The organism is Mycobacterium sp. UM_CSW (assembly GCF_000455205.1).
Lineage (GTDB): Bacteria > Actinomycetota > Actinomycetes > Mycobacteriales > Mycobacteriaceae > Mycobacterium.
Genome location: NZ_AUWQ01000069.1, coordinates 1 through 57,010, shown reverse-complemented (window position 1 = coordinate 57,010; position 57,010 = coordinate 1). Strand labels below are relative to the sequence as shown.

Genomic DNA, 57,010 nt, shown 5'->3' with positions numbered 1-57,010 from the left:
GGAAAAAGGTGAGGAACCAAACTCGAGCGGCGGTCATGTTCGAAGCGGGCAAGCCCTGGGAGATCGTCGACGTCACGTACGACGATCCGCGCGCCCACGAGTTAGTGGTGAAGCTCGAGGCGGCCGGCTTGTGCCACTCCGACGATCACCTGCGGACCGGCGACACTCCGATGGGCTACCCGATCATCGGCGGCCATGAGGGCACCGGCGTCGTTGAGCGGGTCGGCCCGGGCGTGGAGCGGTTCAAGGCCGGCGACCGGGTCTTGGCGACGTTCATCCCGGCTTGCGGTCAGTGCCGGGCCTGCTCCACCGGCAAGCAGAACATGTGCGACAAGGGGCTGAACGCCGGTTCGGGTCTGATGCTCGACGGCACCTACAGGATGCGAATCGGCGACCTGGAGCTCGGCGGCTTCTGCGCGCTCGGCACCTTCGCCGAGCACATGGTCGTCTCCGAATACTCTGTGCAGATCCTGCCCGACGACATCGGGTTCGAGGCTGGTGCGCTGCTCAGCTGCGGCGTCCCGACCGGCTGGGGGAGCGCGGTGCGCGCCGGAGGGACCCAGCCAGGCGACACGGTCGTCATCTACGGTGCCGGTGGCGTTGGCTCGAACGCTGTCCAGGGCGCGGCTCTGGCAGGGGCGCTACGCATAGTCGTCGTCGACCCCAATCCGCTACGGCACGAGAGCGCGCGGGTCTTCGGTGCGACACACACGTTCGGCACGCACGAGGAAGCCCTCGAGATGGTGACCGCGGCGACGTGGGGCCGGCTCGCCGAACGCGCCATCATCACCACCGGCGTACTGACGGGCGACACCGTCGAACAGGCGCTGAGCATCGTTGGCAAGCGTGGCCGCGTCGTCGTCACGGCCGCCGGTCGGCACGACGACCGCCAGATTTCGACGTTCGGCAATCCGATGACCGCTTTCGAGAAGACGATCCAAGGCGCCCTATTCGGCTCGTGCCAGCCGCTCAGCGACCTCTCACTGCTCATGGACTTGTACCGGAGCGGCCAGCTCAAGCTCGATGAGCTGATCTCCCGCACCTACCCGCTCGAGCAGGTCAACGAGGGATACGACGACCTGTTGGCTGGGCGCAACATCCGAGGCGTCCTTCGCATTGGGTAGCGTCGGGGTCATCGACCGCGCCGCGCGGCTGGTCGGGGTGATGGGATGCGGGTGATGGGCCCGGGCATCGCCGTCAGCCCGCTGGCTGGGCAGGACGGAGTCGTGGTCGAGTCCAGCATGGACCTTGCCAAGGCCGCAATGCACTGCTGGCTGCGGGCGCAGGACCGCGCGGGCGGTGATGCCGAACTGCTCCGCGAGTACCTCGACCATCTTTCCGACCACGGTGTCGAATACGGCTTCGACGAGGCATGGCGTCAGTATCGGGCGGCAGCGGCCTACCTTGCGCTGCTGCCGGTCATGGCGCCACCTACGTGGGACGCGGTGCCGGAGCGCTCCCGGCAACTCTGTCTGAGGTTGGTGGACCGCGCCGTGGCGGCCATCGACGAGGTCGGCGCACTGGAGGTGTTTGCATGACCCGAACTGCGCGCGAAGTGGTCGAGCAGTACAACCTCGTGGTGTGGAATGAGCGCGACTTTGCACTTGCCGAGGAGCTTATTGGCGAGAACGTGATTCGCCACGACGTGGGTGAGGCTACCGTGCTGAGCCGCGAGCAGGCGGTGGCCCGCATCATCGATCACTGTGCGTTGTTCGAAACCATTCGCTTCGACCTAAACCTCGTGGTCGCCGGTGACGACGGTGAATACGTCGCGATCGCGTATCAGTCGCCGATGAAGTTGAAGATGGCACGGAGACCACCGTTGCCAGCATGGAGATCTTCCGCATGGTCGACGGGCGCATCGTCGACGTCTGGAATTGTGGGCTACAAGCAAGGAGTTTGGGTGTGACTGAGCGTGTTCTGGACGAACTGGGCTGCTACTTGCTTGCTGGAGCGGGCGGTGAAGGTCCCGCCACGCTGATGGACGAAGCGCGCCGCGGCGAGGAACTGGGCTTCGGCACCGGGTTCATCTCCGAGCGGTGGAACGTCAAGGAAGCGTCCTCGCTCACCGGTGCGGCGCTGGCCGTGACCACCCGGATGCAAATCGCGACCGCTGCAACGAACCACAACACCCGGCATCCGCTCATCACCGGCTCGTGGGCGACCACGATGCACCGCCTGTCGAAGGGTCGCTTCACCTTGGGCCTCGGACGTGGCTTGGCGGTGATATACGGCGCGTTGGGAGTACCTCCGGTGACGACCGCGCAGATGGAGGACTTCGCACAGGTCATGCGCAGGCTGTGGCACGGCGAGCTGATCTTCAACCACGATGGACCAATCGGCAAGTACCAGTTGCTGTTCCTCGACCCCGACTTCAAAGAGGACATCCGGTTGGCGATCGTGGCCTTCGGCCCGCAGACGCTGGCACTCGGCGGCCGTGAGTTCGACGACGTGATCCTGCACACCTACTTCACGCCAGAGACGTTGCAGCGGGCCGTGAAAACCGTGAAGGATGCCGCCGAGCAGGCGGGCCGCAATCCCGATGAGGTCAAGGTGTGGTCCTGCTTCGCCACGGTGGGCGACCATTTGCCCGAGGAGCTGAGGCTGAAGAAGACCGTCGCGCGGCTGGCCTCGTACCTGCAGGGGTACGGCGAGCTGTTGGTCAACACGAATGGCTGGGATCTGTCAGTGCTGCAACGCTTTCGGGAGGATCCGGTGGTGCAGTCGGTTCCGGGCGGGATCGACCACAAGGCCACGGCCGAGCAGATCGAGCATATCGCCACTTTGCTTCCCGACGAATGGCTGCAGCACTCGGCGACGGGATCGGCGCAGCAGTGCGTCGACCGCATACGCAAGGAGTTCGAGTACGGCGCCGATGCCGTCATCATGCACGGCTCCACCCCCGACGAATTGGAGCCGATCGTCAGGACATACCGCGCGACTGTCAGCTGATTACAGAATGCATTCCGCGAGATTGCAGAAGACGACGAGGTCCGCCGCTGAGGCCAGAACTGAGAGCTGGCTTGACTCACGCAGCCCACGCACTGGCGAGGGTCAAGGTTCAGGCGATGCGGTGTTGCGCTTCGGCCCTAGCCGCGTCGACTTCAGCGCCGGTGGCCGCCGCATTGGCGGCCGTGAGTCAGTCAATTGCGAAATCGGATCTTGGTGTGGGTGATGGATGAATTGATGTCGGCGAATCGATCACCGAAGGCAGCGATTTCGGACAATTCCGGTTCCAGGTGGTGGCTCTCAGCAGCTGGTGGGCTCGGTGAATTCAACGGCCGCCAACACAATCACCTTTGCCAGTGGAATGAAACTTTCGATAGCCCTGATCGGCCGGCGGCCGATACGCCGAGACCGTCGAACGCACAAGACTATCCTTATCGCACCGGTCAGGCCCGCGCGACATGGCGCTTCGCGCGTCTGGCATCCGCCTGCTCAACTGGATGGCTGTGCGGTTCGTCGACCGAGAAACACTCCGAAAGAAGGCAACTGACACTATGAGCGCCGCGAGCAGGATTCCCCGCTATCCCTCCGATGTCACCATTGCCTGGCTGGCGAGCGCCCTCGACGGCGCCGGCGCCCGCGTGGAGGTGGAGAGCATCGACGTGACACCCGTAGGCACCGGTCAGGCGGGCGCCACCTTCCGGTTGACGGTCACCTATGCCAGCAACCCCGACGGCCTGCCCACCAGCTTCGTCCTCAAATTGCCCACCGGAGACGACGCGGTGCGCGATCAAGTGACGATGGGTTACCGCAGTGAGTGCGCGTTCTATCAATCTGTCGCTAATCTGGTGACGATCCCGGCCCCGCAGTGCTACCACGTCGAAATCGCTGAAGAGGGAGCCAGTTTCGCGCTGCTGCTGGCCGACCAAGCCCCGGCCGTCCAAGGGGATCAGATCGCCGGCTGCGGCGTGACCGAGGCCCGGCTGGCGGCGTGTGCCCTGGCTGGCCTGCACGGGCCGACCTGGTGTGACGAGCGGTGGCAGACCTTCCCCGGACTGGCGATGTCGATCGTCGGCGAGGACGCCATCCGCGGCATCGGGGATGCCGCTAAGATGGCCGCAGGCATCACCATCGAGAAACTCGGCACTCGGCTCAACGCCGAGGATGCCGAAACTCTCTCGTTGGCAATGGATCTCGTGACTCCGTGGCTGCTGAACGCGCCAGATCGGTTTGCCTTGTTGCACGGTGACTACCGGTTGGACAATCTGCTTTTCGACGGTGACCGGGTCAGCGTCGTCGACTGGCAGACCCTTGGGGTCGGACTGGCCGGACGCGACCTGGCGTACTTCACCGGCACGAGCCTAGAACCCACGCTTCGGGGCGAGGCGGAAAGAGATTTGGTTGCGCTATACCATCAGGCCTTGCTCGACACCGGAGTCAATGACTACGACGCGGCGGACTGCTGGCATGACTACTTGTTGGGAATGATTCAGGTGCCGCTGATTTGCGCGTTCGGCACCGCGTTCGCAAAGCAGACCGAACGCGGTGACGACATGATGGCCACGATGCTGCGCCGTGGCTGCTCGGCGATTCGTGATCTCCGCACACTCGAGCTCATTTGACGCTCGGAGCAATGCAGATGACGGTGTACCCGATGCTCGACGATCGAACCGGTGAGCTTTCCGAGATCAAGCGGCGGGTTATATGGGGTGGCCGCGACAATCAGATCGCATGGCAGTGGTATCTGGCCGGCGCCGATCCGGTGACCGCGGCACGGGCCCGCTGTATCGACCTTTCCGGATTGCCCGCGGCATGGATCGGCGTTGGCAGCCGCGATCTGTTCTATGAAGAAAGCCGTGCCTACAGCGAACGAGTCCGCCGGGCCGGCGTTCGGGTGCATGAGGAGATTGCCGACGGCGCTTTTCACGCGTTCGACGTCATCGCGCCCAATGCCTCTGTATCTCAATGCTTCTTCGCAAGCCCGTGCCGCGCGGTCCGGCCGGGTCTCGTCGACGACCACGTGAAGTGTTAGGGCGGCCATCATGCTGAGCCAAACAGCTGGCAGCCAGCGACAAATCCCACGCCAGGGTGATGGGTCGCCGATCCTCGACCTGCGACCACTGCTATTCATCGCTGACCGACTTCTCGCGGCGATCCCAAACGCCCGGCGCGCGATTCGTGCCGACAAATCGAAGGGAGTTCGCTGATGTCACAACGGCATCCGTCCGTGGGCATTATCGGTGCGGGTATGTCCGGTATCTGCCAGGCCATCCTGCTGCGGCAAGCCGGTGTCACCGACGTCACCATCTACGAGAAGGGCGCCGACGTCGGCGGAACCTGGCGTGACAACACCTATCCCGGTTTGGCCTGTGACGTGCCGTCACGGCACTACCAGTTCACCTTCGCAATGAACCCGAGTTGGACGAGGCTGTTCCCAACCGGGCCAGAAATACACGAGTACTTCCGGGCGCTCACCGAGCGCTACCATCTGAACGACAACATCCGGTTCAGGACCGACATCGTCGACGCGCGATTTGCTGACGGCCGTTGGCATCTGACCACCGGTACGGGGGAGCAGGCGTCGCACGACTTCCTGATCGCGGCCACCGGCCTCCTGCGCGAGCTACACACTCCCGCGATCAAGGGCCTGGCCGATTTCGACGGGCCCGTCATGCATTCCGCGCGATGGGACCACTCCGTCGACATGACCGGAAAGCGGGTTGCCGTCGTCGGGACCGGGTCGACCGGTGTCCAAATCGTCTGCGGCCTAGTAGATTCCGCTGCCCGCCTCGACGTGTTCCAGCGCAGCCCGCAATGGATTCTGCCGGTTCCCAACCCGCGGTACTTCCGCTGGATGCATCCGGTCCGCCGCCGCGTGCCCAGGCTGAGCGCGATGGCTTACCACGGCTACGATTTTGCGGTCGGGCAGGTCTCCGCTGCGATACTCAAGCCGGGTTGGCGGCGCCGGTTGATCAACGGCGTGTGCCGGGCGAACCTGCGCACCGTGCGCGACCCCGAGCTGCGCCGCCGGCTGACTCCGGACTTCCAGCCGATGTGCCGACGGCTGATCATTTCGTCGGGTTATTACCCGGCAATGCAGCGCGACAACGTCCACCTCGTTGATAGCGGCATCGACCACGTCGAACGGCGCGGCATCGTCACGGCTGACGGCGAATTGCGCGAGCTGGACGCGATCGTGCTGGCCACCGGCTTCGACGCACACGCGTTCATGCGGCCGATGTCACTCGTGGGTCGCGACGGGCTGACCCTGGAACAACTCTGGGCACAGGGCCCCAGGGCTCATCTGGCTGTGGCAATGCCAGGCTTCCCGAACTTCTTCATGCTGATGGGCCCGCACAGCCCGTTCGGTAACTACTCGCTCACCGCCATCGCCGAAGCGCAGGCCAACCACATCACCGGCTGGATCACCCGCTGGCGCACCGGGGAATTCGACACGGTCGCCCCTTCGCGTCGCGCGACCGACGACTTCAATGCCAGCATGCGCCGGGCTATGCCTGGCACGGTGTGGACGACCGGCTGCAACAGTTGGTACCTCGGCGCCGACGGTGTGCCCGAACTGTGGCCGTGGTCGCCGCGCGAATACCGACAGCGAATGGCCGCCACACCCGACATCAACGACTACGACATCGACGTCCTGGCGAGGACGGCATGAAGGCGACAGTGAGCGGGCGAGTCGTGGCTGTCACCGGTTTGGAGCATCAAGAAATTCGTGAGAACCGCCCGCCGATACCGCACCGTGAGAATTCAAGCCGGCAATCAGACCCTCACCGCTGCCGATCCGCTACCCGACGACCTACACGCCGCCCCCATCAAAATCCGCGCAGACCGTGCGCACTAATTTGAGCCAAGTCGGGTCTGCTCCGTGAAGTGCGACCCTTCCGGATCTACGACGGCCAAACAATATCCCGCGCCGCCCGCTTCATCGGCCATCGCGCGCCGGTGAAATTATAAGCGTCGAAAGTCACTGTCAATCACAGTAATACGGTGTCGTATCTGGCTGAAGACGTCGCGAGTCCACGCCGATGCGGTTTACCCTAGCGCAGCGCGAGACCCTCCGAAGTTAGCGGCGATCAGTGGCGGGTGGTCGCCGAACGCGTTCTAGCGTTCGCTCCAGCCACTGATGTCGAGACAATGCGATGTGATCGCCGAACATCAGCCAGCTGAGTAGACGTTCGCGTGCGCCGCCCGCATGACCTTCTTGTCGAGCTTGCCCACGCTTGTGCGCGGTAGCGACCCCTGCTGAATGATGACGTCGGGCAGCTGCCATTTGGCAAATTTTCCTTCCAGTAGGGCGTGCACCTCATTCAGCGGCAGATCATCGCCGTCCTTCGTGACGACCACCACCACCGGACGCTCCTGCCACTTCGGGTGCGCGACACCGATGACCGCCACCTCCATCACATTCGGATGCGCGGCGATGGCGTTTTCCATGTCAATCGAGCTGATCCATTCGCCGCCGCTCTTGATGACATCCTTGAGGCGGTCGGTCAGTTTCAGATATCCGTGCTCATCGATACTTCCAATATCACCACTACGCCAATAGCCCTCGAAGAAGCGGGAGTCATTATCCTCCAGGTCGTGGTACCTTTCCGCGATCCATGGGCCGCGCAGCAGTACCTCACCGGTCGACTTGCCGTCCGCGGGCATGTCTTTCCCGTCGGCATCCACGATCCGGATGTCGACGCCGGTGGCGATCAGTCCTTGATAGCGCTTACGGTCCCAGCGCTCCTCTTCCGGCAACCCCTTCAGCGACGGTTTGATGGCCCCGTTGTGGGCGACGACAGGCGTGGTTTCGGTTGCACCGTAGCCGTGGGCGATGTCGGCTCCCGTGAGCTTGTACAGACCCCGCATCATCGTCAGCGGCGGTTCAGAAGAACCACTCAGAAAACGCGCACCCGTGAAATCGGGTTTTTCCGAGAGGGTTTCGATGTAATGCAAAATCGGCTCGAAGATCGCCGGCGATCCGTTCGCAACGGTCACATGCTCCGCAATCATCACGTCGACAAGCACCGAAGTGTCATCGGCAGTGAACCGGCCGGGCAGCACGAAGCGGGTGGCGGCGAAGACACCGGCCTGAGGCAACCCCCAGCAGTTGCCGTGGAACATCGGGGCGATCAGCATGATGGTGTCGTACGGAGTCATCGTCAGCGATTGTGCCCGCGACATCGAATGCAAATAGATGGAGCGATGCGAGTAGTACACTCCCTTGGGCTTGCCGGTGGTCCCTGTCGTGTAACAAGCACTGTAGGCTGAAGTTTCATCAATCACCGGGAAGTCAATTTCGTCTGACGCGCCGGCCATGAGCTCATCGAATGAAAGCGGATTCGGCAACGTGGTGCTGATCTCCCAGAACTGCTTGTCAGTCATCACAACCCACGTCCTCACGCCGACTCCAGCTGCGGCCAGCTTCTCCGCGATCGGTAGCAGCGTCTCGTCGACGAAGATGGCTTTTGCATGACTGTGATTGACGGTGAACGACAGATCCTCTGCCCCGAGGCGCAAGTTCATCTGTAACATTGCTGAGCCCAACGACGGTATGGCCCAATAGAGTTCGAAATGTCTGCGGCTGTTCCAGTCGAGCACACCGACCATATCTGCAGGTCCAATTCCGAGTCCGCGCAACACATTCGCGAGCTTGCACACCCGCCGGTAACAATCGGCGTAGGTGTATTTGTCCCAGCCGCCATCAGAGGTTCGGTAGACGATCTCGTGTTCGGGATAGCTGCGCACCGCGTGCTGCAGCAGGGTGGTGGTGTTGAGCTGGTAGTGGTCGCCCATCGTCGATGGCAGACCTTTGACGATGTCGTTCAACTTTCTCGCTTTCCAGATATTTTGCTCCGGCGACTCTTTGCAATTTAATGATATTGACCTGGGGCACCACGAATCTCCCAGGCACTCAGCCGCTTATGGGCTCGCAAAACAAATGCGCGTGTCCCGAGCTCCCATGACCTGACTTGGCTCACGATTCGGGATTGACGGTGTCCGCGGCGGTTTGACCTGGGCATTCTGTGTTGGCTTGTCCGGGATTTGCGCACTAATCGGGGCCGTAGGCTGCCCTGGTCGCCTACGTGCGCACCGTGAAGACCGCATCGGGAGCGAGCGCGGTGCAGATCGTGTGGTCCTAGCGGCGCGGGGCGCGATCAATCGAGCACCTGTGTGGGCTGGCGCGATGGATGCTGCGCGGTCGTGGGGTCGCCGCGGTCATCCCGCAGAAAAGTGATGGGGTCGCCGCACGGTTACGCCGTGGACGCCGAGGTGGGGGACCCCCACCGCAGGGCACGCCGACCTCAAAGCCAGAGCCGGCCCCCGCTGGAATCCGAAGAGCCAGTTTTCTGGCCGTAGTCGGCATGGTCTCCCACTGAGCAGCGCTCAGGGCAACATCACGCTATTTATCATCACACTATTTATCAATTTGGAAAACGAAACTAGCAGTCGGCGGGATCTGTTACGTAATGTCGTCGACATGAGCCATGACCTGGTCATCCGTAACGGCACCATCGTCGACGGCCTCGGCGGTGCGCCCTATCCCGGTGACGTCGCCGTGTCCGACGGCGTCATCGCCGCGGTGGGCACCGTCTCCGGGAAAGGCGACCGCGAGATCGACGCCGCCGGACTGCTCGTCACGCCCGGATTCATCGACCTCCACACGCATTACGACGGGCAGGCGATCTGGTCGGATCGGATGACGCCGTCGTCGGCGCACGGGGTGACCACGGCGCTCATGGGTAACTGCGGCGTCGGATTCGCGCCCTGCCGTACCGACGACCACGAGGTCCTGGTGGACCTGATGGCCGGCGTGGAGGACATCCCAGGTGTGGTCATGGTCGACGGTTTGCCCTGGACGTGGCAGACGTTCCCTGAGTTCCTCGATGCCCTCGAGGCGGGACGGCGCGACATCGACGTGGCGGCGCTGCTGCCGCATTCGCCGCTGCGGGTGTACGTCATGGGTCAACGCGGGGTAGATCGGGAGGTGGCGACCGCCGAGGATCTGGCGCAGATGCGCAAGCTCGCCGCCGAGGCGGTCTCGGTGGGGGCGTTGGGGTTCGCATCGTCGCGGGTGGCGTTTCACAAGTCCGAGAGCGGCAAGCTGATCCCGAGCTACGAGGCCGCTCAGGATGAAATCGAGGCGATCGCCCGTGGCGTCCACGACGCCGGCGGCGGCCTCATCCAGTTCGTGCCGGATCTGATCTCTCAGGACTCCGAGCCGGCCTTGCGGGCGGTGTTCGAGGTGGCCGCAGAGGTGGGTCTGCCGGTGACGTTCACGCTTGCTATCGGCAATGCCGGCGAGCCGTACTTCCTCAACGCGCTGACGATGGTCGAGAAGGCCAACGCCAACGGCGGCGATGTCACCGCGCAGACCTTCCCCCGGCCGATTGGCCTGCTCGTCGGCTTGGAGTTGAGCGGCAACCCGTTCGTGCTCTACCCCAGCTACCGGGAAATTGCTAATCTGCCGCTGGCCGAACGGGTGGCTGAAATGCGTAAACCCGAAGTGAGGATGAGGATCCTTAACGACAAGCCGTCAGGCGAGGGGCATCCGTTGATGTACGCGGTGCAGGATTGGGAGTACATATATCCGCTCGGTGAGCCGCCGAACTACGAACCCGACCCGTCTGAGTCCATCGAGGCGCGCGCACGCGCGCGTGGGGTGAGTCCGTTGGAGGAGGCCTACGACCGGCTGCTCGACGACGACGGCCGCGCGATGTTGTTGGTGGCGTTGGCCAACTTCCGCGACAAGTCGCTGGACACGGTGGCCGAGTTGCTCGGCCGTGACGACGTTGTCCTCGGCTTGGGCGACGGCGGCGCGCATTACGGAATGATTTGCGACGCAAGTTTTCCCACATATCTGCTCACCCATTGGGTGCGCGACCGGGCATCCGGGCGGCTCAGTGTGGCTGAAGCCGTCCGCCAGCTGACCTCAGTGCCGGCGCGAGTCGCCGGACTGGCTGACCGTGGCCGAATTGCAGTGGGCTACAAGGCCGATCTCAATGTCATCGATCACTCGGCGCTGGCGCTGCACCGCCCGGTGATCGCTCACGACCTGCCCGGCGGTGGTCGACGACTCGACCAGACCGCCGCCGGCTACGTGGTGACGATCGTTTCCGGTGTCGTGATTTCGGAGAACGGCGTGCCGACGTCGGCACGGCCGGGACGGCTGATCCGCGGCCGTCAACCCGCACCCGTCGCACGCGGGTAGCTGCGCCCGATCAGGTCGCTTTTCTGAAGTCCCGACGAACTCCAACCCGCCGACGCTGAGCTCCGCATCCGCCGTGATGACCTGTCACTTATTGACAACTGTCACCTCTGACCATAGAGTTTGTCATGGATGATCGGGATTGATCGCCGGATGCGCTGGCAGCGCTGACCGATGCGACGCGCTCGTAGTACCCAGAGCATCAAGTCTTTCCGCGGATCCTCGGTTTCGGCGCGCGGCGTCATCGGATAACTTGGAAGGGACGTCAACATGGCAGATTTGGATGGGTTTCTGGCTGAACTTGTCGCCGAACACGGACGTCCGGCAACGGTGACATTCATCGATGAACCAGAAACCGAGTCGCTGTTTTGCCCAATCGTCTCTGTCGACGACCACGCACTGGAGCCCGGCGACCTCTTTACCCAGCGCGTTCCGTCGAAATTTCGCGACTCGGCGCCGTTTCTGCGCGAGGAGGCCGATGGTGCCCCGTGGTGGCACATCGATGGCGACCGAGTGCCGATCCTGCTGGTTAACGGCGCGTCGGGCCGCCCAATGAATGAATGGACGGTGACAGCAGCGCGATTCGAGGAGTTTCGACGATCGGTCTGGGACCCGAAGGCCCGACTGGCCGATATGGACCAGGGTGGAGTGTGGTCAAGCCTGTGCTTTGGCTCGCTGATTTGGGGCTTTGCCGGAACCCGATTCTCGAAGATCAGCGATCCCGACCTCGGCTTGGCATGCCTGCGTGCCTACAACGACTGGATGATCGACGAATGGTGTGCCGCCGACCCCGACCGTTATATTCCGTGTCAGATGCCGTGGCTGGCCGACCCGGTGGTCGCGGCCGATGAGATACGCCGCAATGCCGCTCGCGGGTTTCGTTCGGTGAGCTTCTCGGAAAACCCTGAGGGACTCGGGTTCCCACACATCTACGATCCAATCTGGGACCCATTCTTTGGCGCCTGCGAGGAGACCGACACGGTCGTAAACCTGCACGTAGGATCGTCCGGCCGGACCGCGAAGCCTTCATCGGTTTCCGCTGAAGAAGTCATCACCGCCCTGTTCCCGGTTAACGGCTTGGAGGCGCTGTTGGACTGGGTTTACTCCGGAATACTATTCAAATTCCCCAAACTGAAGGTCGTCCTGTCGGAGGCAGGTGTCTCATGGGTACCAATGGCCCTGGAGCGATTGGCGCGTGCCTACCGTCATTCCGGAGGTTATGGCAAAGGATGGCCATCGGATCAGCCCACGCCGGTGGAGATCGTCCGACGGAACTTCTACTTCACTTCGATCGAAGATCCCTCGGCGTTCCACATGCTTCATCTGATCGGTGAAGACAACATGATGGTGGAAACCGACTTCCCCCACTTCGATAGCACCTGGCCGGAATGTCAGGCGATGATTCGGAGCGAGATGGCACACCTGCCCCCCCAACAGGTGCACAAAGTGTGCTACCAGAATGCCGTCCGCATCTACAATCACGTCCCGCCGCCCGATGACTGGCTGGCTCGAGCTGAGGTTTCGTTGCCAGCCCCCGCCGGTTCGCACTGACTGTCTCCGATGCTGCAACCAGAAACTAGTCTCGTAATCGATGCCCAGGTGCATATCTGGGGCCGGCTTTGATCGTGACGATTCGGTAGCGGCGAGCGGTGCGACGAACTTCTTTATGCTCCAACCGATTTGGTGCTCGATCCAGTGTGTTACGGCCAGCCCAGCGAACACCGTCGTGAGGTGCGCGTCGATTGATTCGCGTTTGTGGTGGTAGATCGTGTTTGGACATTCGGAAGCTCTTCTCGATGCGCCACAGATTGCCGCCGTCGCTCGCTGGGCGGCCACCACCAACTCAGGCCTGCAGACACAGATCAGGCCCGGCGACCTGCCCATTTCCGGAGGACAATGATTAAGGTCGAGTCGCGGGCCGCCCCGCAAATCTATCTGCTCGCCGACAATATCGGTGACGTGGTGCGCTTCGCGGGCGGTTGGACATTTGACCAGGTATGTGCCGGGTTCCGGGTCGCCATCCTGGCGAAGAAGACAGGCAATAGTCAGGCCGCGCGAATCCTGGGCGCTCAAATCCTTGAACTTCGCGAGGCACTGGACAACTGCGACGAGCGTCCGATTGCCGTCGTTGTCGCATCGGATCTGTTCGTCACCGACACCAATGTCGCCAAGCACGTACGAAAGGTCATAGCCGAGCGGACTGCGGTGGTGGCGACGTGGGGGAGTCCGGGGCGCCCCTTCGCCAGGCATGCGATTCCGGTTCAGCACCGGCTAAGCACTGCCGCTAACCTGTTCAAACGCCAGGCCTTTGCCGCGGCGGGACTCAGTGCAGCCCCGGACCGAGTCGAGTCCTTCATCGCTGCCAGGCGCAGCCCGTCCACCGGGGTGGCCAAGGTGTTATTCACGGATTGATGCGTCGCGCCGGCACTTGACTGCGGCCACTTTCTTGAACGTCGCCGCCGCTGAAGCCCGCTCGATGACCCGTTTGACCATCGTCTGGGAGGTATCGCACAGCTCGGCCGTATCGCGATACGACCCGACTTGGTATATGCGCGCGCTGTAGGGCCAATATGGGGCCAAACCCGTGGAGTAGGTGCTTCAATTCGTGTGGTTCGTTGCCTCTGGCCCGTTCTGAACAGTTGAAACATGTTGATGTGAGCCAAAACTCCGCCTCGATGCATCACGACATGACCGGCGAGCCGGGATCGATGAAAAGTGAATCGGAACTGTTGAATCGGCACCAATCACTGACCACCGCGTGAGCCCCAGTCCTGACGCTCTCACCGAGGGCGGCCATTGAGGTCAGGGCCGTCAGCCTGCCAGCACGGTGTCATAGGCCCTGTGCGCCATCGTGATCGCGGGCTCATTGCGTCCGACGAGAACGCGGTCGAGTAGCCCGGTGTCAAGGTTGGCCTGAGTGCGGGAGGCGGTGACGAAGTCTTCGTTGTTGATGACGTTGTAGAGGAACTCGTTGAGGAATTCGGCTCCGGCTTGGGCGTTTTCGTCATCGAGTGGGGTCCAACTGTAGGTCGTGAACCGGAACGTCGACTTGTTGGGCACTGGCCCGGGATCGAGCCGCGTCAGTGCCACCATGGCATTGGCCACCACAAGTCCACTGCTGGGGAAGATGTTGTAGATGAACTGCAGATGGTCCCAAGGCTCCCACTGATCCTCGGGGGTTCCGATGAGGTCGCGAGCAGCCGGCGAGACCGCGGTCATTCGGTGGTTGTAACCGTAACGGCGATACAGGCCGGTGTTTCCGATGTTGGCCGGCCCGACGGAGTTCTTGTGTAGGTAAGCGACGTGATACAGCTCGAAACCCGTGTCATTGCCCAACTTCCAGTTGATGTCAACTTCGGTGGTGCGTTCGGCGACCCGATGCAGGGAAGCGAAATTGAAATCTGCGAGTTCGGGACCCAGGTCGGCCAGCATCGCGTCAACGTCGATGCGTTCACCGGGTGTTGGCGTGACGAACAGCATTCCGTGGCGTTCGGCCGATGGGAGTTCGATAAGGCCATTCACGTTCTTATCGATCTCGCCGAAAGTCGATGCGTGCGCGACACCGACCAGTGCGCCGCGCAGATCATATGACCAGGCATGCCACGGGCAAACTAATCTTCTGGCCTTCCCGCAGCCTTGCGCCACGGCGGTGCCGCGGTGGCGGCACGCGTTCAAGAATGCGTGGAACTGACCTTCGTTGTCGCGGGTGAGCAACACGTGCACTCCCGCGACCGTCTGTGTCGAGTAGCCACCAGGTTCGAGGTCGGAACTCATCCCTACGACCTGGGGACGGTGCAAGAAGAGCGCCTGGCGTTCGTGGGCAAGCCGTTCAGCGTCGCAGAACCGAGAGGCATCCAACGCAACTGCCTCGTCGATGAGTGTCGTCGTTCCAGCGCTGTCCAACTCGAGAAGTTCCTTTAGTGCGGTCATCATGTCGTCGCGCTGCATGGCACTCTCCTCATAGTTCATCGTTGGCGCGGGCCCAGATGTGGCAAATCTGACATAATTCCGGCGGCTACGCCATGAGCCTGACGACACTGCTATTAGTTGTCAAGCGCGTGTTCGGCCCGCGCGTTCTCCCCTTCGCGTCGTCGGCGTTCCGCGACTTACTGGATTCCGTCGGCAATGGTGCGCAGCGCGATATCGATGAGGCGTTCGAGTTCGTCAAAGTCGCCGTCGGCGGTGGCGAGCCAGATATTTAGCGCAGTGAACATCGCGGCGCTGATCATCTGGGCGTGCAGCCGGTCGCGCAGCAGAATCGTCGTGTCGTCGGCGTCGGCGGTTGGCGTGCGCCGCCGCAGGTGCGCCTCGATCTCGTCGGCGAACGACGCTTGAAGTCGCATCGTATGGGCGCTGATGATGTCAGCGGCCAATTCGCGAGTGCGCAGGTGCGCGATTTGCTGCAAGGCGTCGTTGTAGGGGAAGGACTCTACCGCGGCACGCACCGAGACCGTGATGGGTTCGCGCGGCGGCCGCACCCGCAGCGCGGCGCGAAACCAGTCCAGGCGATCGTCGTAGTCGCTGAACAGGACGTGTTCCTTGGACGGGAAGTAGCGGTAGAAGGTTCGTTCGCCCAGGCCGGCGTCGGCGACGATGTCTGCCACCGTGGTAGCCGCCACCCCCTGATTGAGAAAGCGCGCAAGTGCGGCGGTCACGATGGCGTCACGGGTGCGTTCGCTGCGTGTGGACAAGCTGCTGGTCACGCGCGTCAGCATAGGGCTCCTGGTGGCACATGTACATCTGCAAAGTGCACTATTGACATAGAAATGGCAGATATGCCACTGTGGCCGTTGTCCCGATCGTGATTGCAAGGAAGTGGTGTCCACATGGCTGATTACGACGCAATCATCATCGGAGCTGGTCACAACGGTCTGACAGCCGCTAACGTGTTGGCCCAGGCGGGCGCGCGAGTGCTGGTGCTCGAGCGGGCTCGATTTGTTGGCGGGATGGCGGCCACTCGGCAGCTGTTCGACGGTTTCAAGCACAGCGTCGGCGCCTGGGCGGTCCTGGTCTGGTCTGAGGTCATGACCGAGCGTCTGCAGCTGCACGATTGGGATTTTGAACTCGTGGAGCAGTGGGCGTCGGCGTGCACGTTCGGCGACGAGGGCGATACGCCGTTCGTGATGTACAACAACCCTGATCGGATGGCCCGCCACATGATGGAGGACCACAACGCCGACGTGATGATGGGGCTGGGCGGACTCTTCGCCCACATGATGAAGTTCGAGCCGTACTTCGCACAGGCGCGTTTCGACAGCAACATCGACATCTTCGAGGTCATCGCCGCACAGGCCGATGCCGAAACACGTCACGACTTCGCGCAGATGTGGTTTGGCAGCGCGATGGACACCGTGCGTCGGTTCCTGCCCGCCGGAGTCGGAGGCCCGATCCAGGGCTCAATGGCGGCCATGGCCATCGACGGTTTCGACGGGGGTCCCTGGACGCCGGGTTCGGCGGTATCGCTGCTCTATCACTACATGCTGCGCAGCCCCGGGGAAGCCACCGATCGAATCCTTATGCCGCGCGGCGGGATTGGCTCGTTGAGCCACGCCCTGCAGCGGCGCGCAGAATCGATGGGTGCCGAAGTGCTGCTCAACACCGAAGTCAAGTCGATCGTCATCGACAACGGCACCGCGACGGGTATCAGCCTGCGCGATGGCAGCACAATCACGGCCGACGTGGTGCTGTCCAGCCTGGACCCACACACCACGTTCCTGGAACTGGCCGGCGCCGAGCACCTCCCGCCCGATTACGTGCGCAAGCTCAAAGAGATCAACTACAACCTGGGATACCTGCAGGCGCACATGACTATCGAGGGCGAGCCGGAATTCGTCGACTGGCTGCAGCCCTTCGTGCACGACGAAGGACACACGGTTCCAACGCTGGCCTACCTGCCCTCAGCCGAGTACGTCTCTGACGGCTGGGACGAGTACCGTTACGGCGCGGTGCCCTCCAAGCCGATTTGCTATCTGTATCTGCCCAGCATCGTCGACCACACCCTGGCTCCTGAGGGCTATCACAGCGCGACGGTCTACGCGCCATATTTTCCCTACGGCCTTGACCCCGACACGCATCGCGACCTCAAGGAAAGCTACGCCGACGCCTGCATCGCGTCGATCGACAAGTATTCACCCGGGTTCTCCGAACGTATCGGCCAGCGAGTGGTGATGTCGGACCGCTACTTCAACAGCGCGTTTAGCGCCCACAACGGCGACTTCACGCACGGGACGTTGTCGCCGCTGCAGCTGTGGTCCAACCGGATGGTTCCCGGCGAACCTAAATACGGCACACCAGTGACAAATCTATTTATGTGCGGCCAGGGCACCCACTGCGGTCCCGGCGTCACCGGCATCCCCGGGTGGAACGGCGCCCAGGAGGCCGTCCAGATACTCGACGCGCGCAGCAGCCTCGGCGTGCTCTAACGAGCCTGATGTCCTCTTGCCGCGGCAGCAAGGATTGAGAGGGGGCCGCACATGACGTACGTCATCACCGAACCCTGCGTTGACATCAAAGACAAAGCGTGCATTGACGAGTGTCCCGTCGACTGCATCTACGAAGGCGCACGCATGCTATTCATCAACCCCGACGAATGTGTCGATTGTGCCGCGTGCGAGCCGGTGTGCCCGGTGGACGCGATCTACTTCGACGAGAACGTGCCCGACGAACTCGACCATTACATTCAACTCAACGCGGACTTCTTCGCCGAAATCGGTTCACCAGGTGGAGCATCCAGGCTCGGTGTGCTCGACCAGGATCCCGAACACATCAGATCGTTGCCTGCGCCAACAACATGATGGTCAATGCGCCGAACGGAATTCCGACTACGATTCATCGCGCCCATGGCACCCAGCGATCAGTCTCACCGCGTCTATGCTCAGATCACGCGCGAAGGCAGCCTCTGACGTGGGTACAACTCCGCAATGCGTTTTGAGTGCAAACGTTTTCGAGTAAGCGCTCTTCGGGGGTCGAATGCCGAGACATGTGTTTAAGGTCAACCGGCCGCTGCCCGCGGCGCATCTGTGTTGTGGCGACTGATGTGCGCGGGAGGAAGTGCCGATGCTCGAGGTCATTGACGAAGGTGGCGGCACTGCGTCCCGCGCAGCGCCGCTGCTCTTTGTCCACGGAGTTGTCACGAAGTTGTCACAAGACGTGCAAAACACGCTGACGCTTCTCCGGACGACCGGGGAACATTTTCCGAGCTCAACGAGATTCCAGAGATGGATCGGGACACCCCGGAGCCCGCAAGCCGGACTGGGGGTCAAGTGGTCGCAGGTTCAAATCCTGTCAGCCCGACAATTGTCATGTCTCGGGACATCGTTGACAGGTGTCCCGAGACATGGTTTACACCTTCAGCCTGTTTTCTGGTGAGTTTCCGCATTGACGCCGCGCCCATCTGGGCGCGGACAACGAGGTTGGTGATCAATCAAAATTCAGGCAGGCGTTGCTTTTCTGCCATTCCGATTCGGCGTAGCGTTTCGAGGGTCAGCACGGCAAAGGAGGAAACATGTCTGACGGACCGAGTGCGCAAGCGGAACCACCGGTCGAGAACCGGCCGTCACCCAGCCCATTTGACGTTCCGACGTTGCCCGACGCCAACCAAAAAGGGTACATCGAGGTAAGCACAACTGTGCCGCCTCCTACGACAGGCCCGTTCTCTCCGCCACCGCGGTTGACCGATCCGACAGCGCCTGAAGCTACGAAGACGGAAGGCGATTAGCTTTTCGAAATAGTCTCGACTTGTAATAAGGACGGCCTGGTTTGCCGACGACTCTCCTCGCGTTCATATTGTTTTTTGCTTTGTGACGGCCGGCTTTGTTTTTCAAATGCTACGAGAGCGGCGTCATCCCCCGCGTAGTTATAGCACGCTAATGGAGACAAGCATTATCGTTGTCTCAAGTGTGGCTTTCTCCATGCCCGCTATGTTGGGACTATTTGCGTTGCAGGGACATCATTTTCCAGGTTTTCCCGATCTCGAGCAGCTAGCAGAACAGCCGGCAAAATATGCTGCCGCGCACCTGGCGGCCATCGTCTTAATGATTGTGCTAAGTGTCGCGGCCGCCGTTGGGTTGGCTTTCGCCTGGGACTGGGTGCTTCAGAAGAAACGCCCTGCCCCCTTAGTCACGCGTGATTCAGTTTGGTTCGAAGTTCTAGTCGGAAGGGCCCGTCACAAAAACTCAAAGGCCGCCATTATCACGGTCGAACTGAAGGATGGAGGGGCTGTCATGGGTGCAGTAAAGGCTCACGGATTGAATGATGACTCCGAGTTAGATTGGATCGTTCTTGACTCGCATTCTCAATGTCCGCTGCAAAGCCGGAGTAAAGCCGGCGATTTTCGAATTCTCGGACGCGAATGGCCTTACTACGTCATTTCGGGAGGTGAAATTCGCGCAGCAACCGTTGGGTATGCAGACACCGCCCAATAGCCCGCGTTCCCGGCGATTCACGCGTTGCTTGGCGATGACTACCCGTGACGCCGATCGGTGACAGGTCCACCGTCACAACATCTGCCCCGTATGCCCCCAGACGTTCACCCCTCTGGATGGGCGCGGACGGCAATGGACTTTAGGTGGTACGAAACTCCGAGCGAGGCGACTTGTTCCACGTATAAGCGTCGGTATGTCAGCGGAAGATCGCCTTGGCCAACCGGCGAACGCGAGGGGTGCCCTACTTTGCAGCGCCCCGAGGGTCTGTATCGTCACCGCCGGATTGGCCTGCGGGAAGAGCTCGTTGGTGATTGACGGCGGCCCCGTAGGTACCGATGTATTGCCACTATTCATGGGCGAACTCGTCGTGGTGTTTCTATATGCCGCCGAGCCCGCGACAACGGCAGCGGCGGCGACCCGATGCAGCAATCGCGCACCACACGTCGGCGCTCCCCGCATTCGTATCAATCCCACCCGTGCGACGGTATTACCGATCGTGTGAGAAGGATCGTCCGTCCGGAGCGGCGGTGAACTACCCCAGGTTTTGGCTGCGAGGGCCAGGGCTCGCTGGCTCGCTGGTTGTGAGGCGCAGGCGACCGCCGCCTCGAACTCGTCGGGTGAAAGGTAGCCGACGGCTTCGCGCTGGCGTTCCTGGTTGTACCAGGCAACCCATTGGTGACCTTGGCGCCGCAACCGCGCGGTGGTGAACGACTCGATCGGATTGGTTTAGTCGCAACCGTCTCACAACTTCCTCACCGTCGACTGATGGTATGAAATGACGTGCGTGGGCCTTCTACTCACCTGTAAGGCGTTGATGATTAACAACTTTGGCTTATCGAGCAACAATTGCCTTGTATCGATTGCGATTTCAGCAGAGTTGCCGCGGCCTATGCGCTGAATTCGTTGTCAACTCACAGCTACTCGTAGGTCACCTCGGAGCTTTCGTGCTTAGCGTCGTCGGGAGCCGCTCTTGGTCACGGAATTTTGGGGGATCGTCGATGAGTCGGGCGCAACGCATTTCGAATTGGGATCCCGAGGACCTCGCGGCTTGGGAGGCCGGCAATAAGAAGATCGCTCGGCGGAACCTGATCTGGTCTGTGTTCGCGATGCACGTCGGCTACTCGGTCTGGTCGATCTGGTCGGTGATGGTGTTGTTCATGCCCAGATCTGTGTACGGCCTTTCGCCGGCCGACAAGCTTCTGCTGGGCGCCACCGCAACCCTCGTCGGAGGCTGCCTGCGCATCCCGTACGCGGCGGCGGTGGCCAAGTTCGGCGGCCGCAACTGGATGGTGTTCTCTTCGCTGGTGCTGTTGATCCCGACAGTCGGCACGATTCTGCTGCTGGCCGATCCGGGTCGGCCGTTATGGATGTATCTGGTGTGTGCAGCGCTAACCGGTATGGGCGGCGGCAATTTCTCCGCGGCGGTCGCCAACGTCAACGTCTTCTACCCCCAGCGACTCAAAGGCGCGGCGCTGGGGATCGCCGGTGGTGGTGGGAACATCGGGGTACCGATGATCCAGGTCATAGGTCTGGTGGTGCTCGCGACCGCCGGCAACCGGCAGCCCTACTGGGTATGTGCGATCTATCTGGTGCTGTTGTCAGTGGCCGCGCTCGGGTCGGCATGCTTCCTGGACAACATGGAATTGCCCCGCGCCGAACACAAACCCACGCGAGCGGCTCTGGTACGGCGCGACACCTGGATCCTGGCGGCACTCTACGTCGCGACCTACGGCTCATTTATCGGATTTTCGTTCGCCTTCGGCGAGGTGCTGGAAATCAACTACATGGCCGCAGGGCAAGGTGCGCTGCAGGCGTCGTTGCACGCCGCCCGGGTCGCCTTCCTCGGACCGCTGCTCGCGTCGCTGGCCCGGATATACGGCGGCAGGCTCTCGGACCGCCTCGGCGGAGGCACCGTCACCCTGGGAGCCCTATTCGCCATGATCGCTGCCATCAGCGCGCTGATCGTGGTGAGCGCACACGCCGACAATCGCTCCGGTCCCTTGAGCGTCACCACCATGACCGGCTACATCGTCGGTTTTATGGCACTTTTTGTCTTGTGCGGGATCGGCAACGGGGCCGTTTACAAGATGATCCCGGCGGTTTTCGAATCGCGCAGCCACTCCATCAAAGCCGCCGAGGCCGAACGCCGCCACTGGGCCCGTGCGATGTCCGGCGCCGTGATCGGAATAGTCGCCGCGGTCGGCACGCTCGGCGGTGTCTTGATCAATCTGGCACTGAGACAGTCCTATCTGACCACAGGCTCGGAAACGACGGCGTTCTGCTTTTTCTTGCTGTGCTACCTCATCGGGTCGGGGCTGACGTGGTGGGTCTACGTGCGACGCCCCTCCGCCGGGGCGAAATCAGAACTCTGCGAATTACCGCTCGCCGAGACCAGTAGTTCATAACGAAGGCAAACTGGCGATCGCGACGGTGCGCCGCAACTTGCTCACCGGCGGAGGAACTTTTCGCGGTCGACTATCACGCGATCGATTTCGCCGCGAGCAACAAGCTGTCCCGAATCGTCAACCGCCTGCACTTCGAACGTCAGGAGTCGCCCCTCGCCCGGTGATCGCGCCTCGGCGGTGACCTCGACGCTGCCGCCTACGTGGGTCGCGCGCCGGTGCTCGATGCGCACCGCGGTGCCAACGGTTGTCTGGCCAGGACCGGTGAAGGGCGCGGCGGCTTGCACCGTGGCCGCTTCCAGCCATGCGATGAGCCGTGGAGTCGCGAGCACCGGCACATCGCCGCTGCCGATCTGTGCGGCGGTGTCGGCGTCGGTCACTTGGTAGCGCATCACTACACGCTAGCGCGCCCGGGAATATGCCTGGCGCCGCTAAGCCATCGTCGACGGCGTCACCGACGAGTATCTCGCTGCAGCGAGGAAGTCTGGTCAATGACGGCTAGCCAATCGGGTCGGCGCATGATGACTGTCATGGACGCTGAACTGAAACGCTGGCTGGACTCGGGCAAGCACTTCGACTACCTCGGCTTCGACATCTTCTACCGCGTCGAGGGCAGCGGGCCTCCGCTGCTGCTGATCCACGGGTACCCGTTCAATTCCTTTGACTGGGCGCCGATCTGGCCCACGCTGACGAAGCGGTTCACCGTCGTCGCGCCGGACATGATGGGCATGGGATTTTCCGCCAAACCGACAAACTACCAATACTCGGTGCACGACCACGCCGACATGCACGAAGCGCTGCTGGCCCACCTGAACATCAGCAACGCGCACATCCTGGCCCACGACATCGGCGATTCCGTCGGCCAAGAACTGTTGGCCCGCCACGAGTTCGGCCAACAGACGTACGGCGAATGGCGCATCGACTCGATCACCTGGCTCAACGGCGGCATGTTCATCGAGGCCTACACGCCCCGGGCGGCCCAGAAATTGATGTCGGGCACCCCGCTGGGCGACCTGTTCAGCCCTGTGCAGGGCAGCCCGCTGGCACGACGACTGCTCGAGCCGACAATGCGCGAGATGTTCGGCCCCAACACCAAACCGACCCCGCACATGATGACCGTGTTCAACCAGATCCTGGACTACAACGACGGGCGCCGGGTGCTGCACAAGGTCGGCCGATTCATCAACGACCGCTACACGCATCGCAACCGGTGGGTGCGCGCCATGCGCCAGACCACGATCCCGATGCGGTTGATCGACGGGCCCGTCGACCCCAACTCCGGTGCCCACATGGCGCGCCGCTACGCCGAGGTGATCCCCGACCCCGACGTGGTGATGCTCGCCGACGACATCGGGCACTGGCCACAAATCGAGGCGCCCGACGAAGTACTACGGCACTTCCTCGCCCACATCGACCGAATCGCGCGGCTGAACGAATAGGTACTCGTCTGCGGGCCTCCTCGCATCGGAAGGCTCGTAATCCACAAATGGCGGCGCGATCGCCGAACACGACATTTGTTGCGCCGCGCGGTCGGGGTGTCCTTGTACACATCGAACACGCGAATATCGTTGATGCTAATGGGGGTGCAACAACTGCCGGCGAGTCAGCCCGAAGCCCGCCTTCGACGAGTCGTATCTCGGCCACGCAGTCAATTCGACGGCCCGCCTACGTACCAGAGGGAAGCGGTGGCCTCGATGTCACGCGTGCGCGGAGCTTGGATCCGCGACAGCACTTCCGCCGCTTCACATCTCCGCGAGGCTGGCGAAGGTGCGGGCTTGTTGGGTTAGGCTATGAGCTGCGCTGATCCGTAGCTTTAGCGGCTGTCGCGGGGGTGTCAGGTGAGCTTGAGTGATTTGGCGGCGAGGTTTGTGGCGTTCATTCGAGCCGGCTACCCGCACGGCATCCCCAAGACCGACTGCAGAGCGCTCCTGGCATTGTTGCGGCGTCGGTTATCCGAGGACGAGGTAGCTGCAGTGGCCAGAGACCTGGTGGCTCGCGGCGAGTTGAAAATCGCCGATATTGGCGCGACCATCGCGTGGTTCAGTGACAAACCGGCCACAGCGGCAGACCTTGAACGTGTCCAGCGCCGCCTTAGGGGTGATTGGCTGTCGCGTTGATCCCGACCAATTCGGCGTAGGTGTTGCTCGGCGGTTTTCCATCACTTGTGAGCTTCGCAGTGGAGCACGCCGGCGGGTGGGGCCGCGTCGCGCGCACTGGTACATGCTGCGGGGAACGCCGCTCCATCGAGGAACGCGAGGAACTGCTCGACGAACGCCTGAGATCATCAAGTCACGCCGCGACGGCAGCTAACTCAAATCTCGTCGTCGACGAGTTCGCCGATAATCAGCGAATGGCGAGAGTGGGCGGATCTGTCCTCACCGGCTGACGTCAACCCTCGCCGGCCTCAGGGTGACGGGCAACTCCTTGATCCCGCGCAGCAGGGTGCTGTCGTTCGGGATCGGCTCGCCGGCCAGGGCCAGCTGGGGGAAGCGTTCGAACAGCGCCTGCAGGCCGATCTGCAGTTCCATGCGGGCGAGCGACGCGCCGAGGCAGCTGTGGATGCCGCTGCCGAAGCCGATGTGTTCGCGGGCGTTGCCACGGGCGGTGTCGAATTCGTTGGGACGTTCGAAGACGGCCGGATCGCGGTTGGCCCCGCCAATCAGAAGGAACATCGTCGAGCCTTCCTGCACGGTATGTCCGTCGATCTCAACGGTTTCGGTAGCCACCCGGGCCGCGATATGCGCCACGGAGTCGTAGCGCAGCACCTCCTCGACCGCGTTCGGCCAGCCCTCCGGATGCTCCTGCAGCCGCGCGAGCTGATCGCAATGCCCGACCAGCGCCACCACCGCGTTGCCGAACGCATGGGTGGTGGTGATGAACCCGGCGCCCAGCAGCAGCCCCGCGAACATCCTCACCTCGGTCTCGGTGAGGTCGCCGTCGTGCACGACGGCGGACAGGATGCTGTCCTCGGCGCGGCCCCGACGTAGGCGCTCGATATGCGCGCCGAGGAAGTTTTCGAACTCGCGCAACGCCGCGACGGCGGTCCGGTACTCGCGCCAGGACGGGGACGTGCTGTTAAGGATTTTGGTGCCGGGCTCGGCGAATGTTTGGAGGTAGGGCGCCTCGTCGCGCGAAATGCCCAGCATCTCGACGATGACGGCGATGGGGATCTGGGAGGCATAGGCGGCGATCAAATCGCATTGGTTGCTGCCTTCGAGATCGTCGAGCAGGGCGTCGGCGATCTCCTGAATACCCTGACGAAGTCCCTCAATCGCCCTAGGGGTAAATGCCCGCGACACCAAGCGCCGCAACCGCGCATGCTCGGGTGGATCGGCAACAAGCAAAGACGGCGGTTCCACGCCATTCAGCACGCCAGGGTTGGTTTTCGCGAACATCCGCTGAACGACGGGAAACGGCGACCGGTCCCATGGTTTCGGGGTCCGGAACCTGTCGTCGCGCAGCACGTCGCGGACAATCCGCGCGTCGGCGGTGACCCACCCGCCCACCACCGCGCAGATACGTCCCCGTTGGCGTATCTGCTCGATACGGCGATTCACTTCGTCGGGCTGACCGCTTTGGATTAACAGCTGGGAAAAAGGATCGCCCCGGCGCGCGAGCAATTTCAGCGTCCAACGCGGCAGTCCATATCCCAGCAGCCAATGCACCCGGGTCTTGATGTCGGCATTCATATTCGCCCCTGCCTCCGGCTACCGATGAGGCTAGCGGTCAACCAGCGACGATACGTGTCAAAGAAACGCGCCGGAATCTAGCGGGATCGCACAATTGCGGCGGGCCATTCTGAGGGGGCGCGACCGGTCGAAGCTCACCCGGACGATCCACCTGCGTCCGCACCGGGTAGCTATACCGGTGTGATGGACAAACAGGAGTTGGCTCGGGAGCTCGGCCACCCCGACGCCCAGAAATTGCTTTCCGGTTCAATGGCCCGGCTCGCCTACAACGGCCACGATGGCTTCCCGCGAGTCATCCCCGTCGGGTTCTACTGGACCGGCGAACGCATCGTCATCTCGACGGCACCGACCTCCCCGAAAGCCCGCGCGCTAGCCTCCCGTCCGAAAGTCGCGCTGACGATCGACACCGGCTCCACCCCCGAAGAGGCGAAGGCGCTGTTGGTCCGTGGCCTTGCCACACTGCAAACCGTCGACGGCGTCACCGACGAGTACCTCGCCGCGGCGAGGAGGTCGATGGACGAAGCGCAGCTTGCCGAGTTCGAACGCAACGTGCGATCGACGTATCCGGAGATGGTGCGGATCTCGATCGAGCCGCATTGGGCGCGGTTCTATGACTTTGGCGCCGGCCGGGTACCCGCGTTCCTTGCGGAGCTTTCGCGTTGAAACTCGCCAGGCGAGTCACTCGGCGCCGAAGGCGAAGACGGTTGTCGAATCGTAGCTCTGGCCCGGCTCGAGCGTGGTGCTCGGGAAGTTCGGGTGATTCGGAGAATCGGGGTAGTGCTGGGTCTCCATCGTGAATCCGGCGCCCTGCCGGTAGCTGTGCCCGCTGGTGCCCGTGAACGCCCCGTCGAGGAAGTTGGACGTGTAGAACTGCACGCCGGGCTCGGTGGTGGAAACCGTCAGGGTGCGTCCCGACTTCGGGTCTTGGGCCCTGGCCGCCTGCACCAGCCCGGTGTTGTTGCCGCGGTTGATCACCCAGTTGTGGTCGTAACCGTGGGCGAGCAACAACTGCGGGTCATTCGTGGTGATACGCGCGCCGATCGCGGTCGGCGAGGTGAAGTCGAAGGGTGTGCCCTTCACCGGGGCGATCTGCCCGGTCGGGATCTGCGTGGGGTCGGTCGGAAGGTAGCTGTCGGCATTGATGGTGACCTTCTGGTCGTAGACGTCGAGCGTGTCCTCACCTGCCAGGTTGAAGTAGCTGTGATTGGTCAGGTTGATCACGGTCGGCGCGTCGGTGGTCGCGTGGTAGTCGATGCGCAGTTCGTTGTTCTGGTCGACGGTGTAGGTGACGGTGGTCGTCAGCGTTCCGGGATAGCCCATTTCGCCTGCGGGGCTGACATATTGGAGCTTGAGGCTTACGCGGTCGCTACCGTTCTGCTGACTTGCCTGCCACACCTTTGTATCGAAGCCCGAGGTGCCGCCGTGCAGGCTGTTGCCGTTGTTGTTGGTGGGCAAGTGATACTCGTTGCCGTTCAACGTGAATGCGCCCTTGGCGATCCGGTTGCCATAGCGGCCCACGATGGCGCCGAAATAGGTCTTGGCGGATCCCGTGTTGTTCACGTAGCCGGCCAGGGTCGGAAAGCCCAGCACCACATTACCGACGTTTCGGGCGCGATCGGGGATCTCGATGGACTGAATGATGCCGCCGTAGTTCAGGATTCGCACACGCATGCCGCGCCCGCTGGCGAGCGCGTAGCGGGTCACCGGGTTGCCATCCACCTGACCGAACGGCTCGCTGGTGATCGACGGCGGTCCGGCGGGGATCGAGGCGCCGCCGTTGCCCGTAGTGGAGTTTGTCGTCGGGTGGCTACACGCCGCCAAGCCCGCTACACCGGCGATGGCGATCGGTCGAAGTAACCGTCTGCCGCGCATCGGCTCTCCTCGCACTCGTCCGACCCCGGAGGAGGATAGCGCTAGCAACGCACGGATCGACCTGATCGGCACACTCAGTCTTGGCGGCGTCGACCTCGTGCATCCTCGGTTACGCTCACCCTCGTGTCCGCCGGATACATCAGGGCTACCGACAGTGACCGCGACGAGACCGGACGGGTGCTGGACGCGGCGCTGAGCGACGGCCAGCTCTCGATGGAGGAATACCGCCAGCGGGTAAGCGCCGCGCGCCGTGCCGCCACCGTCGGCGAACTCGGGTCGCTCGTGGAAGACCTCCAGATGCAGACCGCCCCTGCCCAACCCCCTACGCCGACCAGTCGACGGGGCATCCTGATAGCCGGCGTTGCTGTGTTGGCGCTCGCGGGCCTCGGTATCGGCTGGAAATTGCTCGGCAACAACACTTCGCCGTCGCCATCCGCCTCGCCTCCAACCGCCACCAGCACCGCGGCGATCACCCCGACGACGCCGCCGCCACCGCCGCCACCGCCACCACTGCAACTGCAGACCGTCGACGGGCTGACGGGGCTGTTGGCGCAAATGCGAAAAGAGATCGGTGACACCATGGGCTACCGGCTGGTGGTCTACTCGGATCATGCGGACCTCGACCGTCCCAACCCCCAGGACGCTCACGACGCGGTGACCTACCACTACACCAGGAGCGGCTGGTCGCAATGGGGTGCCAGCGCCATTCCGTCCACCTCGACCGCGGGTGACTTGAGCAAGTTCAACGTGCAGGAAGTGCTGAACGTAATGCGCGGGGCTGCGCAGACCCTCTACGTCCCCGGCGCCAACAACACCTACCTGATGATCGAATCCGCCAAGGACGGCAGCCTCGCCCTTTCGATCTACGTGTTTAGAGACCGCGACGGCGGCTACATCGAGCTGAACGCGGACGGCACCGTCCGGTCGATCAAACCTCTCACCAACTGATCCACCTTCTAGGATCTTCCCGTGGCCACCGCAAACACCCGGGCTACCGACAGCAACCGTGTCGACACCTGCCAGCTGCTGGATCTGGCGCTGAGCGACGGCCAGCTGTCGATGGAGGAGCACCGCCAGCGGGTAAGCGCCGCGACCAACGCCACCACCCTCGGCGAGCTGCAGTCGCTGGTATCCGACCTGCAGATCCGCCGCGCCCCAGCCCAATTCCCCAGCCTCAAATCGCTAGCCAGCCGCCGGGGGATACAGATCGCCGTGCTCTTGGTAGTCGGGGTACTGGGCGTCGGCATCGCCTGGGGTCTGTACGGCGACACGAATAACGCAACCCCCGATAACGGCGCCCAGCCAGCCGTCGCCAGCCCGGTGGTAGTCGCGCCGCCGCCGCCAACGGAGGCACCAACCGTCGCATCGCCGCAATCATCGACACAGCCTCAGACACCCACGCAACTGATGACCCTGGGCGGGCTGTCGGGCTTAGTTGCCGAAATTCGGACGAAATTCGGGGACACGATGGGCTACGAGCTGGCGGTCTATCCCGATTACGCCATCATCACGCGCCCCGACTCGATCAATGCGCACAAAACCGTGGAATTCATGTTCAAGGGCGGGTGGAGCACGTTCAGCACCACCACCATCCCGATGGACACGGCCCTTGGCGACATTGGCAAATTCGACGTCCAGGCCGTCATGGGTGCACTTCACGCGGCGCCCCAAACACTCCATATAGACGGCGGCTACCCCAAGTACATCAGCATTCAATCCGCCCAAGACGGGACCCTGCGCATCGAGCTCTACATCGCCAACGGTCAGACCGAGCGCTACCTCATGGTCAACGCCGACGGCAGCATCCGGCCGGACTTCTGATCGGGCAGCCGCACTTATTGGCCGAGGTGTATCTCGCGCGTGACCTTCCCGCGACTGCGACGAAGGACGCTGATCGTCATGGCGGTATTGGCGCTACTGTGCGCACTCGCAACCGCGACATGCTTCGGCTACTACCTGGGTCGGCGAGCCGGCTCGCGGCCGCCGACCTGGAAGCAGCGCACGAGTCGGGTGGCGCTGGGCAGGCTCGCGATCAGCCTGCTCGTGGCGGTCACCGCGCGTCGCATCCTGAGGCTGAGAACCGTTGGGCCCGTTGATTTTCTGCGCGCCAGCATGGCGCGGATCGTCTCGTACTGAGGGCGCGATGTAGCCTTTGAAGCCCGTCACCGCACCAAGAAGGGCCGATATGTCAGCACTGCAAGGCAAGGTCGCGTTGGTCACCGGCGCGTCGTCGGGCCTGGGCGCGGAAACCGCCCGGCTGTTTTCCCGGCAGGGCGCAACGGTTTTCGGCATCGGCCGCGACACCGAACGCCTGGCCGCGGTATTCAATGACGTGGAACGCGGTTCGTACGCCTCGGTGGACGTCGCTTCGCCGCAGGCCTGCAGGGACGCGGTCGAGCAGTGCGTCCAAGAGTTCGGCGGACTCGACGCCCTGGTCAACGTCGCCGGCAAGCACCAGATGCGCCGAACCGAGTCGATGACCGACGACGACTGGGCACAAGATCTTGCGGTCAACCTCAACGGACCGTTCTACCTGTGCCGGGCCGCGCTACCCCATCTGCTCGAACGAGGCGGCAACATCGTCAACGTCGGCTCGATTGCCGGTGTCGAGGGCCAGGCGTACTCGGCCGGCTACTGCGCCGCCAAGCACGGGTTGATCGGACTCACCCGCGCGCTGGCGGTCGAATACACCGCAGATCGCTTGCGCGTCAACGCCGTATGCCCGGGCGGCATGCTCACACCGCAAATCGAACACTTCAGCGCGCCGGAGAACCCCAACTACGACCTGATCCTGCGCACGGCCTCACCGCGCGGCATGATGCAGCCCCTCGACGTCGCGAATGTGATCGCGTTCCTCGCCAGCGACGCCGCGGCCGCCGTCCATGGCGCCGTCTATCGCGTCGACAACGGCAAGGGTGCCGGCTAGTACTACCCGGTGGTGCCGTTCACTGCTTGGTGCCCGCCAAGGTGCTAAGGCACTTAGAAGTCTGATATGTGACGTCGCGGATGACGGTGCGACCGCCTTCGGTGGCGAAGACACCCCGCATGGTGCCGCCCCCTCTTCCGGCGGGCCCGCCGCTGGCCTGGAATGATCCATCGGCGTTCAGGGTGCCGGTGAGAGCGAACCCAGCGTCAAGATGGAGGGTCAGTGCGCTGCCCTCATGAGTCACGGTCATCGTGCGGTCGCTCAGTGTTCCCTGGCAGCTGTCGCTCAGCCGGTGCATCACGTAGGTGCCGTCAATCTCGAGCTGGTTCGCCGGTCCGGGTGGCGGGTTGGGCGCGGGTTGGGGCGGTGGGAGGGGTTGGCTGCGTGGGGTGTCGTCGGCGCCAATGGTTCCTGCCGGCCGATTGAAGGGTTGCCCGGTGACGACGTCGATGAGGACGAAGACGGTGATGGTCACGCTGCTGGGCTGGACGGCGGCGAGCGCCGTGGGCTTATAGCCAGCCCAGGCCGTGCCGACAGGTTTCGGATCGCCTGACAGAGCGGCCGGCGCGGTCAGGGGGTTGCCGCAGTAACAGCGGGCGCGGGGAACCCCGTGGGCGTCGACGAACACCGCGGTGCCCGCTTGGAAGACCGATTGCAGGGTGGTGGGGTGTGTTCCGTCGAATCCGTGGTTGGTGACCCGGGTGTCCAACCGCAGCAGCACGGGGGTGAGTTCGCGCAAGTAGGTAGGGATGTCGGCGGGGGCCAACGGACGTCCACCACTCCAATACAGGGTGGGGTCGGTATTGAGCGCCTCGACGAACGCGCCGGCCTGGGCAGGGTGGCCGCCCAGAAAGGCGATCATCTTTTCGCGGTCGCACTCGGCGTTGTTGAGGGTCCCGCCGTAGAGGCCGTCGCGGTCGCCGGGCAGTGGCTGGGTGGCCACCGGGGCACCGCCGCCCTGCGGCTGGAGTGTGGGCGGCGGCTGCGTGTTGGTCGGCGGCGGCGATCCCGCGGGGGGCATGAACGCGTTCGCCCCGGGGTCGGTGGCCCCGGTGAGCACCAGCTCGGCGGCGGTTGCCGTGGGCGACATGCCATTTCGGAGCAGCACCACGCCGACACCCGCACCGGCGATCAGCAGCACCACCGCCAGCGCGATCAACCCCTTGCGCTTCGACCGGGTCGTCGGTGGCGGCGCGCCAGCGACCCCGTGCGTGGGGGTGTCCCGCGGCTCGGGCGCCTGGCGCAATTGGGTGGGAAGCTGCCCCGGCGAGAGCGTGCCGTTCTGCGCGACGACGGTCGCGTCCGATCCGGCGGAGTCGAGGGCGTGTTGTGCGGCGGAGGCCAGTGCCGCGCAGGTGGGGTATCGCTGGGTGCGGTCTTTGGCAAGCGCGCGTTCGATGACCCCGTCCATTTCCGCGGGTATGCCGGGGGTTTGGCTGGGTCGCGGGGGAGGCAGGTACAGGTGGCCGTGCATCAACTGTTCGGGGGTATGGCCGGGGAAGGGCGGAGATCCGGTGAGCAGGCTGTACAGGGTGCAGCCGAGGGCGTACTCGTCGGCGCGCGCGTCGAGGATGATCGCGGGGTCGAGTTGCTCGGGGGCCGCGTACTGCAGGCTGCCGTGGAACATGCCCGTCGCGGTGAGTCCGGTGCGGTCATCGAGGGCTTTGGCAATGCCGAAGTCGGCCAGCAGAACTCGTTCGGCCTCGCCGGCGGCGGGTCGGGTGAGCATGATGTTAGCGGGCTTGACGTCCCGGTGCAGCACGTCGCGGGCGTGCGCGAAATCGAGTGCCTTGGCGGTCTCGGAGATGATCCGGACGGCGCGCGCCGCCGGCATCGGACCGTCGCGTACCACCGCCGCGGCGTCGGAACCATCGATGTACTGCATCGCGATCCACAACTGCCCGTCCTGGTCACCCCGGTCGTAAACCGCGACGATATTCGGATGGTCGAGGCGGGCAATGTGGTCCGCCTCGCGCAGGAAGCGGGCACCCACGTCGTCGTCGTCCGTCACGGCGCGGGTGAGCAGCTTCAGGGCCACCAGTTTCGGCAGGTTGGGGTGGCGGGCGAGGTAGACCGCGCCCATTCCGCCGGCGCCGAGCAGTCTTTCGATTGTGTAGCCGGCGAAGACCTGACCGGGCTGCAACCGTGCTTGTGCCATGACCACCGCCTCGCCGGTTACGATCGCTCGCCCCTATGGTCGCACCCGACGACGGTTGGACAGGCCTGTTTGCGCGGGGCGCCTACGCTTCAATGGACACGTCCGAGGAGGCCTATGCGACACGCGAGCTATGTCATCGCCTCCACCCCTCGTTCGGGTAGTTCGTTTTTGGCCGCCGGGCTCGTTGCGACGGGAGTTGCCGGACGTCCCGAGGAGTATTTCGCCGCAGACCACATCACGGCCTACAAAGAAGACCTGGGGCTGCCGGTGGACTGCTCGTGGACCGAATACCTGACAAGGGTCAGAGCGTTCGCGGCGACGCAGAACGGCCTGTGGGGCTTCAAGATCCACTGGCGGGACGTCGTCTCGCTGGCACAGGCCCTAGGGTTTCGTGCAGATCCGGGCGCGGTGCTCGAGACGCTTTTTCCGACAGCGGTTTTCGTGAACATCGTCCGCGTCGATCGGCGCGCCCAGGCCATCTCGCTGTTTCGCGCCGAGACGACGGGCGAGTGGTTCCGTTCTCCGGGACCGCCGACGACGGAACGTCCCTGGGGGCTATATCTGGGCAGGCCCACGCCGCAGCGGCCCGCGGTCGACCTCGCCGCCGTCGCGCCGACGCGCGAGCAGATCACCGAGATGGAACGCAGCCTCGGCGCCGAACAGGCGGCGTGGACCGACTACTTCACCACCCGGCGTCCCGAAGTTCTCACGGTCCAGTACGAAGAGCTCGACGAGAACTATCCCAACGAGATCGCGCGCGTGCTGCAATTCCTCGGCGTCGACCCCGCACATGCGACCGGTGTGCCCAAGCCTCCGCTCGAGCGTCAGTCCGACCACATCAACGAACACTGGCGGCGACGGATCGACGACGAGGAACGCCGCTACCCGGTGCAGTGAACCTCGACGACGCTGCCGGACGAGACCTTGGCCAGCGCGCCCCGCTGAGCGGCTACCGGGGTCAACCCCCAGTCGGCGCCCCAACCGCGGGGCCCGAGAGCCAAGGCGGTGCAACCGTTTCGGGCCCATGACGCGACCGTGCAGCCGGCGCCGTGCCGCTGGCAGTTGCCCAGCGCGATGTGGGTGGCCTCCTCCATGGTGCTGGCGTTGTTGGCCCAGCCCGTCCAGCCGGTCACGGGGGAGTAGGCGATCACGGCGAAGCGGTCGACGGCCGCGGCCTGCGCGGCGGGCGATGACATGAACGCAGCGCCGAAGAAAGCGAGGGCGGTCAAGACGATCAGGGCGTAGATGCGGTGGCGGGTCATAGCGGAACCTCGTGAGTCGTTTCCAGTGGACGAACTCACCATCCGCCGCGCCGCTTGGCGGATCCTCAACAAATCCTTGGCGCTACCGCGCCTTTCGCAGATCGGCGAGCGAGTTGCGCAACCCACCGTCCAACCGGATCTGTATGGCCGCCACCGCGAGCATCACCGCGGCGGTCACCAGGTGCACCACCGCGTCGGTGGTGTTGTTGGGGAAGGTGAAGACGAACGCAACCTGATGCGAGAAGAACGCCCAAATGCCCGGCAGCGCACCGGCAATCGCCGCGGCGATCAGATACAGCACCGCCCACGACTTGCGCAGCGCGAACACCAGACCCGGGCCGAACAGGGCCAGGCCGGCGACGGCGTGCCAGCCGTTGTAGTCCATGCCGAGCAGCTGGACGGTCGGCGCATTGGGGCCCGTCGCGAAGCTGGGCTCCATGACGAACCCGACCACCGCCTGGATGACGTGCAGGACACAGATGATCAGCAGCCCGATCTGGGCGAAACTCCACCTCACGTTGCACCTCCTTGTGCACGGTGGGATGCCCTAGATACTACGCTCGGTAGTAGACGCTGACAATGACGACCTGCGCGCCGAGACTGCAACTACGCACACTCGTTTCGGCGTGTCGTGTGCGTGGTGTAAGTGTCGCGATGGCCTGTCAGAGGCCGCCGAAGGCCGGACCCGTCACTTCCGCCCGGGAAGCTTCATCATTGTGCGCACGACGGGCACCAGCGACTTCTGCCAGAGGGTCGGCGGAATGCCGCGCGGCGGGTCGAGATTGAACACCCGCGCCGCGGCGATCGTCTGCGATTCGGTGTACTTCAGCAGGCCCTCGGCACCGTGGCGGCGCCCAACGCCGGACTGGCCCATCCCGCCCATCGGGGCGCCGAGGCTGCCCCACGCGAACGCGTAACCCTCGTCGACGTTCACCGTCCCCGAGCGCAGCCGGGCGGCGATCTCCTGGCCCTCCGCGGTGGACCCGGCCCACACGCTGGCGTTCAGGCCGTACTCGGTGTCGTTGGCCTTCTCGACGGCCTCGTCCACGTCGGCGACGGGGTAGATCGAAACCAGCGGCCCGAACGTCTCGTTGGCCGCACACTCCATCTCCGGTGTGACGTCGGTCAGCACCGTCGGCTCGTAGAATAGCGGTCCGATGTCGGGTCGCGGCTTGCCGCCCGCAATCACCTTGGCGCCCTTGGCTTTCGCGTCGTCCACGTGGTCGGTCACGGTGTCGAGCTGGCTCGCCGAGATCAGACTGCCCATGTCGACCGAGAAGTCATACGCGGTGCCGAGCTTCATGTTTCGCACCGCGGCGCCGAACTTGTTGGTGAACTCGTCGGCGACGTCCTTTTCGACGTAGATGCGCTCGATGGAGATGCACAGCTGACCCGCATTGGAGAAGCACGCGCGGGTGGCCGCCTTGGCGGCCTTGTCCAGGTTGGCCCCGCGCGTGACGATCATCGCGTTCTTCCCGCCCAGCTCGGCCGAGAAGCCGATGAGCCGACGGCCCGCGTGCTCGGCGAGCTGCCTGCCGGTGGCCGTCGAGCCGGTGAACATCAAGTAGTCGCAGTTCTCGATGATCGCGGTGCCGACCACCGAGCCCGGCCCGGGCACGATCGCGTACAGCGCCCGCGGCAGCCCGGCCTGGTACAACAGCTCGGCGCACGCCAGCGCGCAGTACGGCGTCTGACTGTCGGGCTTGAGCACCACCGCGTTGCCCGCCACCAGCGCGGGCACCGAGTCGGACGCGGTGAGCGTCATGGGGTAGTTCCACGGCGAGATCACCCCCACGACGCCCTTGGGCTGGTAGATGACGGTCGTCTTGCCGACCGCCGGGAGCAGCGCCTGCACCTTGCGCGGCTTCAACAGGTCGGCGGCCACGTTCACGTAGTAGTTGGCGTTGGCCATCAGATCGACGATTTCCTCCTGCGCCGCCCAGCGGGCCTTGCCCGCCTCGGCCTGCAGGAGATCCATCAGGAACTGGCGGTTCTCGATGACCAGGTCGCGGTAGCGACGGATGACGTCCACCCGCTCGGCGACCGGGCGCTTCGCCCAGTCGATCTGCGCCGCGCGGGCCTCGGCGAAAGCGGCTTCGACGTCGGCGGCCGTGCCGATGGGGATCGTGGTCAGCGGTTTACCGGTGAAAACCTCGTCGATCGTCTTGGTCTCGCGTGCGGTGATGTCCTTGATCGCGACCAGTTGACGCAGGCGGTCGAAGACCTCAGCTGACGGTGCGGGCATGGCGTTACCTCTCGAAAAAGCGCAGGCGTGCAAAACACCAGCCTAGGCCCGGCGGACCCGGGCCGGTAACGGTTGGGGCACGGTCCGGTTGCCCCGCGGCACGCCACACGGCCCCGCGGCCCCCGGGAATGACAATGCGGGCATGACGCAATCGCGGGAGCCCTGACGATGGCGCGTGAGATCTCCCGCCACGCGTTCCTGCGCGGGGCCGCCGGCGCGTTGGCCGCCGGCGCGGTCTTCGGCCCGGTGCGGGCGACCGCGGCCCCGAACCCCTCCGGCTGGGACGGCCTGACCACCGCCATCGGCGGGCGGGTCGTGCTGCCGCAAGATCCTCAATTCGCCGGCGCGAAGCAGGTTTTCAACACCAACTACAACGGGTTCACGCCGGCGGCGATCGTCACCCCGACGTCGGCGGCGGACGTGCAGAAGGCGATGGCCTTCGCCGCCGCCAACAACCTGAAGGTCGCCCCCCGCAGCGGCGGGCACTCCTACATTGGCGCGTCGACCGCGAACGGCGCCGTGGTGTTCGACCTGCGCCAGCTGCCCGGCGGGATCAACTACGACGCGTCCACCGGGCAGGTCACCGTGGCGCCCGCGACCAGCCTGTACGCGATCCACGAGGCGCTGGCCGCGGCCGGACGGGGCATCCCGACGGGTACCTGCCCGTCGGTCGGCGCCGCGGGGCACGCGCTGGGCGGGGGATTGGGCGCCCAGTCGCGGCACGCGGGCCTGCTGTGCGACCAGCTGACGGCGGCGTCGGTGGTGCTGCCCGGCGGCCAGGCCGTCACCGCGTCCGCCGCCAACAACCCCGATCTGTTCTGGGCGCTGCGCGGCGGCGGTGGCGGCAACTTCGGGGTGACGACCTCGCTGACCTTCGCCACGTTCCCCACCCGCGAGGTCGACGTCGTCAACCTCAATTTCCCGCCGCAGGCGTTCGCGCAGGTCCTCCTCGGCTGGCAGAACTGGCTGCGCACCGCCGACCAAAGCATGTGGGCGCTGGCGGACAACACCGTCGACGGGTTCGGTACGCATCCCCGGATAATGGCGACCTGCCCGGCCGGATCGGGAAACAGCGTCGCGGCCGCCATCACCAAAGCCGTTGGGGTGCAACCGAGCGGGACCGAGAACCACACGTTCAACTACATGGACCTGGTGCGCTACTTGGCCGTCGGCAACCTCAACCCGTCGCCGCTGGGATACGTCGGCGGCTCCGACGTCTTCACGGCGATGACCCCGGCCGCCGCCCAGGGGATCGCGTCGGCGGTCGAGGCGTTTCCGCGTGGCGCCGGCCGCATGCTGGCGATCATGCACGCCCTCGACGGCGCGCTCGCCACCGTGGCGCCGGGTGCGACGGCCTTCCCGTGGCGCCGGCAGGCCTCGCTGGTGCAGTGGTACGTCGAGACGGGCGACCCGGCGGCGGCGACGAGCTGGCTCGCCACGGCACACCAAGCGGTGCAACCGTATTCGGTGGGCGGTTACGTGAACTACATCGAGGCGAACCAGCCGGCGTCGCGCTACTTTGGGCCCAACCTGTCGCGGCTCGGCGCGGTGCGGCAGAAGTACGATCCCGGCCGGGTCATGTTCTCGGGGCTCAACTTTTAGCAGTCGTGGCGCTAGCGCAGGCTGACGGTGCTCACGTGGCCGGCGTGGCCGCGCGAACCGGCAGCGGACGGGACCGCACCAGCGTCGGCCACCAGAACCACGGCCCGAGGATGCGCAGGATGCAGGGCACGACGAACGACCGCACGATCAGCGTGTCGAGCAGCAGGCCGATGCAGACGGTCGAACCGACCTGGCCGACGGTGCGCAGATCGCTGCTCAGCATCGCCAGCATGGTGAACGCGAAAACCAAACCGGCAGAAGTCACTACACCACCGGTGCTGCCGAGGGCGCGGATCAGACCGGTGTGGATTCCGGCATGCAGCTCCTCTTTGACCCGAAGGATCAACAGCAGGTTGTAGTCCGAGCCCACCGCCACCAGGATGATGAACGTCAGCGGCAGAATCAACCAGTGCAGCGGCAGTCCGATGAGGTGCTGCCAGACGAGTATCGAAAGCCCGAACGCCCCGGCATAGGAGAAGGCCACCGTGCCGGGGATGACAATCGCCGCCATCAGACTCTTCGTGAGGAACAGCATGATCAAGAAGATCAGCACGAAGGCGGCGATCGCCACGATGAGGAGATCGGACGCGGCATATTGCTTGATGTCCTTGTTGGTGGATCCGGAACCGCCGATATAGACCTTCGAGCCGGCCAGCGAAGTCTCTTTGAGCGCAACGGTTATGGCGTTGGGGAACTGTTCGACGTGCTGCACGCCTTCCGGACCGTTGGCGTCTCCCTCATGGGTGACGATGATTCGAGCGGCCTGGCCGTCCGGTGACATCAGCAGCTGCATGCCGGTCTTGACGTCCTCGTTGTCGAAGCCCTCGTGCGGGATGTAAAAGAAGTCGTCGCTGCGGGCCTGGTCGAAGTCGAGCCCGACATTGATCTGGTCGTCAAATGTCTGGTTGGTCTGGGTGGTCTGCAGAGCCGACTGGCCGTAGGTGCTGACCAGAAGGTTGGCCAAGGCTTCCGAGTCGTCGGCCGTCAGCTTCAGCTGCACGATGATTTGCGGCACGATCTTGTCCATCTCCTCGAGGGAGAGCTTGGCTTGGTTGATGTCAGCCGCCAAATGGTCGATGTTGTCGAGCGTGTCGAACAACGACCTGAACGCCCAGCACATGGGGATATCGAAACAGTGCCGCTCCCAATAGAAGTAGCTCTTGATCGGTCGGAAGAAGTCGTCGAAGTTTGAGATTTCCTGGTTCATCTCGTCAGTGACCCGTTGCAGATCTTCGACGGTGAGAACCGTCTTGTGCAGCTCGTCTGAGAGGTTCTGGAAATAGTCGATCTCTTTGCGCGTGACCTCGACGGTGTGCTGCGTGATCTGCGCCTGCTGGTTGGTATTTGCGTTCTGCTGCTGATTGAACGGGAGCTGCTGGCCGCTCCCGCTGCCCTGTGTGGTGAACAGATACGGAATCGTGGCGTGTTCCAAAGCTCGACCCATCGGCCTGGTGATGCTTTGCACCATCGCGACGCCCGGAAGGCGCTCGAGCGCCTTGGCCGCGCGATCCAATGAGATGAAGTCGCCCGAATTCCGCATGTCGTGATCGGTCTCGATCATCAGCATCTCGGAGAACAGCTTGCTCTTCGGGAAGTGTCGATCGGCCGCCTGGAAGCCCAAATTCGCGGGCGCGTTGTGGGGCTGGTACTGGCGGTCGTCGTAGTTCTGCCGGTACGTCGGCACGAAGATCGCCCCGAGCAGAACCGCGGCGGCACTGGCGAACAAGATCGGCACCGGCCACCGGACCACGCTCGCTCCGATCCGCCGATACAGGTGTGCCTTGGCCTTGCTCCTCGGGTCGAAGAGCCCGAACAGGCTGCCCAGCGTCAGGAAGGCGGGGCCGAGCGTCAGCGCCGCCGCGATGGTGAACAGCATGCTGATCGCGACCGCCGGGCCCATGGTGTGGAAGTAGTTGAGTCGCGCGAACGTCAGGCAGTAACACGCCCCCGCGATTGTCAGTCCCGAGCCGAGGATGACCGGCGTGACGCTCTTGTACGCGGTGTAGAACGCTTCCTCCCGGCTCTCGCCGTCGTGTCGCGCCTCGTGATAGCGACCCATCAGGAAGATGCCGTAGTCCGTGCCGGCACCCAGAGTCAGCGCGACGACGATGTTCACGGCGAACGAGGAAAGTTCGATGTACCCGAGATGCCCGAGGGTCGCGATAACCCCCTTCGCGACCAGCATCTCGAACAGCACCCCGGCCAGCGGCACGAACAGGGTGACGATGGAGCGGTACACCAGCAACAACATTCCGATGATGAGGAAGATCGTCACGATCGTGATGTCGTTCAGACTCGAATTCGCAATCGCCACCGTGTCCGAGGCGAGCGGGGCCGCGCCGCTGACGTAGACCTTGAGCCCGGGCGGCGGCGTGTCCTTGGCGACGATGTCCCGAACGGCGGCAACGGACTCATTCGCTTGCATCTGGCCGATGTCGCCCGCGAGGCGCAACAGTACGTAGGCGCACTTGCCGTCGAGACTCTGCGCGCCGGCCGCGGTAATCGGCTTCCCCCACAGATCCATGGCGTACTGCACGTGCTTGGGGTCGCCCTTGAACCGGCGCATCAAATCGTCGTAGTACTGGTGATCCGCGTCGCCCAGCGGCCGGTTGGCCTCCAGCACGATCATGGCCAAGCTGGTCGAATTGGACTCGCGGAATTTCGCACCGATGGACAGCAGCGCCCGCTGCGACGGCGCGTAGTGCGGGACCAGCGGGCCCGCGAGCTCCTCGGCGACCCGCTCGACCTGGGGCATGAAGGTGTTCGTCGACACGGCGAGCAGGCCCCAGAAGGCGATGATCGGAATCGCAAGGGCGCGAACCATTCTGGGGACGAACGGGCGCTTCGTCCGATGTTCCGCGCGTGGCTCGCTCATGCGGATTTCACCAGGCAATAGACGTGGGCATCCTGATTGGTATCGGACTGTTCAGCGCGGATGACGCCATTTACCCGCAGTCGGCAGCCGACTTGACCGCCATGCACCTGCGCCGAGAGGCTGCCGGACACCACGGTTAGCGTCGTCGCCTCCGTATGCGACCACGGCAAGGCCGTGAGATCGACCCGATGCGGATGTCCGTTTATATCCACCCAGACGAGCATCCCGCCTTCCCCGACGGAACCGAACAATTCGTATGTGAGCCGCTTGATGCTGAACTCCGGCGGTGCCGCCGGCTGATTGACGGTGATGACGGGCGGGGGCTCCGAGAACTGGTGCACCTTGTACATGGCCACCCCGCCGACAACGAGCGCGATGACGGCAACGAGCGGCAGCCAGATTCGCGCCAAGACCCGCCTGCCCACCGGACGAGGGCTCATTCGATCACCTCTCGTAACTCGCTCGGGCCACCGTCTTCTCCCCCCGGCCCCACCCCTAGGCCAACTGCAGATAGTAGACGGTCATGTACCCAATGGACAGATGATCGTGCAAGAGTAGCGACCTTGCAGCCGGAACGCGACCGCAACGACCTGCGGGAGCACGCTCCGGTGGCTCACGGCAGCGACTTCAGGAGATCTTTTGCAGACGCCGTTTCAGTCTTGCGCTGCGGATGATTTGAGTCGTGAGATTTATGGACGCCAAGATCGGGAACAGCCCGAGAAACGTCCGCTCGGAGGGCGTCGCCCCATGCAAGTGGTAGAGGCTTCCGAACACGTAGAAGCAGCCGAGCGAGAACAACGCGCCCGGGATGCAGAGCGTCAACACCGAGCTACGGGCGCCGAGGAGGTGCCTTGCGTAATCCAGCTCCTCTTGTGACATGGGTTCGCGCTTGCGCACTTTGCGCGTAACGGCTTTGGCGCTGCCGATTTCGTCGCTGATCGGGGGAGGCGGCCGGCCCTCCAGCCGCTTGACGTGTACGGCGGCAACGGCGGCGAACAGCAACGCGAACATCAGGGCGAGCAGCGTCAGGAAACCGAACAAACCCGAAGTCACCATTTCCGCTCCTTCGCTCACCGATAGGCCATCAAAAGCCGCTTCAGACGCTACGCCACCCGCCGCGCCCGTAGCGGACGACCGAAGATAGGTGACCGGTCGGCTAACATAGTTGCCATGCCCCGCCCACCGAACCCCGAGGTGCGGTCCCGCCTGCTCGCGGCGGGACAGGAACTCCTGCACAAGCGCGGATTCGCCGCCAGCGGCGTCAAGGACATCACCGACGCGGCCGGCGTCCCGAAGGGGTCGTTCTACGCGTATTTCCCGAGCAAGGAGGCCTTTGCCGCGGCGATCCTCGAGCATCACTGGGCAGACATCGAGGCGCGGTTGCTGCCACTCCTGGAGGCGGACGGGCCGGCGCAGGAGCGGGTCAGGCGCTTCTTCCACGCGCTGGCCGACGAACACGAGGCCGGCGATTTCCTGCTCGGCTGCCTGGTCGGCAACCTGTCGCTCGAACTCAGTGGGACGAGCGAGCCGGTACGCAAGGAGCTCGTGAGCATCCTGGACCGCTGGGGTGCGGCCCTGGGCGAGTGCCTGCGTTCGGAGGTTCGGGGCGACCTCGAAGCGGGGGACCTCGCCTTTCGACTGATCGAGGCGTGGGAAGGCGCGGCGCTGCGCGGGAAAGTCACTCGCAGCCGCGTCCCGTACGACCGGTTCGAAGCGGTCACCGTTCCGGCGCTTCTGCACTGATTTATAGCTCCGGGAATGGCGGGATTGATAGCCTTGTTAAATAGACGACTGGTCATCTATGCTACGTACGCTAGACGGACCGGCTTCGATACGCAGGGAAGGCTCGATGACAGACCTGAGCGACTACGCTGAACCCCAGAATCCCGCCCTGCCGTATTCCGGCTTCACGCTCGACCTCGAGCACGCCGCACTTGTTCTCACCGATCCGCAGATCGATTTCCTTAGCCCAGAAGGCGTTGCATGGCCGGTGTTCGGTGACAGCATCCGTGACAACAACGTCGTCGCTCATATCGGTGAGCTGCTGCACGCCGCCAAGCTGGCGGGCATCACCGTCGCGGTGTCACCGCACTACTTCTACCCGACCGACAAGCAATGGCTGTTCGGTGATCCGCTCGAGAAATTCATGGGCGCCGCGGGCATGTTCGGTCGCCAGGGTGCCTACACGACCGAGGGATTCGCCGGATCCGGTGCAGACTTCCTGCCCGCCTACCGGGACCACATCCACGACGGGCGAACGGTTATCGCCTCCCCGCATAAGATCGTCGGCCCCGAATCGAACGACCTGGTGCTTCAGTTGCGCAAGCGCGGCGTCAACCAAGTGATCCTGGCGGGCATGGCCGCCAACCTGTGTGTCGAGGGCCATCTGCGCGAACTCATCGAGCAAGGCTTCGAGGTCGCGGTCGTCAAGGACGCCACGGCCGGCCCGCGCCTCCCCGAAGGCGACGGCTACCTCGCCGCCCTGGTCAACTTCCGATTCCTCGCCAGCGCGGTGTGGACCACGCCCGAGGCCGTCACCCTGCTTACCAAGCACGTCGTCACCAACAACAAGGAGGCCGAAAAGCCATGGCGCCGAACGAGAAACTAAACCAGCACAGATTCGCCTTGAACGACGGCAGCGGCGCGATTCCGGCGCTAGGCTTCGGCACGTCGCTGTCCGATCGCACCGAGACGCGAAACGCGGTCAAGGCCGCGGTCGAGATCGGGTTCCGCCACCTCGACGCGGCCGAGCGGTACCGCAACGAAGCGGACGTCGGCGCGGCGCTCAAAGAGTTGTTCGCCGCCGGGACCGTACGTCGTGACGAACTGTTCGTCACCACCAAGCTGTGGAACAACAATCATCGGCCCGAACGGGTGAAGCCCGCGCTGCAGGCCAGCCTGGATAAGCTCGGCCTCGAGGCGGTCGATCTGTACCTGGTGCACACGCCGTTCGCGTTCCGGCCCGGCGACGACCAAGACCCCCGCGACCGGCACGGAGCCGTCGTCTACGACGACGGGGTCACGCTGGAGGAGACCTGGGCTGCGATGGAAGCCCTTGTGGACGAGGGCCTTTCGCGGTCGATAGGTCTGTCGGACATCGACGCCGCGGGCACCCGGAAGATTGTCGAAACCGCCCGAATCAAACCGTCCGTCGTCGAGGTCGAGTCGCACCCTTATCACCCGCAATGGGAACTCCACGAACTGTGTAAGGAGCACGGGATCATCCTGTTGGCCTTCGCCTCGCTGGGCCATGCGCTCGAACCGCGATTGCTCGACGACCCCCTCATCGTCTCGATTGCTCGGCGCGTGGGAAAGACGCCGGCGCAAGTGCTTTTGGCGTGGGGCATCCAGCGCGGCTCGGCCGTCCTCACCGCGTCGGTCAAACCCGCACGGATCGGCGAAAACTTCGACGTCACCGCCCTTCCTGAGAGCGCGATCCAAGAGATCAATGAAAGTCTGGTAACTCGATACCGGTTCAATTCCGTCGTCGACGCCGGACAACCGGGCTTTGCCGAGGTGCCGCGATGACATCGAGCGTGGGTTTCCACGCCGGTGAGTTGGCTGTTCAACGACAAGCCGGCGTCGAGGCCGAAGCCGCCCGGCTCGCCGCGATGGTCGGACGTGGACAACTACGCGCCGGCATGGCCGCCTTCCTCTCCGAGGCGCCATTCGCGGCCATGGCCGCCCGAGATCGGTCCGGACGGCTTTGGACCTCACCGCTGTTCGGCGCACCCGGGTTCCTGCGGGCGGCCTCGCCGACCGCCCTGGAGATCGGAGCGGAGCTGCCGAGTGCCGACCCGCTCCACGACCTACCTTCCGAACAACCGGTGGGTGTCATCGCCATCAACTTCCTCACCCGAAGGCGCGTTCGAATCAACGGTCTTCTCAGCTCCACCGAGCCCGGCGCCCTGACCGTCGACGTGGACCAGGCCTACGGCAACTGCCCGCAGTACATCCACCAGCGCCGCGTCGACGTCCATGGGGCGCCCGCCGACGACCGGAGGCGGTTGTACTCTGGAAAAGCGTTGCGAGCCGAGGACATTCGTGTCATCGAGGCGGCCGACACCTTCTTTCTGGGAACCACCCACCCCACCGCCGGCAGCGACGCCTCCCACCGCGGCGGCCCCCCGGGGTTCGTCCGGGTTGCCGAGGGCCGCCTGTGGTGGCCCGACTTTCCTGGCAACAACATGTTCAACAGCCTCGGAAACCTCGCCGCGGACCCCTCCGCTGCGCTGCTGTTCGTCGACTTCCGCGCCGGCATCACCCTCCAGCTCTCCGGCCGCGCGAGCGTCCACTGGGACGACCCAGGCGACGCCGGCACCGGACGCCAGGTGCAATTCGTCCCCGAGTGGGTAATCACCACCGCAATACCCGCCCTCGGTGACACCGACCACACCCCGTACCCGGCCAACCACCGAGCCTCAAACGGAGAGCCGGAATTTAACAATTAGATTTGGAGCTATGGGGCAACACGACCGGGACGACGTGAGTTCCCAGCTGGACGAGCTGGCGGCTGCTCGCGACCAGTTGGAACACCTGGTCCGGGTCATCGTCGAGATCAACGCCGACCTGGATCTGGATTCGACGTTGCATCGAATCGTCAACGCGGCGATGGAGCTGACCGACGCCCGGTACGCGGCGCTGGGCATTAGGGCGCCCGACGGCACGCTGGCCTCGTTCGTTCAGGCGGGCATCGACGCCGACACGGCTCGGCGGCTCGGCGACCTGCCGGTGGCCGACGGCCTGCGCGTCGACGATCTGAGCGCCCACCCGGCGACCGCCGCACTGCAGCCGCGCGACCCGAAGCTGCGGGCGCTGCTCGGCATACCGATCACCGTGCGCGCGGCTGACTTCGGCAGCCTCTACCTCGCCGACGATCGTCCGGGCCGGGTGTTCACCGACTCCCACGAATCCGCGGTCCGGGCACTGGCCACGGCGGCCGCGGCCGCCATTGACAACGCGCGCTTGTTCGAGCGGGAACGCGAATCGTCGAAATGGACGAAGGCCAGCCGGGAAATCACGACCGCGCTGCTGTCCGGTGACCCACAGACGGGGCCGTTGCAGCTCATCGTGAACCGGGCGCTGGAGTTGGCCGACGCCGAACAGGCCATCTTGCTGGTCCCACGGGAGCCCGATCTGCCCTCCGATCAGGTCGACACCCTGGTCGTGGCCGCGACGGCGGGCCGGTACGCCTCGGAGGTGATCGGCCGGCAGGTGCCGATGGACGCCTCCACCACCGGCGGCGTGGCGCGTCGCGGCCTGCCGCTGATCACCGATTCCTTCCAGTATCCGATCGAGGGGTTCACCGACGCCGGTGAACGCTCGGCGATCGTGATGCCGCTGATCGCCGACGGCCGGGTGCTCGGGGTGATTGCCGTCGCGCGCCACCCGGGGCGGCCGGCGTTCGGCAACGATTACCTCGAGCTGGTCAGCGACTTCGCCCGGCACGCGGCCATCGCGTTGGCGCTGGCGGCGGGCCGCGAACACGCCCTCAACCAGGAACTCGCCGAAGCCGACAGCGTCGAAGATGCCGTGCATGCCGCGGCCGAGGAACTGCGCCGGCTGTGGCGGGCCCGCCGCGTCCTGGCGGTCACCTTCCCGACCCGCGACTCCACCGCGGAAACCGCCTCTCGTGAACCGTCGGTGGAATCGGTCGGCGAGTCGGCGCAGTGGGCGGACCTGCCCTCCGAAACGCGACAGATGCTCAGCTCGTTGCGCGATGGCGATCTGCTCACCCCGAACGCAGCCGAGCCCGGCACCGCGGGCATCGCGCTGCAGCATCCCGAGGGCGTGCTCGTCGTGCGGATCGACCTGACCGAGCGGCGGCCGTTCACCCTGGAAGACCAGACGCTGCTGACCGTGCTCGCGGGCCGTCTCGGTCAGGGGCTGCAACGGGTGCACCAGGTCGACCAGCAGCGCGAAACGGCCCTCGCCCTCCAGCACGCCATCCTCGGCCCCGCCGACTTACCCCACGGGTTCGCCGTGCGCTACCAGGCCGCCAGCAGGCCCCTTCAGGTCGGCGGCGACTGGTACGACGTCGTCGACCTGGATGACGGGCGCATCGCGTTGATCGTCGGGGATTGCGTCGGCCATGGCCTGGCCGCCGCCACCGTAATGGGGCAGGTGCGCAGCGCTTGCCGCGCGCTGCTGTTCGAGAACCCCAGCCCCAGTGCCGCCCTGGCGGGCATCGACCGCTTCGCCGCGCGGCTGCCCGGCGCGCAATGCACCACCGCCGTCTGCGCGGTGCTCGACCCCGAGACGGGTGAACTGGTCTACTCGAGCGCGGGGCACCCGCCACCCGTCCTCGTCGACGCCGACGGCACCACCCGAATGCTCGACGACGGCCACACCATCGCGCTCGGAGTTCGACCCGACTGGCCCCGCCCCGAAGCACGGGTGACCATTCCGCCGCGCGCCACGTTGCTGCTCTACACCGACGGACTGGTCGAACGTCGCCGTCGACTGCTGCACCAGGGCATTTCGCGCGCGGCCGCCCTCGTCCAGGACGGGCGCGACTCCACACTGGACGATCTGGCCAACCAGATCATGGCCGGTCTGGCGCCGGAAGGCGGCTATCAGGACGATGTCGTCCTGCTGCTTTACCGCCATCCGGCCCCGCTCGAGTTGGAGTTTCCGGCCGACGTCAGCCAGCTCGCGCCCACCCGCACCGCACTGCGCCGGTGGCTGACCCGGGCCAAGCTGGACGCGGATCAGACGATGAACGTGCTCGTCGCCGCCGGAGAGGCCGTCGCCAACGCCATCGAGCACGGTCACCGCCACAGCCCCGGGGGCACGATCAGCCTGGGCGCCACCATCTTGGTCGACCAGGTGCGCTTGACGATCACCGACACCGGCTCGTGGAAACCTCCGCAGCCGGCTGCCGAGACGAATCGCGGCCGTGGCATCGCTTTGATGCGGGGCCTCATGCAGGACGTCACCATCAACCCCGAGGCCGCGGGAACTACGGTTCACCTATGCGCGAGGATCACCTGATGCCCACGTCGCTGACCCTCGACACCGCGCGCCGCGACGACGGGAAGCTCGTGCTGACCGCGACGGGCGAAATCGACCTGAGCAACATCGACGAGTTCAACGACGCACTCAGGAGAGCCATCGCCGAGGCCGCGAACAACAGCGGCACGTTTACCGTCGACCTCAGCGCGGTGGAGTACCTGGACAGCGCCGCCATCAACGCCTTGTTCGCCCGGGCCGCCCACATCGATGTCATCGCCCACCCGCTGGTGATGCCCGTCCTCACCGTGAGCGGCATAACGGAGCTCGTCACCGTCGAACCGGCAGCCGAACGCTGACCCGATGCTTCGCGGAAAGTCGGTACTCGTAACGGGTTCCACGTCCGGTATCGGCCTCGGCATCGCGCGCGCCTTCGCCGCCGAGGGCGCGAACGTGACCCTCAACGGCTTCGGCGACCCGGAGGCCGTTGAGGCGCAGCGGCGCGACATCGAGGAGACGTTCGCGGTGACCGCGGCCTATTCGGGCGTCGATGTGACCCAGCCGGACGAGGTCGCCGACATGATCGCCGCCGCCGAAAAGTCCTTCGGCGCAATCGATGTCCTCGTGAACAACGCCGGCATCCAGTACGTGGCGAAGCTGGAGGAGTTCCCGGTCGAGAAGTGGGACGCCGTGATCGCGACGAATCTGTCGGCCGTGTTCCACACCTGCCGTTGCGCGCTGCCCGGGATGAAACGCCGCGGCTGGGGCCGAATCATCAACATCGCCTCGGCGCACGGCCTTGTTGCCAGCGCCGAAAAAGCGGCATATGTCGCGGCCAAGCACGGCGTTGTCGGACTGACAAAAGTGGTGGCCATCGAAACCGCCAACCACGGCATAACATGCAACGCGATCTGTCCCGGCTGGGTGATGACGCCCCTGATCGCCCAGCAGATCCAAACGCGCGCCGACGCGGCGGGCAAGTCGTTCGACGAGGTCAAACCGGAATTCGTCGCCGAAAAGCAACCGATGGCCCGCTACACCCAACCGGAGGACATCGGCGCGCTCGCGGTCTTTTTGGCCGGCGATGCGGCCGCCACCATCACCGGCGCCAGTTATTCGATCGACGGCGGGTGGACGGCCCAGTGAGCCGAAATCCCCGACGGCCCTGAGATTTTGGGCGGCGAGCGCAATCAACCGTCTTCGCCGGCCGCCGCCCGCAGTTGAGGCTCATTTGGCCGGTGTCATTACTGAAAAACGGGGTTTTCGTAGGCGTTTCGGCGATATCCCAGTACGCTCTTATTGCTGAGTCATCGGGCGACTGTCGCAGCGGATCGGCGGGAGGCGCGTTTTGTCATATCTCGTGACGGCTCCAGAGCAGCTGCAGTCTGCGGCCGAAGGTTTGGCAGGCATCCGCTCATTGCTGTCCGGGTCCGCCGCGTCGGCCGCGGCGCCCACGACGGCCGTGGCCGCCGCCGCTCAGGACGAGGTATCGGCTTTGGTCGCAACGTTATTCAGCGATTTCGGCCAGGAATTTCAAGCCATCAACGCCCAAGCCAACGTGTTTCACGAGGAGTTCGTCGGCCTGATCAACGCGGGCGCGGGCGCCTACCTCGGCACCGAGCTCGCCAACGCCGGGGCCGCGGCCGCCGCTGACTTGAACCTGTCGTCGTTCTTGGGCGGCAGCGCGAGCCTGAACCTGAACGGTGGACTGGTGACCCTGCCGCCGATCCTTGGCGGTGGCGTGCTGAGCGTGCCGTCGTTCATCACCGGGGGTGTGCTGGATCTGCCACCGATCTTGGGCGGTGCGGTATTGATCGTGCCGCCGATCTCCAGCGTCGGGTCCGCGATCGTCACCGCCGCGAGCCCGATCATCAACGGCGGCGTAGTAGAACTGCCCGCGTTCCTGGGCGGCGGGGAGCTGACCGTGCCGTCGATCCTCACCGGCGGCGTGCTGGACCTGCCCGCCAGCCTCGGCGGTGGCGTGGTGGGGTTGCCTTCCATCATCACCGGCGGTCTATTGAGCCTGCCCTCCAGCCTTGGCGGTGGCGTCTTTACGGTGCCCCCGATCACCACCATCCTGACCCCGATCCTGGACGGCGGCGCGGTGACCCTGCCGCCGGTCCTGGGCGGCGGACAGTTGAGCATCCCGTCGGTCCTGACCGGTGGGGTGTTGGGCCTGCCGCCGATCGCCGGCGGCGGGGACGTCAGCATCCCGTCGATCCTCACCGGCGGCGTGCTGAGCCTGCCCCCCAGCGTCGGCGGCGGGGACGTCGGGATCCCTTCGGTCATCACCGGCGGCACGCTGACCCTGCCCCCGAGCCTGGGCGGCGGTCAGCTGACGGTGCCCCCAATCCTCACCGGTAGCTTGCTGGGCCTCCTCGGCGGCTGACCGGAATCCCGAAGGCGCCGTTGATCACTCAGACGGCGCGGGCGTCATCGACCCGATGTAGTACGTCTCGTGACCGGTCGGGTAGCCGCCGCCGTTGGTGGCGATGTGAACGTGGTCGTAGTGGTTGAGCGTTTCGTTGCCCAGGTTCGACATCCAGCTCGGCGCGCCGACGCCCGGGTAGATCTTCTGGCGCCAGATCACGTGGTTGATTCCCCACCGTTTCGCGTTCGCCAAGGCGTACCCGGCGATTTCGTTACCGAGTTGGATGCCTTCCGGGCTGGCGTGATTGGGGATCATCACGTCGATCGCCAGCCCGTTGGGATGCCACGGCAAGGGATCCTCGCGATACCCTCCGATGGTGGTGATCTCCGGGAACAGCACGCTGATGGCGCGCGCCGCCCAGATGGTCTTGACCTGCAACCGCTGCTCGTTCGCGACGCCGGGAGACAAGGGGAACAGGAATTGCTGGGCGGCCGCGGGGGCGCCCGCCGCCAGCTTCTCCACCTCCGCGGGACTGGCGATCTGCGGCGCCGGACCCGCCGGCGGCGCGGCGGTCGGACCGGGCGCCGCCGCGGCGATCGGCGGCACGGACGGCCCGGCCGCCTGGCCTGCGGCCGGCTTGTCAGGGCAGCACGGCTGTGTGCCTTGGGCGTTGATGCCTTGGGCGTAGATGATCGCGGCCGAGACCACCAGCGAGGCCGCCAACGCCAACCACCGGCTTCGCCCGATGGCTAATACGCCTTTGCGCACGAACAGCAGCTTAGTGCGGTCCGGGACGGCCGTGGCAATCTTTTGCGAAGATTCAGGGCACCATCCAGGACAGCACCGACGCCTGCAGCCCGGACAGGGCGCAAATGAACGCCAGGAACACCAGGCTCCAGATGAACACGCGGCGGAAGATGTCACCTTCCTTGCCGTGCACGCCGACCGCCGCCGCCCCGATGGCGAGGTTCTGCGGCGAGATCATCTTGCCGAGCACTCCGCCGGAGCTGTTGCCGGCGGCCATCAACACCGGGGATAGTCCCGCCTTGGTCGCCGCGGTCACCTGCAGCGCGCCGAAGAGCGAGTTCGAGGACGTGTCGGACCCCGTCACCGCCACACCGAGCCATCCCAGGATGGGGGAGAGCAGCGCGAACGCGCCTCCGGCCCCGGCCATCCACGTGCCCAGGGTGATGGTCTGCCCGGATGCGTTCATCACGAATGCCAGTGCCAGCACGGCCATTACGGTGACGATGGCCCATCGCAGCTGGTGCAGCGTCGCCCCGTACGCCCTGACCGCGCCGCCCACCGACAGGCGCAGTGCCACCATGGTGAGGACCCCGGCCACCAGCATCTGCGTGCCCGGCGTGGTCAGCAGATTCAAGGTGAAGTTGGGCAGCGACGACGGGGCGCCCTTGGCCGTATAGAGATGCAGCCCCGGCCAATGCACGACGAAGGTCGCCTTGTCGAGAAGCTTCTTCACCCAAGAGATCTGGCAGATCACGAAGACGGCGATGACGATCGCGTAGGGCGAGTACGCGCGCAGCACCTGCCCGCGCGGGTCGGGATCCGCGACGCGCTCGGAGAAGTCGGGAGCCGGCGCCTCCGCGGCCCCGCCGGCGATGACCGGCGCGCCAACGTGTTCGGGGCGCGACGGCCTGATGCGAACCACCGAGACCACGGCACCTGCGGACAATAGCGACGCGATCACGTCGGCCAGTGGCACCGACACGAAGTTCGACGTCGCGTACTGACCCAGGCCGAAAACCACGCCGCCCGCAATCGCGGGGATCCACGTTTCGCGCACGCCGCGCCGGCCGTCGACGATGGCGACCAGTGCGAGGGGGACGAAGACCGCCAGGATCGGGGTTTGGCGCCCGACCATCGCGCCGAGCGTGTCGGTCGGCAACCCGGACGTCTTGGCGAGCGTGATGATGGGCGTGGCCATCGCGCCGAATGCCACCGGTGCGGTGTTGGCGACCAGTGCCAGCACCGCCGCCTTGATCGGTTTGAAGCCCAGCGCGAGCAGCATCACCGAGGTGACCGCCACTGGCGTGCCGAACCCGGCCAGCGCTTCGAGCAACGCACCGAACGAAAACGCGATGATGATGGCCTGGATCCGGTGATCGTCGCTGACCGTCGCAAAGCTGCGGCGCAGCACGTCGAAATGGCCTGTCTCCACCGTCATCTGGTAAACCCAGATCGCGTTGATCACGATCCACAGGATCGGGAAGAACCCGAAGACGGCGCCCTCCGCCCCCGCCAGCGCCGCCTGGCCGACCGGCATCCCGTAGACCGCGACCGCGATCACGAGCGCGACGGCCAGCGACGCAAGCGACGCCATCCAGGCCCGGACCCGCAACACACCGAGCATCACGAACAGCGAAGCCAGAGGCAGCGCCGCCACGAGTGAACTCCAGGCCAGCGAGTGGACGACGGGATCGAGGATCTGGCGATACATGTTGCGCACCTTCCGGACGGATGGGTGTGGAGGGCGTTTCTGGCCGCGAATCTCGTTGTGCTGCAACGGGAGTCGGTGGCCAGCCTCCGGCACGCCACCATGGCGACCGTCGTCGTTGTCGTATCAGTGCTCTATGCAGCACTCTATATCCGCGGGCATCGGTCGCGGCGTTCTGATTTCGCGCGGCGCGCTTGTCGCGGCACCGTTAGCCGTTGAGACCCTCGGTATTCACCTCGAATTAACCTGGTGGACTGGCTCTTTGCGGCGCCACAGGTATATGCCGAGCGCGAGGATCACCACGAACGGTATGTCGGTGAGGAACTTGCTCCAATAATGGTCGATCTCGGTAGCCGCCTGCACGGCCATCAATGCCCCGTGGACCAGATTGGCCCACATGGTGAAGTCCAGGAACGAGGCGTAGCGTGGAGGGTCAGCCACTGCGCGCAGCAGGAAGACTCCCCACACGATGTAGATCACCATCAGCATCGGCGGAACATGCAGATGCTCGCTGCCGCAGCGCACGTCGTTCCATATCGTCCAGTTCAACGCGCCGCCATGCTCGGCCAACAACGGCGACTGCGTAAGAAATCCCACGAACAACGACACGAAGATGGCCAACGTCAGCACGCCGTAGACGCGCAGGAACACCCGGAACGCCCTCATGACAGGGCCGCCGGCAGATCGAAAGGTCCCAATGCGCCGACGTCCATGAACGACACGATGCGTGAGATCCCATCTGGCGCAACGGTAAGCACCTGCAGCGAATGCAACCGGCGCTTCCCGTCCTCGGAACCGGTGTAGAGGGCTAGCGCGGGCTGCCCATTGGCCGAAGTCCGCAGGACCGATGCCTTGCCCAACTCGCGCATCTTCGCGCCCAAGAACCCACCGATGTCGTCCACGCCCCGAAACCAGGTGACAAGCGGCGGCATTTCGAACGTCGCGTCCTCGGTCAACACCGCCATCAGTCCGGTCACGTCGGCGTTTTCGAATGCGGCCACATAGCGGTCGAGCAACTCGCGTTCTCGGGTCTCCGGCGGTTCGACAAAGGTGTCATGGTCGGCCGGCAGGCGCGATCGGGCCCGCTGCAGTGCGCTGTTGACCGCCGCGACGCTCAGATCCAGCACCGCGGCGACCTCGGCCGCATTCAGGCTCAGCACGTCGCGCAGGATCAGCACGGCTCGCTGGCGGGGCGTAAGCACCTGCAGCGCCGCAACGAACGCTAGCCGCGCCGTGTGCCGCGCGGTGACCACCGCGGCGGGGTCCGCGAAGGTGCCGATCAGCACGGAATCGGGCGCCGGTTGCAGCCACGCCAGCTCTGCCGAGCCGGCCTCCACCGCGGCAAAGGCATCCATCGCCGGGTCGGTGAGGTCGGACGGCAGCGGGCGCCGACTGCGTCTCTCCATCCCCTTGATGAAGGCACGGGTGGCGATCCGATACAGCCACGTGCGCAGCGACGAGCGTCCCTCGAAGCCGTCGTAGGCGCGCCACGCTTCGAGGTACACGTCCTGCACGATTTCTTCGGCGTCATCAAGTGACCCGAGCATTCGGTAGCCGTAGGCGATCAGCTCCCGGCGGAACGGCTCGGCGAGTCGCCCGAAGTCCTCGTTGGTGTCAGTGGTGGTGGGCATGGCCGCCGTCCGATGCTCCGTAGGTGTCGTGCCAGGGCCACTCGTTGATGTAGCGCTGGCGGCCGAGCGGGGTCAGGTCCAGGAACCGGTAGGTGCTCAGCATGACGTCGGCGCCGACCCCGTAGGCGGAGTAGGTGTGGAAGACCCTGCCCTCGTTCTGGACGAAGACGCTGATGCCCTGCCCGTCGGTGCCGTCGGTGGCGACGTAATCCAGTCCCTCGCGCAGCAACGTGGCCTTGTCCTTGTAGTTGTATTCGATTGGCGCGATCGACTCGTCGCTGGTGACGTGGAAGTCGTAGTTGAAGTCGCTACCGTAGGACGAGTAGAAGGGCAGTTGCCAGCCCATCCGCGCTTTGAATTGGCTCAGCCGCGGATAGGGCGCCCGCGACACGAGCGCCAGGGTGGTGTCCGCGCCTTCGTTGAGGTGGATCGGGTTGGGCATGTTGTCCGCGGCGAAGGAGCAACTGGGACAGCCTTCGTCGAGGTCGTGCAGCCACATGAAGTGGTAGACGATCAGCTGGCTGCGCCCGTCGAACAAGTCGATCAGCCGCGCGCCGCCGTCCGGGCCTTCGAAGATGTAGTCCTTGTCGACCGGCACCGCCGGCAACGCGCGGCGCTGCTCGGCCACGGCGGCCAGCTGCCGGCTGGCGGCCTTCTCCTTGGCGAGCAGATCGAGACGCGCGGCGAGCCACTCGTTCCGGTCCGCGATGTGTGAGATCTTCATCGGTGTTTCCGTCCTTTCAACACATACTGAGGACCCGGCACGCAGAAATTCATCGATTCCGGCCGAAGTAGGCGCCAATGAGCCTGGCGCGGCTGACTATCGGCGGCGTTGCCAGCCGCTGTTCGAGGTCACGGTGAAACTTCCGGTCGGCTTCGCAATCCGCGAACGCGTCGCTGGTGCCGTCGAACACCGCGACGTGCAGAAAGCCCGTTCCGTCCTCGAACTGGAGCACCTGGTAGTCCAGCCCGCCGGGATCGCGGGCCGTGAGCTCGGCCAGCACGTTCTCGATCAACGCCCGGTTGTGCTCGGCCGAGTCGGCGCTGGTGTGGTACTGCACCACGGCGGCCCGGTGCATTTCCGTCACCCCCGTCCGTCCGTCCGCGCCAGCCAGCGCCGCACGTCCTCGACATCGGGGACGAGTTCGCGGGTGCGCGCGAAATCGGCTTGATAGGCCGGTAATTGGGCCAGCCATCGGAACATGGCCTTGAGGTCCTCGTCGTCGCCGAGGGCATCCGGCGGCAGTGAAACGTAGCTGGCCGGCGATCCCGACGCGTGCGAGATTCGCTGCGCGATCTGCTCGCCGGTCAGCTCGTCACCGGCGATCTCGACCGGTGCCGCCAAAGGATCTCCGTTCAGCAGCAGCGCGGCCGCGGCCCGCCCGATGTCGCGCACCGAAATCAGCTGCACCGCAATGTCTTCTGGCAATGGCATGGCCAGCTCGATGCGGTCGCCGTCGCATCGGATCATCAGTCGCAGCGTCTCCATGAAAAAGGTCGGCCGAACGAAGGTGACCGGAACCGCCTGCCGCAGAAGTTCCTCTATGACCTGCTTGCTCTCGAAATGGGGCACACCGCTGCCACGGTCAACACCGCCGACCGAGCTGTAGAGCAGAAACGGTAACCGCGCGGCCGCGGCCGCCGCCGCGATCACCCGCCCCTGTGCGACTTCACGTGCCGGGCCGTCGGGCCCGTCGTGGGTGGTCATCGCGAACGCCGCCGCGGCACCGGCGAACGCGGCCCTCATCGACCGCTCGTCCTCGGGGTCGGCGTACACCACCTCGATCCCGCGCTGAGCGAGCGCACGTGCCTTGCCGCCGTTTGGGTTACGCGTCGCCGCCCTGACCGGGACCGCCTGGTTGACAAGAGCGTCGACGACGGCGCCGCCTTGCTGGCCGGTCGCGCCGATGGCGGTGACTGGGCCGTCGAATACCGTCGTGGCTTCGCTAGGCATCTCGGTGGGCCTCCTGGAGTGCGCCGAACGAGGCTCGGTGTTGGCGAATGAAGGCTTCCAGCGACTGGGGCGCCACGCCGCCGATTGATTCGACGACGTCGGTCACGGTGTCGAAAACACCGCGTTGGTGGCTCTCGGCCACCCGTGACAGGTGCTCGATCAAATACGGCGTCATGACGTCGACCTGTGCGAGCGCCTGCCTCCAGGCTTCGCCCGGAACGTTGACGTATTCGACGGGGCGGCCCAACACTCGGCTGAAGACGTCGGCCTGTTCCGTCATCGTCAACGAAGCCGGCCCGGTCGGCACGTACGTCTTGCCCCGGTGCGCGGCCGGATCGGTCAGGATCCCGACGACCACGCGCGCGATGTCTTCGCCCCCGATCGGGGCGTGGGCCCCGTCGCCGTAAGGAAGGTAGATCTTGCCCTCGGCGCGAACGGTCGGGGCAGCGACGTTGAAGAGATTCTCCAGAAAGAACGGCGGCCGAAGGTGCGTGACACCGATTCCGGACCAGTCCAGCACTCGCTCGGCCAACCAGTGCGCGCGGGCTGCGGGGCTGCGATGATCCGGGCGCGCGGTGATCTGGGACATGTTCACCACCGATTGCAGGCCCGCCTCCGCGCCGGCCACGGCGAAGGTCGCGGTGGCCTCTAAGAGGCCTTCCGCCAGCGGATACGTGAAGTAGGCGCCCTGGATCCCGTCCAGCGCCGCGCGCACGTCGCGGTAGTCGCGGAGGTCGCCGACCGCGATCTCCGCGCCCAGCTCCCTGAGTTGGTCGGCCCGATCATCGGCCCGACGAACGAACGCGCGAACTCCCAGCCCGCGTGCGAGCAGCTGTCGCGCCGCGTAATTGCCCGTGGCTCCATGGCTTCCACCCGCGCCCGCTATGAGGTAGCGCGTGGGTGTCTGCTGCGTCATCTTCGTTTCCTTTCGTGGGCAAACGGTGCGAACACCTATACAGAGGCGCCGTGCCGCCCAAACTCATCGGCGCCGGGAAGGAGGCCACCATCTGTGGCCGGCGCAAGGAATCTCAATGAA

Annotated in this window: 51 protein-coding genes and 3 pseudogenes; 32 read left to right on the top strand and 22 right to left on the bottom strand. The window is 64.7% G+C overall.

Translation table 11 applies throughout. From position 1 onward, the window contains the following. Window positions 1-8: 8 nt before the first annotated feature. From N415_RS22380 to N415_RS31645, 8 genes and pseudogenes are all read left to right on the top strand, one after another. Window positions 9-1,124, top strand: a complete 1,116-nt coding sequence (locus N415_RS22380; protein WP_152531527.1) for an NDMA-dependent alcohol dehydrogenase — start codon at window positions 9-11, stop codon at window positions 1,122-1,124. 45 nt (window positions 1,125-1,169) lie between these two features. After that, window positions 1,170-1,538, top strand: a complete 369-nt coding sequence (locus N415_RS33385) for a hypothetical protein (RefSeq protein WP_068186841.1) — start codon at window positions 1,170-1,172, stop codon at window positions 1,536-1,538. Continuing rightward, window positions 1,535-1,909, top strand: a pseudogene (locus N415_RS22370) (nuclear transport factor 2 family protein). Before N415_RS33385 ends, N415_RS22370 begins: the two are co-directional and overlap by 4 nt. Continuing rightward, window positions 1,906-2,952: a TIGR03857 family LLM class F420-dependent oxidoreductase gene (locus N415_RS22365; protein WP_068186839.1), complete on the top strand. Its 1,047-nt coding sequence runs from the start codon at window positions 1,906-1,908 to the stop codon at window positions 2,950-2,952. Before N415_RS22370 ends, N415_RS22365 begins: the two are co-directional and overlap by 4 nt. Before the next feature lie 548 nt (window positions 2,953-3,500). Then, window positions 3,501-4,568 (top strand): phosphotransferase, encoded by a 1,068-nt coding sequence (locus N415_RS22360; RefSeq protein WP_068186836.1) that lies wholly within the window; start codon window positions 3,501-3,503, stop codon window positions 4,566-4,568. Between the two features lie 11 nt (window positions 4,569-4,579). Continuing rightward, the gene (locus tag N415_RS22355) at window positions 4,580-4,978 is read left to right on the top strand and encodes an alpha/beta hydrolase fold domain-containing protein (RefSeq protein WP_068186834.1); all 399 of its coding nucleotides are present in this window, start codon (window positions 4,580-4,582) and stop codon (window positions 4,976-4,978) included. 174 nt (window positions 4,979-5,152) lie between these two features. After that, complete coding sequence (locus N415_RS22350) at window positions 5,153-6,619, top strand: NAD(P)/FAD-dependent oxidoreductase (RefSeq protein WP_068186832.1); 1,467 nt, start codon at window positions 5,153-5,155, stop codon at window positions 6,617-6,619. A gap of 39 nt (window positions 6,620-6,658) precedes the next feature. Beyond that, window positions 6,659-6,805, top strand: a pseudogene (locus N415_RS31645) (IS1634 family transposase); the annotation flags it as partial. A 314-nt stretch (window positions 6,806-7,119) separates the two neighbouring features. Here N415_RS31645 and N415_RS22345 read toward each other — a convergent pair. Continuing rightward, complete coding sequence (locus tag N415_RS22345; protein WP_068186830.1) at window positions 7,120-8,745, bottom strand: long-chain-fatty-acid--CoA ligase; 1,626 nt, start codon at window positions 8,743-8,745, stop codon at window positions 7,120-7,122. Window positions 8,746-9,430: 685 nt separating this feature from the next. Between N415_RS22345 and N415_RS22340 the strand changes: the two genes are divergently transcribed. After that, window positions 9,431-11,161, top strand: a complete 1,731-nt coding sequence (locus N415_RS22340; RefSeq protein WP_068186826.1) for an amidohydrolase family protein — start codon at window positions 9,431-9,433, stop codon at window positions 11,159-11,161. 267 nt (window positions 11,162-11,428) lie between these two features. Beyond that, complete coding sequence (locus N415_RS22335; protein ID WP_081665421.1) at window positions 11,429-12,709, top strand: amidohydrolase family protein; 1,281 nt, start codon at window positions 11,429-11,431, stop codon at window positions 12,707-12,709. Window positions 12,710-12,764: 55 nt separating this feature from the next. Here the strand turns inward: N415_RS22335 and N415_RS30945 are convergent. Next, window positions 12,765-12,965 (bottom strand): annotated as a pseudogene (locus N415_RS30945) (IS1634 family transposase); the annotation flags it as partial. An 89-nt stretch (window positions 12,966-13,054) separates the two neighbouring features. Here N415_RS30945 and N415_RS22330 point away from each other — a divergent pair. After that, a complete protein-coding gene (locus N415_RS22330; protein ID WP_068186822.1) occupies window positions 13,055-13,570 on the top strand; it encodes a hypothetical protein in 516 nt (171 codons plus the stop codon). Between the two features lie 399 nt (window positions 13,571-13,969). On the opposite strand, the gene N415_RS22325 is transcribed toward N415_RS22330, so the two are convergent. Together N415_RS22325 and N415_RS22320 are read right to left on the bottom strand one after the other, a co-directional pair. After that, window positions 13,970-15,106 carry an aromatic ring-hydroxylating dioxygenase subunit alpha gene (locus tag N415_RS22325; protein ID WP_161630337.1) on the bottom strand — a complete coding sequence of 379 codons (1,137 nt, stop codon included), beginning with the start codon at window positions 15,104-15,106 and terminating at the stop codon, window positions 13,970-13,972. Between the two features lie 158 nt (window positions 15,107-15,264). Beyond that, the gene (locus tag N415_RS22320; protein WP_239645663.1) at window positions 15,265-15,861 is read right to left on the bottom strand and encodes a TetR family transcriptional regulator; all 597 of its coding nucleotides are present in this window, start codon (window positions 15,859-15,861) and stop codon (window positions 15,265-15,267) included. Window positions 15,862-15,984: 123 nt separating this feature from the next. Between N415_RS22320 and N415_RS22315 the strand changes: the two genes are divergently transcribed. The 4 genes from N415_RS22315 (at window position 15,985) to N415_RS22305 (ending at window position 21,986) form a co-directional block, all read left to right on the top strand. Further along, window positions 15,985-17,580, top strand: a complete 1,596-nt coding sequence (locus N415_RS22315; protein ID WP_068186815.1) for an NAD(P)/FAD-dependent oxidoreductase — start codon at window positions 15,985-15,987, stop codon at window positions 17,578-17,580. Window positions 17,581-17,631: 51 nt separating this feature from the next. Beyond that, window positions 17,632-17,952 carry a ferredoxin gene (gene fdxA / locus N415_RS22310; RefSeq protein ID WP_068186814.1) on the top strand — a complete coding sequence of 107 codons (321 nt, stop codon included), beginning with the start codon at window positions 17,632-17,634 and terminating at the stop codon, window positions 17,950-17,952. A 948-nt stretch (window positions 17,953-18,900) separates the two neighbouring features. Further along, the gene (locus tag N415_RS31635) at window positions 18,901-19,581 is read left to right on the top strand and encodes a DUF6338 family protein (RefSeq protein ID WP_343203464.1); all 681 of its coding nucleotides are present in this window, start codon (window positions 18,901-18,903) and stop codon (window positions 19,579-19,581) included. Between the two features lie 998 nt (window positions 19,582-20,579). Then, window positions 20,580-21,986 carry a nitrate/nitrite transporter gene (locus N415_RS22305; RefSeq protein ID WP_068186812.1) on the top strand — a complete coding sequence of 469 codons (1,407 nt, stop codon included), beginning with the start codon at window positions 20,580-20,582 and terminating at the stop codon, window positions 21,984-21,986. Between the two features lie 41 nt (window positions 21,987-22,027). On the opposite strand, the gene N415_RS22300 is transcribed toward N415_RS22305, so the two are convergent. Further along, window positions 22,028-22,363, bottom strand: coding sequence for a hotdog domain-containing protein (locus N415_RS22300; protein ID WP_343203463.1), 336 nt, complete (start codon window positions 22,361-22,363; stop codon window positions 22,028-22,030). Between the two features lie 150 nt (window positions 22,364-22,513). Between N415_RS22300 and N415_RS22295 the strand changes: the two genes are divergently transcribed. Continuing rightward, window positions 22,514-23,422 carry an alpha/beta hydrolase gene (locus tag N415_RS22295; protein WP_068186810.1) on the top strand — a complete coding sequence of 303 codons (909 nt, stop codon included), beginning with the start codon at window positions 22,514-22,516 and terminating at the stop codon, window positions 23,420-23,422. A gap of 405 nt (window positions 23,423-23,827) precedes the next feature. Then, on the top strand, window positions 23,828-24,100 hold the full coding sequence (locus N415_RS22290) for a DUF3349 domain-containing protein (protein WP_068134702.1): 273 nt from the start codon (window positions 23,828-23,830) through the stop codon (window positions 24,098-24,100). 258 nt (window positions 24,101-24,358) lie between these two features. On the opposite strand, the gene N415_RS22285 is transcribed toward N415_RS22290, so the two are convergent. Beyond that, the gene (locus N415_RS22285; RefSeq protein WP_068186808.1) at window positions 24,359-25,672 is read right to left on the bottom strand and encodes a cytochrome P450; all 1,314 of its coding nucleotides are present in this window, start codon (window positions 25,670-25,672) and stop codon (window positions 24,359-24,361) included. Between the two features lie 183 nt (window positions 25,673-25,855). Here N415_RS22285 and N415_RS22280 point away from each other — a divergent pair, with 183 nt between their 5' ends. Beyond that, window positions 25,856-26,335: a pyridoxamine 5'-phosphate oxidase family protein gene (locus N415_RS22280; protein WP_068186806.1), complete on the top strand. Its 480-nt coding sequence runs from the start codon at window positions 25,856-25,858 to the stop codon at window positions 26,333-26,335. A 15-nt stretch (window positions 26,336-26,350) separates the two neighbouring features. Here the strand turns inward: N415_RS22280 and N415_RS22275 are convergent, their stop codons facing one another. Next, window positions 26,351-27,544 carry an aldose epimerase family protein gene (locus N415_RS22275; RefSeq protein ID WP_068186804.1) on the bottom strand — a complete coding sequence of 398 codons (1,194 nt, stop codon included), beginning with the start codon at window positions 27,542-27,544 and terminating at the stop codon, window positions 26,351-26,353. A 123-nt stretch (window positions 27,545-27,667) separates the two neighbouring features. Between N415_RS22275 and N415_RS22270 the strand changes: the two genes are divergently transcribed. From N415_RS22270 to N415_RS22255, 4 genes are all read left to right on the top strand, one after another. Further along, window positions 27,668-28,492, top strand: a complete 825-nt coding sequence (locus N415_RS22270; RefSeq protein ID WP_068186802.1) for a DUF1707 domain-containing protein — start codon at window positions 27,668-27,670, stop codon at window positions 28,490-28,492. 21 nt (window positions 28,493-28,513) lie between these two features. Continuing rightward, window positions 28,514-29,365: a DUF1707 domain-containing protein gene (locus tag N415_RS22265; RefSeq protein ID WP_068186800.1), complete on the top strand. Its 852-nt coding sequence runs from the start codon at window positions 28,514-28,516 to the stop codon at window positions 29,363-29,365. 78 nt (window positions 29,366-29,443) lie between these two features. Continuing rightward, window positions 29,444-29,680 carry a hypothetical protein gene (locus N415_RS22260; RefSeq protein WP_068186866.1) on the top strand — a complete coding sequence of 79 codons (237 nt, stop codon included), beginning with the start codon at window positions 29,444-29,446 and terminating at the stop codon, window positions 29,678-29,680. Window positions 29,681-29,729: 49 nt separating this feature from the next. Beyond that, entirely contained in the window at window positions 29,730-30,470 is a 741-nt protein-coding gene (locus N415_RS22255) for an SDR family oxidoreductase (RefSeq protein WP_068186798.1), read from the top strand. 19 nt (window positions 30,471-30,489) lie between these two features. Here the strand turns inward: N415_RS22255 and N415_RS22250 are convergent, their stop codons facing one another. Further along, entirely contained in the window at window positions 30,490-32,628 is a 2,139-nt protein-coding gene (locus N415_RS22250) for a serine/threonine-protein kinase (RefSeq protein WP_152531523.1), read from the bottom strand. A gap of 114 nt (window positions 32,629-32,742) precedes the next feature. On the opposite strand from N415_RS22250, the gene N415_RS22245 reads away from it, so the two are divergent. Beyond that, window positions 32,743-33,525 carry a Stf0 family sulfotransferase gene (locus N415_RS22245; protein ID WP_081665420.1) on the top strand — a complete coding sequence of 261 codons (783 nt, stop codon included), beginning with the start codon at window positions 32,743-32,745 and terminating at the stop codon, window positions 33,523-33,525. Here N415_RS22245 and N415_RS22240 read toward each other — a convergent pair. The 3 genes from N415_RS22240 to N415_RS22230 form a co-directional block, all read right to left on the bottom strand. Beyond that, a complete protein-coding gene (locus tag N415_RS22240; RefSeq protein WP_068186792.1) occupies window positions 33,510-33,890 on the bottom strand; it encodes a DUF4189 domain-containing protein in 381 nt (126 codons plus the stop codon). The genes N415_RS22245 and N415_RS22240 overlap by 16 nt on opposite strands. Window positions 33,891-33,972: 82 nt before the next feature. After that, window positions 33,973-34,407, bottom strand: coding sequence for a DUF4383 domain-containing protein (locus tag N415_RS22235; protein WP_068186789.1), 435 nt, complete (start codon window positions 34,405-34,407; stop codon window positions 33,973-33,975). Window positions 34,408-34,578: 171 nt separating this feature from the next. Continuing rightward, the gene (locus tag N415_RS22230) at window positions 34,579-36,135 is read right to left on the bottom strand and encodes a succinic semialdehyde dehydrogenase (protein WP_068186788.1); all 1,557 of its coding nucleotides are present in this window, start codon (window positions 36,133-36,135) and stop codon (window positions 34,579-34,581) included. Window positions 36,136-36,303: 168 nt separating this feature from the next. Between N415_RS22230 and N415_RS22225 the strand changes: the two genes are divergently transcribed. Continuing rightward, window positions 36,304-37,737 (top strand): FAD-binding oxidoreductase, encoded by a 1,434-nt coding sequence (locus N415_RS22225; protein WP_068186786.1) that lies wholly within the window; start codon window positions 36,304-36,306, stop codon window positions 37,735-37,737. Window positions 37,738-37,768: 31 nt separating this feature from the next. Here N415_RS22225 and N415_RS22220 read toward each other — a convergent pair whose 3' ends face one another. From N415_RS22220 to N415_RS22210, 3 genes are all read right to left on the bottom strand, one after another. Beyond that, complete coding sequence (locus N415_RS22220) at window positions 37,769-40,612, bottom strand: RND family transporter (protein WP_068186784.1); 2,844 nt, start codon at window positions 40,610-40,612, stop codon at window positions 37,769-37,771. After that, window positions 40,609-41,052 carry an MmpS family transport accessory protein gene (locus N415_RS22215; protein WP_068186782.1) on the bottom strand — a complete coding sequence of 148 codons (444 nt, stop codon included), beginning with the start codon at window positions 41,050-41,052 and terminating at the stop codon, window positions 40,609-40,611. Before N415_RS22215 ends, N415_RS22220 begins: the two co-directional genes overlap by 4 nt. Window positions 41,053-41,239: 187 nt before the next feature. Continuing rightward, entirely contained in the window at window positions 41,240-41,668 is a 429-nt protein-coding gene (locus N415_RS22210; RefSeq protein ID WP_193376492.1) for a hypothetical protein, read from the bottom strand. Window positions 41,669-41,782: 114 nt separating this feature from the next. On the opposite strand from N415_RS22210, the gene N415_RS22205 reads away from it, so the two are divergent. The 8 genes from N415_RS22205 to N415_RS22170 all read left to right on the top strand — a co-directional run bounded on the left by N415_RS22205 (window position 41,783) and on the right by N415_RS22170 (window position 49,952). Beyond that, on the top strand, window positions 41,783-42,355 hold the full coding sequence (locus N415_RS22205) for a TetR/AcrR family transcriptional regulator (protein WP_068186780.1): 573 nt from the start codon (window positions 41,783-41,785) through the stop codon (window positions 42,353-42,355). Between the two features lie 106 nt (window positions 42,356-42,461). After that, window positions 42,462-43,220 carry a cysteine hydrolase gene (locus N415_RS22200; protein ID WP_081665418.1) on the top strand — a complete coding sequence of 253 codons (759 nt, stop codon included), beginning with the start codon at window positions 42,462-42,464 and terminating at the stop codon, window positions 43,218-43,220. After that, the gene (locus tag N415_RS22195) at window positions 43,199-44,140 is read left to right on the top strand and encodes an aldo/keto reductase (protein ID WP_068186776.1); all 942 of its coding nucleotides are present in this window, start codon (window positions 43,199-43,201) and stop codon (window positions 44,138-44,140) included. The genes N415_RS22200 and N415_RS22195 overlap by 22 nt, the downstream gene beginning before the upstream one ends. After that, the gene (locus tag N415_RS22190) at window positions 44,137-45,063 is read left to right on the top strand and encodes a pyridoxamine 5'-phosphate oxidase family protein (protein WP_068186774.1); all 927 of its coding nucleotides are present in this window, start codon (window positions 44,137-44,139) and stop codon (window positions 45,061-45,063) included. The genes N415_RS22195 and N415_RS22190 overlap by 4 nt, the downstream gene beginning before the upstream one ends. 10 nt (window positions 45,064-45,073) lie before the next feature. Beyond that, window positions 45,074-47,605: a SpoIIE family protein phosphatase gene (locus N415_RS22185; RefSeq protein WP_068186772.1), complete on the top strand. Its 2,532-nt coding sequence runs from the start codon at window positions 45,074-45,076 to the stop codon at window positions 47,603-47,605. Then, window positions 47,605-47,922, top strand: a complete 318-nt coding sequence (locus tag N415_RS22180; RefSeq protein ID WP_068109168.1) for an STAS domain-containing protein — start codon at window positions 47,605-47,607, stop codon at window positions 47,920-47,922. The genes N415_RS22185 and N415_RS22180 overlap by 1 nt, the downstream gene beginning before the upstream one ends. 4 nt (window positions 47,923-47,926) lie before the next feature. Further along, window positions 47,927-48,709 (top strand): 3-hydroxybutyrate dehydrogenase, encoded by a 783-nt coding sequence (locus tag N415_RS22175; RefSeq protein WP_068186770.1) that lies wholly within the window; start codon window positions 47,927-47,929, stop codon window positions 48,707-48,709. A 214-nt stretch (window positions 48,710-48,923) separates the two neighbouring features. After that, window positions 48,924-49,952, top strand: a complete 1,029-nt coding sequence (locus N415_RS22170; protein WP_239645661.1) for a PE family protein — start codon at window positions 48,924-48,926, stop codon at window positions 49,950-49,952. Between the two features lie 24 nt (window positions 49,953-49,976). Here the strand turns inward: N415_RS22170 and N415_RS22165 are convergent, their stop codons facing one another. From N415_RS22165 to N415_RS22130, 8 genes are all read right to left on the bottom strand, one after another. Then, window positions 49,977-50,702 carry a glycoside hydrolase gene (locus N415_RS22165; protein ID WP_239645660.1) on the bottom strand — a complete coding sequence of 242 codons (726 nt, stop codon included), beginning with the start codon at window positions 50,700-50,702 and terminating at the stop codon, window positions 49,977-49,979. A gap of 52 nt (window positions 50,703-50,754) precedes the next feature. Next, window positions 50,755-52,392, bottom strand: a complete 1,638-nt coding sequence (locus tag N415_RS22160) for an L-lactate permease (RefSeq protein ID WP_068186767.1) — start codon at window positions 52,390-52,392, stop codon at window positions 50,755-50,757. A gap of 228 nt (window positions 52,393-52,620) precedes the next feature. Next, on the bottom strand, window positions 52,621-53,055 hold the full coding sequence (locus tag N415_RS22155) for a DUF6632 domain-containing protein (protein WP_068186765.1): 435 nt from the start codon (window positions 53,053-53,055) through the stop codon (window positions 52,621-52,623). Then, on the bottom strand, window positions 53,052-54,020 hold the full coding sequence (locus N415_RS22150; protein WP_068186763.1) for an RNA polymerase subunit sigma-70: 969 nt from the start codon (window positions 54,018-54,020) through the stop codon (window positions 53,052-53,054). The genes N415_RS22155 and N415_RS22150 overlap by 4 nt, the downstream gene beginning before the upstream one ends. After that, window positions 54,004-54,744 (bottom strand): DUF899 domain-containing protein, encoded by a 741-nt coding sequence (locus N415_RS22145; protein WP_068186760.1) that lies wholly within the window; start codon window positions 54,742-54,744, stop codon window positions 54,004-54,006. The genes N415_RS22150 and N415_RS22145 overlap by 17 nt, the downstream gene beginning before the upstream one ends. Before the next feature lie 49 nt (window positions 54,745-54,793). Beyond that, complete coding sequence (locus N415_RS22140) at window positions 54,794-55,099, bottom strand: hypothetical protein (RefSeq protein WP_068186758.1); 306 nt, start codon at window positions 55,097-55,099, stop codon at window positions 54,794-54,796. A gap of 5 nt (window positions 55,100-55,104) precedes the next feature. Next, on the bottom strand, window positions 55,105-55,974 hold the full coding sequence (locus N415_RS22135) for an NmrA family NAD(P)-binding protein (RefSeq protein WP_068186756.1): 870 nt from the start codon (window positions 55,972-55,974) through the stop codon (window positions 55,105-55,107). Then, a complete protein-coding gene (locus tag N415_RS22130) occupies window positions 55,967-56,890 on the bottom strand; it encodes an NmrA family NAD(P)-binding protein (RefSeq protein WP_068186754.1) in 924 nt (307 codons plus the stop codon). Before N415_RS22130 ends, N415_RS22135 begins: the two co-directional genes overlap by 8 nt. Between the last annotated feature and the right edge of the window lie 120 nt (window positions 56,891-57,010).

What these genes read in the sequence shown, in the direction of transcription:
- N415_RS22205 (WP_068186780.1), top strand. Translation starts at nt 41,783, where the DNA reads ATGCCCCGCCCACCGAACCCCGAGGTGCGGTCCCGCCTGCTCGCGGCG.
- N415_RS22155 (WP_068186765.1), bottom strand. Translation starts at nt 53,055, where the DNA reads ATGAGGGCGTTCCGGGTGTTCCTGCGCGTCTACGGCGTGCTGACGTTG.
- N415_RS22260 (WP_068186866.1), top strand. Translation starts at nt 29,444, where the DNA reads ATGGCGGTATTGGCGCTACTGTGCGCACTCGCAACCGCGACATGCTTC.
- N415_RS22250 (WP_152531523.1), bottom strand. Translation starts at nt 32,628, where the DNA reads ATGGCACAAGCACGGTTGCAGCCCGGTCAGGTCTTCGCCGGCTACACA.
- N415_RS22140 (WP_068186758.1), bottom strand. Translation starts at nt 55,099, where the DNA reads ATGCACCGGGCCGCCGTGGTGCAGTACCACACCAGCGCCGACTCGGCC.
- N415_RS22215 (WP_068186782.1), bottom strand. Translation starts at nt 41,052, where the DNA reads ATGAGCCCTCGTCCGGTGGGCAGGCGGGTCTTGGCGCGAATCTGGCTG.
- fdxA (WP_068186814.1), top strand. Translation starts at nt 17,632, where the DNA reads ATGACGTACGTCATCACCGAACCCTGCGTTGACATCAAAGACAAAGCG.
- N415_RS22345 (WP_068186830.1), bottom strand. Translation starts at nt 8,745, where the DNA reads ATGGGCGACCACTACCAGCTCAACACCACCACCCTGCTGCAGCACGCG.
- N415_RS22280 (WP_068186806.1), top strand. Translation starts at nt 25,856, where the DNA reads ATGGACAAACAGGAGTTGGCTCGGGAGCTCGGCCACCCCGACGCCCAG.
- N415_RS22325 (WP_161630337.1), bottom strand. Translation starts at nt 15,106, where the DNA reads ATGCAGCGCGACGACATGATGACCGCACTAAAGGAACTTCTCGAGTTG.
- N415_RS33385 (WP_068186841.1), top strand. Translation starts at nt 1,170, where the DNA reads ATGCGGGTGATGGGCCCGGGCATCGCCGTCAGCCCGCTGGCTGGGCAG.
- N415_RS22160 (WP_068186767.1), bottom strand. Translation starts at nt 52,392, where the DNA reads ATGTATCGCCAGATCCTCGATCCCGTCGTCCACTCGCTGGCCTGGAGT.
- N415_RS22360 (WP_068186836.1), top strand. Translation starts at nt 3,501, where the DNA reads ATGAGCGCCGCGAGCAGGATTCCCCGCTATCCCTCCGATGTCACCATT.
- N415_RS22145 (WP_068186760.1), bottom strand. Translation starts at nt 54,744, where the DNA reads ATGAAGATCTCACACATCGCGGACCGGAACGAGTGGCTCGCCGCGCGT.
- N415_RS22190 (WP_068186774.1), top strand. Translation starts at nt 44,137, where the DNA reads ATGACATCGAGCGTGGGTTTCCACGCCGGTGAGTTGGCTGTTCAACGA.
- N415_RS22355 (WP_068186834.1), top strand. Translation starts at nt 4,580, where the DNA reads ATGCAGATGACGGTGTACCCGATGCTCGACGATCGAACCGGTGAGCTT.
- N415_RS22180 (WP_068109168.1), top strand. Translation starts at nt 47,605, where the DNA reads ATGCCCACGTCGCTGACCCTCGACACCGCGCGCCGCGACGACGGGAAG.
- N415_RS22285 (WP_068186808.1), bottom strand. Translation starts at nt 25,672, where the DNA reads ATGAATGCCGACATCAAGACCCGGGTGCATTGGCTGCTGGGATATGGA.
- N415_RS22185 (WP_068186772.1), top strand. Translation starts at nt 45,074, where the DNA reads ATGGGGCAACACGACCGGGACGACGTGAGTTCCCAGCTGGACGAGCTG.
- N415_RS22230 (WP_068186788.1), bottom strand. Translation starts at nt 36,135, where the DNA reads ATGCCCGCACCGTCAGCTGAGGTCTTCGACCGCCTGCGTCAACTGGTC.
- N415_RS22255 (WP_068186798.1), top strand. Translation starts at nt 29,730, where the DNA reads ATGTCAGCACTGCAAGGCAAGGTCGCGTTGGTCACCGGCGCGTCGTCG.
- N415_RS22200 (WP_081665418.1), top strand. Translation starts at nt 42,462, where the DNA reads ATGACAGACCTGAGCGACTACGCTGAACCCCAGAATCCCGCCCTGCCG.
- N415_RS22240 (WP_068186792.1), bottom strand. Translation starts at nt 33,890, where the DNA reads ATGACCCGCCACCGCATCTACGCCCTGATCGTCTTGACCGCCCTCGCT.
- N415_RS22275 (WP_068186804.1), bottom strand. Translation starts at nt 27,544, where the DNA reads ATGCGCGGCAGACGGTTACTTCGACCGATCGCCATCGCCGGTGTAGCG.
- N415_RS22150 (WP_068186763.1), bottom strand. Translation starts at nt 54,020, where the DNA reads ATGCCCACCACCACTGACACCAACGAGGACTTCGGGCGACTCGCCGAG.
- N415_RS22305 (WP_068186812.1), top strand. Translation starts at nt 20,580, where the DNA reads ATGAGTCGGGCGCAACGCATTTCGAATTGGGATCCCGAGGACCTCGCG.
- N415_RS22340 (WP_068186826.1), top strand. Translation starts at nt 9,431, where the DNA reads ATGAGCCATGACCTGGTCATCCGTAACGGCACCATCGTCGACGGCCTC.
- N415_RS22135 (WP_068186756.1), bottom strand. Translation starts at nt 55,974, where the DNA reads ATGCCTAGCGAAGCCACGACGGTATTCGACGGCCCAGTCACCGCCATC.
- N415_RS22130 (WP_068186754.1), bottom strand. Translation starts at nt 56,890, where the DNA reads ATGACGCAGCAGACACCCACGCGCTACCTCATAGCGGGCGCGGGTGGA.
- N415_RS22245 (WP_081665420.1), top strand. Translation starts at nt 32,743, where the DNA reads ATGCGACACGCGAGCTATGTCATCGCCTCCACCCCTCGTTCGGGTAGT.
- N415_RS22330 (WP_068186822.1), top strand. Translation starts at nt 13,055, where the DNA reads ATGATTAAGGTCGAGTCGCGGGCCGCCCCGCAAATCTATCTGCTCGCC.
- N415_RS22195 (WP_068186776.1), top strand. Translation starts at nt 43,199, where the DNA reads ATGGCGCCGAACGAGAAACTAAACCAGCACAGATTCGCCTTGAACGAC.
- N415_RS22295 (WP_068186810.1), top strand. Translation starts at nt 22,514, where the DNA reads ATGGACGCTGAACTGAAACGCTGGCTGGACTCGGGCAAGCACTTCGAC.
- N415_RS22210 (WP_193376492.1), bottom strand. Translation starts at nt 41,668, where the DNA reads ATGGTGACTTCGGGTTTGTTCGGTTTCCTGACGCTGCTCGCCCTGATG.
- N415_RS22335 (WP_081665421.1), top strand. Translation starts at nt 11,429, where the DNA reads ATGGCAGATTTGGATGGGTTTCTGGCTGAACTTGTCGCCGAACACGGA.
- N415_RS22315 (WP_068186815.1), top strand. Translation starts at nt 15,985, where the DNA reads ATGGCTGATTACGACGCAATCATCATCGGAGCTGGTCACAACGGTCTG.
- N415_RS22350 (WP_068186832.1), top strand. Translation starts at nt 5,153, where the DNA reads ATGTCACAACGGCATCCGTCCGTGGGCATTATCGGTGCGGGTATGTCC.
- N415_RS22225 (WP_068186786.1), top strand. Translation starts at nt 36,304, where the DNA reads ATGGCGCGTGAGATCTCCCGCCACGCGTTCCTGCGCGGGGCCGCCGGC.
- N415_RS22175 (WP_068186770.1), top strand. Translation starts at nt 47,927, where the DNA reads ATGCTTCGCGGAAAGTCGGTACTCGTAACGGGTTCCACGTCCGGTATC.
- N415_RS22220 (WP_068186784.1), bottom strand. Translation starts at nt 40,612, where the DNA reads ATGAGCGAGCCACGCGCGGAACATCGGACGAAGCGCCCGTTCGTCCCC.